Origin of the sequence: Nocardia spumae (assembly GCF_020733635.1) — a bacterium.
Taxonomy (GTDB): Bacteria; Actinomycetota; Actinomycetes; order Mycobacteriales; family Mycobacteriaceae; genus Nocardia; species Nocardia spumae.
The window spans coordinates 6,435,584-6,493,254 of record NZ_JAJFZL010000001.1 but is presented as its reverse complement, the minus strand read 5'-3'; the positions used below and the strand labels follow the sequence as shown (position 1 = coordinate 6,493,254).

Here is a 57,671-nt window from a genome sequence, read left to right as displayed (position 1 = left end):
CGCGGTGACCGAGACCGATTGGCGGCCGGGCACGACGCTGACGGTCAAGGCCCGCGAGATTGGCCGCGAGAAGCCGTTTTACGCCATCGAGGGCAATCAGGTCGAGGTCGCCCGCGACGCCGAGTTGTGGCATAGCGAAACCCGGGACGGATTCTCGTCCTCCCGGCCGCTGACGGCCGAGCAGCTGCGTCGGGAGTATGAGCGGGACCGCGCCGACGATGCGGTATGGGCGCGGATGTGGGCCGAGGAGGGGGCACAGCCGCGTCCCCATTCGGATCCGGCGCGGGACGCGGCCATCTCCGCCATGTATTCCGGTGCCCGCCGGGAGCAGACGGCCGGACACGCCGGTGAGCAGTTCGAACGGGTTCGGGCGCAGCGGGATCGGCTGCGCGAGGACGTGGATTCGCTCAAGGCCCGACTGAATCTGTCGATTAGCCACAACGGCCGACTGGACGAGCAGAACTCCGAGTTGACCCGGCAACTGACCCAGCTGACTGCCGAGCGTGACCAGCTGCGTGGCGAGCGGGACGAGGCCGTGCAGAAACTCGCCGAACGCACCCCTGCACACGAGCGGTACGGCAGCCCGGAACGCCAGGCCGCGCAGGTCAAGGTCGAGACGCGGGAGTCGGCACGGTCCCCGCTGGCCGACCATCAACCCGGCCGCGTGCTCGCTGATGCCGTGGCGCGCAACGGAGCCGAGCGAGACGGATTCGAGCGATGAGCACCCCCGAACGCGCCGCCGGCATCCGCGAAGCCGCGGATGTGGACATGCCGGGCGCGGCTACGCCCGGCATGCACCGACGGCCCGACACCACAACAACCACCACTGATCGAGAGGGAGCCGAACCAATGACCGAGATTACCCGCGCCGATACCAGCGACCAGGCCCACGAGACCGAGACCTGGACCGAGCAGCAGATGCGCTCGGACTTCATGCACGCCGAGTACTACAACCTGCGGTGCCGCGGCAACGACGACTACGACTCGGCCGACGAGCTGGCCTACCGCGAGTACTCGTCACCGTGGTTCGATGGCGAGGAGCAGTGGGCCGACGAGTGGGAGTACCTGTCGGATGCGACGGATCGGTGGTCCTCCGACTACGCAGCCGCCCAACGCCGTCTGACCTTCTATCAGGACGTCGGTTGGCTGACCCCGATCGAGCTGCGCAGCGAGCAGCAGGCCCGCGACATCGCCAACCACGGCATCGAGTGCGACGAGCACGGCCTGTTGACCTCCCCCTACGTCACCCGGGTCCAGGATCGCGCCGACTCGGAGACGGCCATCCCGTCGCCGCTGGCGAACCACCGGCCGGGCAACGCCCTGGCCGCACACCAGGCGAACTCCGAGCGCGACGGAATCGAGCGATGAGCGCCCCCGCCGTCGAGGCGACGATGCCCGCCCAGCCCACACACGACCTCGGAGAGGCGACCATCCGGGCAGCGGCCCCGCGGCCGATGGTCCGGACGGCATGCCCGGCGACACCCGCAGCCGCAGCGGCTGTCCAGCCCTCGCCGGAGGGGGCGGGTCGCAGCCAGATCGAGGAGCGGCTGATCGCGGCGAATCAGCGGGCCGCGGAGTTGGAGGAGCAGCTGGCCGCCGCGATTGCCGAGCGTGATGCCGCTGAGCATCAGGCGGCGCAGTTGGAAGACCGTAACCGGGAGTTGGCCAGCGATCTGGACGATGCCCTGGATCAGCTGGCCGGACACGCCCTGCACTCCGAGCAGGAGCGCCTGATCCGTACTCCGGCGTGGAGCCCGTGGGCCGCGTCGGCCGACCGAGAAGGGATGCAGCGATGAACTCGTCCACCACTGTCCACCGTGTCGAGCGTCCGTCCAACGGGCGTCTGGATGCCGCGGAGCTGACCGCGCTGGTGATGACGATCGTGATCGGTGCTGGTGCGTTCGCCTGGTCGTTCGCCGCGCTGACGGAGTTGTCGATGATGGCCGGGATTACACCGCGTCTAGCGTGGGCCGGGCCGATTTTCGTGGACGGCGCGATTGTCCAGTCCGCTGTGGCGCTGGTTTCGCTTCAGCGCCGCACTCGCCAGAGCATCGAGATCCCGAAAGCTACTCGCTGGTTCTTCTGGGCCGAACTGTTCTGCGCCGAGGGCATAAGCGTGGTCGGAAATGGCTTGCACGCTGCGGAATCCGGGCATCGGTTGCTGCCCGCGACGATCGCGGCTTGCGTCGCTGGCGCCGCGCCGCTGTTCGGTTTGGCCGCCACGCACGGCCTCACCGCGCTGATCGAGGTTCCCCGCGCTCCCGAACCGGAGCCGGAGCCGGAGTTGACACCGATCTACGCCGATTCGACACGGCTGGACAGCGATTCGACAGGACTGGACACCGACCGGACAGCGCTGGACAGCGGGCAGACAACCCTCGCCGAGACGGTGGACGCCGACCCGCTCGCCGAACGTGATGCGGAGATCCTGCGCCGCCGCGCTGCGGGGGAATCGACCCGAATGATCGGCGCCGCGGTGGGGCTGTCGCATTCGCGGGTCGCGCAGATCATCGCCGCCGCCGACGCCCCCGACGATGACGGGGAGGTGCTGAGCTTGGTTCGCTGACCGATCGCCCGGTGATGCGGGAGGGTGTGCGGCGGTCCCTCCCGCGTCCAGGGCGCAAGCGTCGCCGAGGGCGATGGCCTGACGGCCACCCTTGACCCGTGAGCCTCTACCGCCACACGGGCACAGCCCATATCGGGCAGGCAGGCAGCCTGCCCCCCAATTCCCTTCACCACCTCGAACAACTTTGGAGGACATCATGACCAACGCACTGACCGACCTGGACCAGATCAATGCCGAGCTGATGGGCGCCGGCGCCCGCAACCCGTTTGGCAAGGACGTGCAGCCCGGCGAGGGAGTGACCGGCGAGATCGTCTCGGTCGTCCGCCGCCACCGCCACAACAGCGAGGGACAGCCCCTGTACTGGATCAACCGCAAACCCACCGTCTCCAGCGGCGGCGACCCCGTGATCGATTCGCAGTTGATCATCGAGACCGGCGCCCGCGACGACGACCAGGACGACGGGTTGCGCGTGATCACCCTGGACCGCGACGTGATGCGTGCGATCAGCGCCGGTGTGCGCCGCGCCCGCGCCGGCGGGCTGGCCATCGGCGGCCGACTGGAGGGCCTGCTGTACGTCGGTCCGGTCGAGGGCGGCGGCTACGGCCGCATCTACGACCTCGGCGCCTACATCCCGCCTGCCGCATAACCGAATCCAGCCACACCGAAGCCCTCGGCCCGTGATCGGGCCGGGGGCTTCTTCGTGTTCACAGCCGCCGGTACGCGCACCGCGACCGTGCGCTCAGATCTCATCGGCCCACGGCGGCGACCTCGTAGACGCGCCGCCCCGACCCACTGTCGCCAAACCACCCGGTCTGGTCTCGTATTGTTGACGTGTGCTGGAAGTGGGTTCTCGGGTCAAGAAGTCGGCGGACAGCGATCACGTCTTCGAGATCGTCGAGATCGAAGACGACGAGCGGGCGCTCATCGCGCCGACCGGGGAAACCGCAGACGTACCGGGTTCGTACCCGTACTGGTGGCCGTTGCGGCTACTCACCCCCGTCGGGGGAACCGCATCGGGGCAGTGAAGCCCCTGGCATCGAAGTGCGCGCAGCCGGTTTCGGCGCGCGACCTGCGGTTGGCCGAAGGTACGGGCCAGCAGATTGCGCATCCTGGCTTGAGTCCAGCGTTCGGCGACGTCGGGGTGTGGTTGCGGAGTGGTCATGTCCGGTACGACGCCGCGTAGGCGGAACTGGTTGCCTGAGGCGGCAAACGCACCCCGTTCTGGGCAACAGTGCTGGTCAACCGCCTGTGACGGGTAGGCCCGCCATCCCGTCGCTCGATGATTGCCGTAAGTACGCTATGAAGTGTGGGACGCGTGCCGGCGCCGATGCTGGCGACCGCGGGGCGGCCGCCCGAGAACTCGGATCTGTGGGCGGTCGAGATGAAATGGGACGGCATGCGCGCCATAACCATCCTCGACAATGGTGAGACCAGGCTCTATTCGCGCAACGGCCGGGAGGCCACCGCGTCGTTTCCCGAGCTGACCGCCGCGCTGGCCGATACCGCTGCGGGTCGGCGGTTCGTGATCGACGGGGAGGTGGTCGCCCCGGAGTTGCCGACCGGGATTCCGTCGTTTCGCCGGTTGCAGCACCGCATACACATCGCGCGACCGCCGGCGGGATTGGTTGCCTCGATTCCGGTGCAGTTGTTCGTCTTCGACGTCCTCGCCATCGACGACACCGACACCGTGGCCTTGCCGTACGTCCAGCGTCGGGACTTGCTCGCCGAACTCGATCTGGCCAGCACCCTGGTGCGGATCCCGCCGTACTGGACTGACATCGCGCCGGCGCAGATGCTCGACACCGCGGCCTCTCACGGCCTCGAAGGCATCGTGTCCAAACGCCTGGACTCGATCTACCGGCCCGGCCAGCGGTCGCGATCGTGGATCAAGACTCCGCTGCGCCGGTCGGCGGACGTCGTTGTCGCGGGCTGGATCCCGGGCAGCCGTCCCCGCAGCGGCGTGTTCGGGTCGCTGATCCTCGGCGCCTACACCCCGGCGGGGGACCTCGTCTACGTCGGCAACGTCGGCACCGGGTTCTCGGTGGCACAGCGGCGGGTCTTGCAGGCGCGCCTGGACGAGATCGCCCGCCAGGTAAGCCCGTTCGCGGCGCCGCCGCGGTTCGGGTCGGTGCCGGCGTACTGGGTGGAACCTGGCCTGGTGGCGACGGTGTACTACCGGGAATTCACCACCATACTGCGCCACCCAAGCTGGGCAGGGCTTCGCGCCGACCAAGATCCCCACGACGTCGGCCTCCCGGACTGACCTCGGCCCAGCCCGGGACCCTTGCACTCGTGGCCGGGCAGCCCGTGACTCGGCAACCATTCATTCCCGACTGTTCCCCGGCCCTTCCTCCGAAGGCTTCTCGTGCACGGACGGCGGGTTGCTCAAGGGTGGCCGACAGGCCATCGCCGCAGGCGACGCGACGCAGGAGCGCCCTTGAACAACCCGGCGGCCGGGCACACACTTTCCGGCCGAGGAAGGGCCAGGATCGCGCCGTGGCTCAGCCGATCAGCTGTCGATCTTGGTGGCTATCGCAGGCGCGAAAAGCCCGCAACTTCCGCGCGAATCAGGCATACAAGAGAGTGCGGGGTTTTCGCGCTCTCCACCACCACACCAACCATCCCCTGAGCAGCGCGGAAGGGCATGATTTCTGCTCACTCCCCACCCCCGCCCAGTTCGACATCTTATCGCCCACTTCGTGACCAATAAGATGTCGAACTGGGCGGGGGTGGGGAGCAATCAGAAATCAAAAAGATCATGTAGGGGAGGGTTGGTGTGGTGGTCGAGAGAAAAAGAAGTGGTTGCGTTGGGTGGGCATCGGAAAGTTTGCGAGCGGGTTGCTTTGGGAGACGGTGACGGTGGTGCTGTCGTCTGCATCGGCTGCGGTCTACTACACGCCGCTGTGCATTCGTGGTCTGGTGGCAGAGGGCGGGTTTCGTTGTGCGCGTGGGGCGCTGGTTGGCCCGGAACGCGGAAATGCCGGGCGCGGCGCGGTTGATGCGGGGTTCCGCGAGCTGGCGCTCGCGCGGTCGGCGCGCGTGTGCTGTGTCCCTCCGGTATGGCCTGATCTGGGGCTATCACAGCCGGAACCTGTCCCGCGCGCTTGGCATCGAATCTCACGAGCCGCTGGCAGGGCGCGGGCCAGAACCGCGGCTGTGATCGGAGACGCCCCAGGCCATACCGGAGGGACACAGCACCAACAAGGTTTCGCGCTTCCGACCGAACAGCATCGCGCCTGAGGGCGCGGAAGAGAAATCGCCTCGGCGGCGGGCCAGGCCGCCCAGAGGGACCTGGCGCGAAGGCTGCGGCCATATGGTCTACCGCGGCATTGACAGCTCGGGGACGGCAATCCTCCAGCGGGATGCGGGCTTAGGCATGCTTCATCGGACGAATGGTCGCCAATTTGCGGCAAAATTCCCGCGACTCAGAGTCGCTGAACATGCTGGTAGGCGCCCGAATCGGGCCGTACCAGTTGCGCTGCCGGATCGGCGACCTATTCGTCAGGCAGTGCGACAGTTATTCATTCTCGCCGCTTGGGAGCCTGACAGACTCAACCTTCTTTATTGGAAGGTGCCGATCTAGGTCGACAGGAGCGGGGCTTAGGTCAAGCTCCTTCAAGGCGCTGATCGCTAGAAGCCGATCGCGCAAATCTGGATCCTGTATATTCGCAATTTGCTTTGATGCCCTCTCGTGCGCGAGATCACCCTTTAGTTCCTCGCGAACTCGGTCAGTCTGCTCAGTGGCATGCTTGCGGGCCTTGTTTGATTGAACAGTAAAAGCTCCTCCGCAAGCTGTGATGACCACGCCAGACAGGGCGGTGATAACACTCGGGTAATTTGACTGCTGATCGCCGGCATGCTGCACGGCTAGCCAGGCACCGACTAGGAGGATTAGTGAACCGGCTGTCGTAACGGCCATGCTCAACGCGAAAGTGATCGTCGATTGCCATAGGGCATGATTCAAGAAGCGAAATGCATAACGTACCTTTTGCGCCGCCGCGTCTTCCCGCTCGTCCGGTGGCTTCGCGGGCTCAGCATGGATGTGCACCTGGGCGTAATCGCCAGCTACTGATACGGACGGAGCTGCGGGCTGTTTAGCCGTAGGCGACGACTTGGGCTGACGGGAACTAACGTAAGGGAGCAGATACGCCCGCTTACGCGCTTCATGCCAAGGTTTGAAGTCCTCCACCGCAATCGCCTTGAGTAGCGATTCGAAACGTGGCTTCTCAGGAATGAAATCGCCTTGAAAGATGCCGTCCACCCAGGCAAGCGGCATACCGCACTGCCTTGCGATCTCTCCGTAGTAAATATGAAAGCGAAGTTGTCGCGCCTTCAAAACTTGAGCAAGCTGACTGATAGAGTTAACGTGTTTAAGGGCCATTAGCTCCTGGACATGGAGTTCTATCTCGCTGCGCTCGTCTTCGTTCTGCGGGTTACCCATCCGTCCCCCATAGGGTGCAACTCACCGGCTATCTGCCAAAACCCCCGGTCCACCCGGGCGTGGCCGCGGTGCGATCATACCCCCGGAACCGCGGGTGCATATCTTGCTTGGTTGGGGTTCGACTCGTCTTTTCGGCAGCGATTCGTTCGGCTCGCGTCCGCAACTCGGAAGCATGCGGTGACAGATCGCGCGGCCGGTGGCGGGTAGGGCGGTTGCTTGCACTTGACCGCCAATAGGCCGCGATGGTGTTCCCCAGAGTGTCTTGATTCAAGATCTTGGCAGGATCTCGCTGGTCACATGGTGTATTCCATGGTCAGTGAGATCGACTGCGACTGCGCGGTAATGCCGATGTGCGGCCTGATCCGATAGGGTCGCACGTATGTTCGAGGATTGGCCGGATCGATTCACTCCTCCGCTGCGCCGCGAAGTCCACCCGCCCCGGCACGTCCTCGTCGACCTCGCTAAAGCCATACCCATTAACCGCCGTGGGACCTTCGGTCGCGACAAGATCCCAATGCGCGTGAAGGCCGGTGGACTGACGCTCACCGGTCAAATCCCAGGCCGACTCCACGCGTGGGCCCGCACCTCCGACGGAATGTGGCTGGGGCTGGTCGAATTCGTACTCGTGACCGGAAACCAATTGGGTCGGCTACCTGTGACGCAATGGTGCCAGCAGGAAGCCCTGACGCCAGCTGCCGACGGGTAATACGCCACTCACGGTGGACTAGTTGTCCCAGAGTGCGGCCTGCACGGCTCGACAGCAAGCTGGGTCCGCCGCATTCAGCAGTAGGTTGCTCGGGCTTTCAGTGATTCGGTACCGGGTCCCATCTGGGCGGATGGACATGCCTCCAGCTTCGGTCAGGAGCAGAGTGCCGGCCGCGTGATCCCAGGGTTGCGAGCGTTGGTACAGCACAAAGTCGATATCGCCCTCAACCAATCGTGTGTAGTTGACTCCGGCGCTCTGGGTGCCTTGAGTCAGGCTCGCGAACCTTTCGCCGGTTGTACGCAGCTCCGCTCGCTCGCGCGCATCCAGGCGCTTCGTGGGGGCAGCGCCTCGCAGTTGTTTGATGTCAGCGGGTGAGGCCGGTCGCCGGATCCGTATGCCGTTTCGGTATGCCCCCGATCCGCGCTTAGCGACATAGACCTGCTTTGTCTCGGGGACGACGATCCACCCAGCGACGGGCTCGGCATTCTCGAGCAGAGCTGCCATTACCGCGTATTCGCGGCGGCCAGCTACGAAGTTTGAGGTGCCGTCGATGGGATCCACCAGCCAGCAGGCTTTCTCGCCCAGAGCCGAAAGGAGGGAGACGTTCTCAGCAACGGCTTCCTCGCCGACCACCGGGATATCGATGATCTTCCGCAGCCCGCGTGAAATCAGTTGTTCAGCTTCGTTATCCGCCACAGTAACTAGATCGCCGGGCGCCTTCTCTGCTACGTCTCTCATGGCTAACCGACGGAACCGAGGCAAGATCGCTACTTTGGCCGCGCCGACCATGAGCTGCGTCACCTCATCGATCACACTATGAGGGTAGTTCAGACTTGCGGCCGGCGAAGGGGGCGCCGTCGACAGTGCTCTCCTCTGTGATGGCTATCGCCAGCTAGCAAAGGTGATCTACGTCGACTCGGACCGTACGCATGTAGCGGGCGGCGGACAGCTCGTCGGCCGACAGAGCTTCTCCAATTATGGCGCCGTCGGCCACGGCGTTTCTAACGTTTGGATTCGGGTGTTCCGACGGTGTGCAGAAGCCCGCCAATGCCTCGGCGAGACAGGTCCAGAGAAAGTACTTTTCGACGGGATCAGTTGCAGCGTCGAGCTTTTCGGCGACCTTCTGAGGTGAATGTCGGTTCGCGTTGGTGTCCAACCATGCTTGCAGAGCTGTCGGTACGGTTGGGAGCTCGTGGTCCTCGTATACCGGGATCACGCCGGGATTCACGACAAGCAAAAGAGTCAGCTCGTAGGGCGCTTCGCCCCACCCGTTCCCAGCCTCGATCCGCAGTTCGCGGATGTCATCGAGAATGCGGCCCATGGCTGAGTTCTCATTACCAGCACTCTTGTACGCGACATTCTCCAATTTGCTGATCCAGGGGCCCACCTCGTCTGGAAACGCGAAGCGGCCGAACTTCCGTGCCACTGCCTCGCTGAAGTCTCGTACTTCCTCGTCGGGGCCGACACCGCGCTTCCCGCTACGGCCCGCAATCGCTGATTTCGCAACTGTGGCAACAATTTCCAGGTCCGCGAACATGTCATCACCGATGGCCGGAAGGTGCGCGAAACGCGGCATTTTGCCTTTGCGGGCCAGGCGGGCGTTGTTGCCGTCGATCCTGACGACCTTGGCGACCTGAACGTAGGTTCTCGTGGTCTGGACGATGTCACACGTCTGACTGATCAGAGCGACTCCGTCGGGCGTTGCGATCGACTCCCAACCCCTGGCGGTCAACACCGATAACTCCGGAAGGTCGCCGAGCACATCACCTTGGCGGAAGTAATCAAGACGAGGGACGGTGTCGTCCACTCCCGCTCCTACCTCGGTCAAAGCTCGCGCGCCCCTCTCGGTTCGGGCAGGTGCCCTCACCGCATTCTACGGCTCCGCAACGTCGCCGTGACGAGCCCCCAGGTAGAAGTCGGGAGAGTGCCGGGGACCCGAAACGTCTCTGGATCCACCATTACGACGCGACCGGAGTTGGTCGGCGAAACTAATCCCATCGATGCCCGGGCTCAGGACGGCGTTTCGAACATCCTCGGGACTGCTGTCGCCGTGTTCCCTGATGAAAGCGGCGATCTCGTGGAGGGTTTCGACGTTGGTGGCGTTCATCCGCGCCCCGTTTGCCCACATGTGGACGGAACGTCGCGACACCCCGAATAGTCTTCCCAACTGATCCCACGTGAGGCCCGAGCTCGTATGCAGCCAGCGGACGATCTCGCCAGTGCTTGGCGAGTCGGAAGTGTTAGTGCCAGAAGCACGTTCATTCACCGCTGCACGAGCTTGTGTGTTGACGGCGGGCAGACCAGATTCAGTCTGGTCTGCAATCTGGGCACTCTGCACAGGCGTGGCCTGGGTGCTTGGTGCGCACATGAGCAAGGGGGCAAACACCATGACCGTGGTCGTGAGTTTTGCAGCCACGTTTTGGACTGGGCTGCGCCACAGCGCGCTGTTGCGTGTCCAGCAGTCCTCTGCGAGGTCCTCTACCCAGGAAGGCTTCTCAGCTGTGACCATTGAGATCACCTCCATACTCTGCAAGGAAGTCGTCCTTAACAGTCCAGCGAAAATAGCGGTAGGTCCTTTGTGTCAGATGGCGAACCTGCTGCTCAAGGTCCTCCGTAGTCAACGGGCCAGAGTTGGTTTGTACGGCGGCGTCCAGATCAAGTATCCAACTTTGAGTACTCGCCGGCGGAACTGACGCTTCGAACGCTGCGCCCGGTGGGAGAAGTCCCCATCGCGCTTGAAAACTCTCGCCTTCCCCAAGCTCGTACGAGGCTTGAGCAATCGAGTGCTGTCGAGTCACGTCGCCGATCTCTGTCGTGATCTCTCCGACCATCTCTGACCGCACGAGTTTGGCGATCCGGTCGATCTTCTCAGGATCTGCTATCCGGTTGATGTACCGGACTCCGATGCGCTCGGGATATATCGGGTTGACGATCGTGCTGAAGTCCTGCCATGCCGAAGTTAGGCGCTCAAGGAACTTGGTTCGGCTCACGTAGTTAGACGTCGCCAGGGCAAAGAAGGTGGTGCTGAAGCTGACCATCGTGTCTTTGTTAGGTGAGTGCAGTTGCCAAAGAGTCGTCTCTTCCTGAACTGGCGCAACGCCTGCAGGCCCGATCTTGAGGGAGGTTTCATTTTGCTTGTTGAAGATCGGGTAGTCGCTTCGCAAGGCGGTCACGATGGCTCGAACCGTCTCGTCGTGGGCATCCCAAAGTTGGGCAGCTTGCGAGAAGCGCACTTGAACGAGGACTTGAGCCAACGGCGGGTTGTCCAGGGAAACCTCTTGCACTGGTTCCGAACCGAATGGGCTCTCTACCACATCAACCGCCATACTTCACACCGTACTTCACATATGTTTCTGGCGTGTCACGACGTGTCGATCCAGCCTCAAATTTGAGGTGAGAGCTTGAGGTTGGCGGGTCGTGACACGCCAGCCTCAGGCTTGAGGTGGAGGAATCGCGGCGTGTCAATCTGGCCCCAAGGTTGAGCTGCCCTGTTAAGGCGCCGACGTTGAGAGCCTAGGCGCGCGAGGCTGCGCTGAGTTTGGTCTGAGCGCTCCCGCAGCGCAGCATTACATCGACAAGATCGTCTATCCCAGAGCGGCGCGTACCTTGTCCCATTGCGTCCTGCCGCGATGGGCGTATCGCTGCGTGGTGGCCAAGCTGGCATGTCCAAGGAGTCGAGAGACTTCCTCGATCGGTATGCCCTTTTCGAGCAGCCGACTCGCATAGGTGTGCCGCAGATCATGTAGGCGAGTGGGGCCGATCCAGCGTCGTTGCTTTCCCCTGCCGACGTAGGCGATCCGTACTGATGCATCGAAACCCTTGCGCAGGTTGTCTGGGTCAAATGGTCGGCCGTTCGTGTGGGCGAGTACTAGCCCGGTATGAACTCCGGCGTTTCGTGGGTACTGCACCGGGTTCGGGGCCTTCTGGCCGAAGCCGGCCGCCGCCAGCTGCCCCGATAGCACCTTGGCAAGGCTGGCGCCGACCGGGATCGTTCGCCGCTGATGATCCTTCGGCGCCTTCATCTCCTGGGCGACCGGGTCGTAGGCCCACTCGACGGAGATTTCCTGCCGTTCGAGGTTCACATCCTCCCAATGCAGGGCCATGGCCTCGCCGAGTCGCATGCCTGTGCCGAGCAGAACGTCGAAGACCAGTTTGTCGAACTTGGACAAGGTCTGCCGGATCGCGGCGGCCTCCTTGTCGTCGAGGAAGCGTTCTGGCATCGGTCCCGGCTTGGGCAGCGAAACACCTTTGCATGGGTTTGCCGGAATGAGCCGGGCGTTCGCTGCGGCCTTCAACGATGCGCTGAGGAGGTAATAGCACTTCGCGACGGTTGATGCAGCCATGCCACTGTTTGTGAGTTCAGTCACCCATCGCTGGACTGAGTCTGTCGAGATTTCTCTCAGAGCGGTCTTCTGCCAACGCGGACGGACGTGGTCTCGGAGGCGGCCTTCATCCGAGCGGAGAGTGCTTTTCGCCACAATCCGACTGGTCTGCCACCGAGTCTCCCACTCGCCCCACGTTATGGAGTTGGATCCGCGGGGCGACGGTGCGTCGCGTTCCTCGGCTTCCTTCTTGGCCGCCTGCCGCTTCGCTTCTTCCTTCCGGGCGAACGTGCCCGCAAGAGTGCACTTGGCACCCAGGGAGTCTCTGTAGACGCCCCGGTAGCGGCCGCTGGGCAGCTTTTCGGCCCAAGCCATCTGGATGTCTCCCCTCCATCGGATTCGGGGCAACCGGCTGCCTTGTTGTAGGCTGTCCGGGCCGAGCCCCTTTAGCTCAGTTGGTAGAGCTGGTGACTTTTAATCACTAGGTCGTAGGTTCGAGTCCTACAGGGGGCACAAGTCATCGGGCACCTACGGGTGCCCATTTTTGTGTTCTCTGCCCCACGGTTGCCCCACGAGATTAGCATCTGTGCAGGTCAACCGGGTGGGACCTGCGGATTAAAAGTCCGTAGCTCTACCAACTGAGCTATAGGGGCGCGGTGCGCAAGTCTAAATGTTCCGCGCGCGGAAGTGGTAACCGATATCCCGGCGGCGGTGTGCCGGAGGGCATTCGCGCTGGTCGGAGGCCTGGCCGCAGTGCCGGTGGGCGGAGGTCGGGGCCGCGGTGGACCGGGCGTGGCGAGTGATCGCGGTCGGTGTCGCCGCCGGGCCGGGCCGGCTTTCGCCGCTGACCGCCCCGCGGCGCCCGGCCGCCCGCCGGCGGGGTGCGCCCGGATGGGAACTTTCCGGAAATGGGGCTGCGCGCCCGGCAATCTCCTTGCTCAGCAATTTGTTTCAGGGCGAATGTGTGGAAACATTGTCCAAACGTAGTGCGTGGCAACATATTTGGTACGGAGGTGATCGTATCGATGGATTCGCCCGATGGCCGCAGCGGCGGCCGGGTGGAGTAGCGGTATCCGTGGGTGACGGTCGGTGACGGGTGAACATTGCTGGGGCGGGCCGGAATTGAGGCGCCCGACCGGCGCCTGTTCGCTAACCGGGTATTTGCGGCGTCCGGCCCCGGTCGCCGGTGAAGTGACTTATCGGTAGGTGGGGCGCTGCATCGGGATTCGAGGTACGGTGACCGCTTGGTGAATTCCGGCGGAACCGGGAGATCTTCCGGCGGTTGGGAATCGGCCGAAGGTTGTTATGCCCGAACATGCCGCGACCGGCCGGGTCGGTCACGGCGTCCTGGAGAAGACGTCGCGGGAGGCGGATCCGAGACGAACGAAACGCCCGGGTGCGCACCCCCTGCGGCGCACCCGGGCGTCGAAACTATACCAGCTGGTGTGTTTCAGGTATCCCTGCGAATTTTCGTACCCAAAGTCTGAAAACCGGGCGGTAGCCCGGATTTAAGTAATTGAAAATCTCATAACTTCGCGGCGAGGACCGGCTCTATCGGTTCCGCCGGTGGTAAGCAGCTTCGGAGGCGTTTCGAGCATGGCACGGCAGCAAGAGCGGGCCCGCCGGACCCGGGCGGCGATCATCAGGTCCGCCGCCGTCGAATTCGGCAAGAGCGGCTATGCCGCGGCATCGCTGAATCGCATATTGGAGGGTTCCCGCGCGACCAAGGGCGCGATGTACTTCCATTTCGACTCCAAGGAGGATCTGGCCCGGGCGGTGCTGGACGCTGCCGTCGAACGCTATCGATCCACCACCGAAAGGTGGCTGGCGAGAATGGATCTCGAGCCGCTGGACATCATGCACGGCATGATCGACGAGGTCGCGCTGCGGCTGGAGCACGACATCATCACCCAGGCGGAATTCCGGCTGGTCATCGAGCCGGAGTTCTATCAGGACGCGCGTGCGGGCGGCAGCCGGATCGTCGGACGGGCCGCGCACGGCCTCGCGGTCCGGGCCATCGATCGCAAGCAGCTGCGCGTCGACGCCGACCCGGACCGGTTCACCCGCACCCTGGCGGCGTCCTTGGCGGGACAGCGATACATCATCGATCTCCTCGGCGGCGGCATCGATCTGCGCACCCGGTTCACCGAGGCGCTGGAGGTGATCATCGAGGCGATGGCCACCCAGGATTGGCTCGACGAATTCCGGCAGCACGGCTGGCGCGCGTCGGCACGGTTGGATGACCTGAATCTGGGCCTCTGACCAGCCGATTTGGGAATAGCGCGAAGCCTGTCATAAGCTATGCGAGCTCCCAACGGAAGCCGTTGAGAAACGGACCGGAGAGATCCGGCGGGCCCCCTTCGTCTAGCGGCCTAGGACGCCGCCCTTTCAAGGCGGTAGCGCGGGTTCGAATCCCGTAGGGGGTACGGTGGCAACACCGTTGGAGCATGCAAGGCCCTGTGGCGCAGTTGGTTAGCGCGCCGCCCTGTCACGGCGGAGGTCGCGGGTTCGAGTCCCGTCAGGGTCGCTTTGTTGTCTGGCATTCGGTTCGGGTGCCTCCGGCCAGGTAGCTCAGTTGGTACGAGCGTCCGCCTGAAAAGCGGAAGGTCGCCGGTTCGATCCCGGCCTTGGCCACTCTGAAATCCCCTCGATCGGCCGGTCGGGGGGATTTTTCATCGGTATCCCCGTCGGGCCGCGCGGCCTTTTGTCTGCGGCCGACCACCGAAGACCGGGACGACGGCCTGTCTTCGGCGTGGCGAGCCGTATTCTCGTCCCGGTTTTGTCTCCTCGGGACGAAATCTGACAGGAAGGCCCGTGGGGTTGGCGGCCGGGATCTACCGTTCGAGAGGTGACGAAGGAGCGTCGGGGCGGCGAACTCGGTGCGGACGAATATGTCGCCCGGATCGCCGCGCGGATGAACGACGAGGTGTCGGCGGTCAGCTCCACCATCCGGGCGGCACTCGAACAGTTGATCCCGGAACTGCGGGGAGATGCCCGCACGGTGGAATTGCTGGGGGCCAGCGTCGAGGGCAATGTCGACACGATTCTGCACGCGCTGCGGCACGGGATCGCGGTGGAGCGGATCACCGCGCCGACGGCCGCGCTCGAATACGCGCGGCGGCTCGCCCAGCACGGGGTTCCGGTCAATGCGCTCGTGCGGGCCTATCGGCTCGGGCAGCGGCGGCTGACCGAACTGGTCTTCGCCGAACTGCATGCCATCGATATGGAGCCGACCACCAGAATCGCGGTGATCGAGGAGATCACCGATGTGCTGTTCGCCTACATCGACTGGATTTCGCAGCAGGTGGTCGCGGTCTACGAGGAGGAGCGCGAACGGTGGCTGGAGAACCGGAACAGTGTGCGCGCCATGCGAGTTCGGGAGGTGCTCGCCGAGGACACCGCGGTCGACGTCGACGATGCCACGGCGGCGATCCGGTATCCGCTGCGCTGGCAGCACGTGGCGATGGTGCTCTGGTATCCGGACACCGATTCCGACAGTGACGACCTGGCTCGGTTGCAGCGGTTCGTCCGCGAACTGGCCGGCGCCGTCGAGGCCGCGGCCGGTCCGCTGTTCGCCGCGGCCGACCGGACCAGCGGGTGGGTCTGGCTGCCGTACAAATCCGAGCCCGTCGATCCGGCCGAGCGGATTCGCCGGTTCGCCGCCGCCCGGCCGGATGCACCACATATCGCCATCGGTGCGGTAGGCGCGGGTGTCGACGGATTTCGGCGGTCCCACCGCCAGGCGCAGCAGGCTCGTGCCGTGGCGACCCGGCGCGGACCCGGAGACAAGGTCGTGGCGTCCACCGATCCGGGATTGACGGCGGCCGCACTGCTCGGCGGGAACCCGGTGGCGGTCCGGGACTGGGTGGCCGATGTCCTCGGTCCGCTGGCCACCGACACCGCGAGCGATGCCCGCCTGCGCGACACCCTGCGGGTATTCCTACGCACCGGGTCCAGCTACAAGGCGTCCGCGCAGGAACTGGATCTGCACTACAACTCGGTGAAATACCGGGTGGGCCGAGCCGTGGCACGCCGCGGCCGGTCGATCGCCGACGACCGGCTCGACGTGGAGCTCGCGCTTCTGGTGTGCCACTGGTACGGCAAGACGGTGCTGACGCGCTGACTGCCGTGCCGCGCCACCCCGCCTTCGGCATCGCGGGTTTGGTTCCGCCAGGACGAACCTCGGGCGGTTCAGCCCCGGCCATCGCGTCCGAAGGTGTCCTCTCGGGGCATCGGCACGTGATCTTTGTCTCGGCGAGACAAGACTTCGGCACCAATTCGTCCATTCGCGACGGTGTGGTCCAGCTCACTAATTCCTACCGTTGTCGTGTCCGTTCGACACCGACGATTCAGGACCGACCATGCATCTTCGCGAGTTACCCGACTTCCGCAGCCGACACGATCCCGGCGCGCCCTGTGTGGCCGACGACGCCGTCGAACTCGATAACGCCGAGTTCGCCGCGGCCGTGCGGCGGGCCGCCGCCGCACTGGCCGCACACGGTGTCACGTCCGGCGACGTGGTCGCGGTGATGCTGCCGAACACCGTGTCGTTCGTGGTGTCCCTGTTCGCCGCCTGGCGGCTGGGCGCCGCGGTCACGCCGATCAATCCGGCGCTGGTACCGGCCGAGATCGGCTTTCAGAGCGCCGATGCCGGGGCGAAGGTGCTCATCACCGATCAGCCGGTGGATATCGGAGTCACGGTGCTCACACCGGCCGAGCTCACCGCGTGCTCACCCGCCGCCACCGCGGCGCGGGTCCGCGACGACGCGCTGGCCCTGCTGGTCTACACCAGCGGGACGACCGGGCGACCCAAGGGTGTGATGCTCGACCACGCGAATCTGAACGCCATGTGCGACATGGTGATCGGGGCGGTGGATCTCACCGCCGCCGACCACAGCCTGTTGATTCTGCCGCTCTTCCATGTCAACGGCATCGTGGCCGGCACCCTGTCGCCACTGCTCGCGGGCGGACGCACGACGATCGCGGGCCGGTTCCGTGCCGACACGTTCTTCGACCGGATCGAGCGCAGTGGGGCGACCTACTTCTCCGCGGTGCCGACGATCTACGCGATGCTGGCGGATCTGCCGGCCGAGGTCGTCCCCGAGTCCTCGGCGGTGCGGTTCGCGGTCTGCGGAGCCGCCCCGGCCAGTGTCGAACTGCTGGAGAAGTTCGAAAGCCGCTACGGCATACCGATCGTGGAGGGCTACGGACTGTCCGAGGGAACCTGCGCGAGCACCCTCAATCCACTGCGCGGACGCCGCAAGCCGGGGACGGTCGGCCTGCCGCTGCCGGGGCAGACGATCCGGATCGCCGACGCCGACGGCAATCCGGTCGCCGACGGCGCCGCGGGTGAGGTGCTGATCCAAGGCCCGAATATCATGCGCGGCTATCTGAATCGGCCCGAGGAGACCGCGCGGACCGTCGTCGACGGCTGGCTGCGCACCGGCGATATCGGGCGTTTCGACGAGGACGGCTATCTGGTCCTGGTTGATCGCGCCAAGGACATGATCATCCGCGGCGGCGAGAACATCTACCCCAAGGAGATCGAGAGCGTCGTCTACCAGCTGCCCGAGGTTGCCGAGGCCGCGGTCGTCGGCCGGGCGAGCGAGGTCTACGGCGAGGAACCGGTGCTGTTTCTCGCGCTGACTTCCGGCGCCACCCTCACCGCGGCGCAGATCCTCGACCACACCCGCCGGAATCTGTCGAAATACAAACTGCCCGTGGCGATCACCTTCCTCGACGACCTGCCCAAGAACGCCGTCGGCAAACTCGACAAACCGTCGCTGCGCCGCGCCCTGACCGCCTGATCCACCCGCCCACGACAGAGGAGATATTCCGATGGGATTCACCAAGCCGGATCTTCCGGCCGTCGACCCGGACACGTTCCTGCGGAAACCGCTCATGGAACGGATGCGCCTACTCGGCGCAGACTGGGCCGAAAACGGTTTCGGCTCACCGAAAATGGTGCACTGCGTGTACATCCTCAAGTTGGTCGTCCTCTATGCGATCGGGGGAATCACGGTGGCCACGCTGACCTCCGGCCTGCCGGCGTTCTGGCATGTCGCGGCATGGTGGAATCAGCCGATCGTGTATCAGAAGGCCGTCGTCTGGACGGTCCTGCTGGAAGTCATCGGGATCGCGGGTTCGTGGGGGCCGCTGGCGGGCAAGGTGAAACCGATGACCGGTGGCATCCTCTTCTGGGCCCGTCCCGGCACCATCCGGCTGCGCCCGTGGACATGGGTTCCCGGCACCGAGGGGAATCGGCGCACCTGGTTCGACATCACCCTCTACCTCGCCCTCCTGGCGAGCCTGGTGGTCGCGCTGGTTCTGCCCGGCGTGCACAGTGCCGCACTCGCCGGGGTACTGCCGGACAACACCTCCGGACTGATCGATCCCACCGCGCTGGTGGCGCCGATCGCGCTGCTGATTCTCAACGGCCTGCGCGATAAGGTCATCTTCCTCGCGGCCCGGGGTGAGCAATACCTGCCCGCACTCGTCGCCTTCACGGTGTTCCCGTTCGTGAACATGATCATCGCGTTGAAGCTGCTGATCGTGGTCGTCTGGATGGGCGCCGGATTCTCCAAACTCGGTAAGCACTTCTCCAACGTGGTGCCGCCGATGGTGTCCAACAGTCCGTCGATGCCGTTCAAGTCGGTCAAACGCGCGCACTACAAGGATTTCCCGCGGGATATGCGGCCGTCCGGCGTCGCCCATTTCATGGCTCATGTCAACGGCACCTGTGTCGAGATGCTCGTTCCCCTGGTGCTGCTGTTCTCCACCGACAAGTGGGTGACCCTCGTCGCCGTGGCGATCATGGTGATCTTCCACCTGTTCATCGTGTCCACCTTCCCGCTGGCGGTGCCGCTGGAATGGAATGTGTTGTTCGCCTACGCCACGGTCTTCCTGTTCGTCGGCTTCCCGGCCTGGAACGGATACGCCGTGTGGGATATGTCGCCGGTGTGGCTGGTCGTGCCGGTGGTCGCGGCCCTGCTGTTCTTCCCGGTGCTCGGCAATCTGCGGCCGGACAAGGTGTCGTTCCTGCCGTCGATGCGGCAGTACGCGGGCAATTGGGCCTCGGCGATATGGGCCTTCGCCCCGGGCGCCGAGGAGACGCTGAACCGGGTGACGCGCTCGGCCGGCAACCAGATCGACCAGTTCGTCGAATTCGGCTACGAACCGCGGTGGGCGGAGATCACCCTGCAGAAGACGGTCGCCTGGCGCGCCATGCACAGCCAGGCCCGGGGGCTGTTCTCGCTGCTGATCTCGCGACTGCCCGATATCGATTCGCGTACGGTTCGAGAGGCGGAATTCCTGTGCAACTCCATCGTGGGGTTCAATTTCGGAGACGGCCACTTCCACGATGAGGAGATGATCCGCGCGGTGCAGGACGAGGCTCGCTTCGAACCCGGCGAATGTGTCGTCGCCTGGGTCGAGTCGGAGGCGTTCGGAAGCGGCGTCCAGCACTACAAGCTGATCGACGCGGCGCTGGGCGTGATCGAGCGGGGCACCTGGAAGGTCGCCGATGCCGTGGCCGAGCAGCCGTGGCTGCCGAACGGTCCGATTCCCCTGCGGCCCAGCTGGACTCGCTCGGCCGCGGTGCCTGCCGAGCCGACGCGGGACGATTTCGGAGTAGTGGCGTGACGACCGCTTTGGTGGTGGGTGGCGGGCCCAACGGGCTCGCCGCCGCCGTCGCCCTCGCCTCCGCAGGGGTCGAGGTCACCGTGCTCGAGGCGGCCGGCCAGGTCGGCGGGGGTGCGCGCAGCGGCGAGGCCCTCGTGCCCGGCCTCCTGCACGACCACTGCTCGGCCATCCACCCCATGGCCGTCGGTTCGCCGTTCCTGGCACGGCTGGGTCTGGATCGCTACGGGCTCACCTGGTGCCTGCCCGAGATCGACTGTGTACATCCGCTCGACGACGGCAGCGCCGGCGTGCTGTACCGCTCGGTCGAGCAGACCGCGGCCGGACTCGGTCGGGACGGGTCGCGCTGGCGACTGGCCTTCGACCGCCCGGTCCGGCGCTACGACGCGCTGAGCGAGGACATCATGCGTCCGCTGCTGCGCTTGCCGCGCCATCCCCTGACGCTGGCGCGCTTCGGCGCGCCCACCCTGCTGCCCGGATCCGCCTTCGCTCGGCTGTTGCGCACCGAGCGGGCGCGGGCGCTGTTCGGAGGTGTTGCGGCCCACGCCTTCCGGCCGCTGGACCGCCCGCTCACCTCGGCCGTCGGCCTCGGGATTCTCACCGCCGGGCACCGGTACGGCTGGGCGGTGGCGAAGGGCGGTTCGCAGGCGATCACCGACGCGCTGGTGGCACTGCTCACGGAGCTGGGCGGCACGATCGAAACCGGGGTGCGAGTCGAGTCGGCGGCGCAGTTGCCCGCGGCCGATATCACCATGTTCGATCTGGCCCCCGAGGTGGTGGCGCGCATTCTCGGTGATCGGCTACCGCGCCGGGTTCGGCACGCGTTCAGCAGGTTCCGTCGCGGACCGGGAGCGTTCAAGGTCGACTTCGCGGTGTCCGGTGGTGTGCCGTGGACGAATCCGCACGCGCGGCGTGCCGGTACGGTCCATCTGGCCGGTGCCTACGGGGAGCTCGCCGCAACCGAACGTGAGATCCATGCGGGACGAATGCCCGAGCGCCCGTTCGTCCTGGTCGGACAGCAGTATCTCGCCGATCCGCAGCGCTCGGCAGGCGACGTCCATCCGGTGTGGAGTTATGCCCATGTCCCCAACGGATATTCGGGCGATGCGACCGCGGCGATCATCGCGCAGATCGAACGGTTCGCGCCTGGCTTCCGGGAACGCATTGTGGGACAGGTGGTTCGCTCGACCACCGAGATGGCGGCGTACAACCCCAACTATGTCGGCGGCGATATCATGACCGGCGCCAAGGATATCCGTCAGCTGGTATTCGGACCGCGAACGACGTTGTCGCCGTACAGCCTCGGGGTGCGAGGCCACTACATCTGCTCGGCCGCGACACCACCCGGGCCGGGCGCGCACGGCATGTGCGGGGCCAATGCCGCGCGGCTCGCACTGGCACACCTCGCCGACTGATCACACACCGATCCTCGTCTCACGTCAGTACATTCACCGCCCTGGCGATCACCAGGGCCGCGGTGACCAGCGACAGTGCCGATTCGGCCATCATCAGGGTCTTCGCCCAGCGCGACATCGGCATCACATCGGTGGGGCTGAAGGCGGTGGCGTTGGTGAACGACAGGTAGAGGTAGTCGAGGAATTCCGGTTCCCAGTCGGCGGGGGAGAGGTCGGGGCTCTGCATCTGGACGAACAGGAAGTCCGGCAGCGGTTTTCGGGCATGGGCTCGAGCCGCGGGGCCGCCGCGATCGAATTCCCAGTACCAGAGCGCGAATACGGTGACATTGGTGAGCCAGATGGCCGCACCCGAACCCAGCAGCACCGGTGGGTCGTTGCTGAGGGTGCCGTCGATCAGCCCGGCCACCAACCGGAACACCGACCAGGCGGTGGCGATGCCCAGCAGCGCGGCCATGCCCAGACCGCACCAGCGCAGCCAGACCTCCTCCCGGTCCAGGCGTACCGGACTGCTCACCACCAGCACGCCCAGCAGCAGCACCTCCAGCATCGGCAGCAGCCACACCGGCCGCAGCTGGAAGTGATCGGGGAGCAGCAGTTGCAGGATGATGATGCCGACCATCGCGGCCGTTGCCGCCCACCGTGATTCCCCGGCGGTGCGGCGCGCCCACGCCGGAACCTCGTCGGTGTCGTTCTCGGAACCGCTCACCCGTGCAGTATCGCCCGGTGCGAGCCCGCCGGCGCTGTGGCACGCGTGCCGATCACGACGTGCGTTCGCCCGATCCGCGCTCCGGCCGGGCGGCCCGCACCCCGCCGTAGATACCGCGCCGGACGACGAAGCGCTGCAGCGAGCCGATGGTCCAGGTGGGAAAGCGGAAGCCGCGCCCGTTCGGGGCGAACACCAGCAGGCCGTCCCGCTGGACGCCGAGCACCGAACCCCACCGCCGTCGCGGAGGCCGGTACGCGCGCAGCGGGGCGCCGGTCGAAACCGAACGGATATTGCGGACCAGCAGCTTGTGCCCCTGATTGCGGGCCGAGGTGCGCAACCGGTCGGTGGCCGCGACATCTCCCACCGCGAAGATGTCGTCGTGGCCCTCGACCCGCAGGGTCGGGTGCACGCGCACGAAACCGCGCTCGTCGAGGATGTCCGCCGGCAGCCACGCGGTATTGGGCCGTACCTGCCCGATCGCCCAGATGACGACATCGGCGCTCGCGGGCGGCTGTCCGGTCGACCAGTCGATGGGGCCGGAGGTGAGTTCCCGGGCGGCGTCGCCGGGAGGCGGTATCGCGCGATGTCCGGGGTGCGGTGTGACTCCGAGTCCGGTGAGCCGGGCGTGGACCCGCGTCCACACGCGACGGTGGTGTTCGGGCAGTCCGCGCTCGCCGGGGAAGTAGAGATGGATGGCCTTGCCGGGCCAGCGTTCGGCCACCTGTGCCGCGCAGCTCATCGCGGCCGCACCGCCGCCGATGACCGCCACCGACTCCGCGTCCGCGATACGCCGGTGTGCCGCAGCGAGATCCGCGTCCACCTCGGCATCGTTCTGCAGGGTGGGCTGCCGCCAGAAGCCGTTGGTCACCCCGGTGGCGATCACCAGGAGTTCGTACGGTTCCTCGCCGGCCGATCCATCGGGATGACGGACCCGCACGATGCGGGCGGCGGTGTCGATCGCGGTGGCGCTGCCGTGCACGATGCGCATCCGGTCGAGGCCACGAAATCTGTCGTAGGCGATGCGGTAGTCGCGCATCCACTCCTGCGGCCGGGCCAGCCGCATGCCGAGTTCCTGACCGCTGACCAGGCCCGGTTTCGCGGTGATGCCCACGATGTCGGCATATCGTCCGAGCCGAATCCCGGTGAGGATGCCGGTATCGCCCAGTCCGACGATCACCACCCGGGGCTTGGTCATGCTGGGCGCTTCCGGGGCGGTAGCGGAACGAACGCGGAGATCCGTCGCACCACGTCCTGGTATTCGGGCCGTCGTTGCAGACTGCGCTGTTCCATCATCGGGATGCTGACGCCGAGGAACATCGCCAGCATGCCGACGGCACCGATGAGCACCCACCAGCTCCCCGGCGCGGCGGCGAGCCCGAACAGTCCGAACGACAGCCACACGCCGAACTCGCCGAAATAGTTCGGATGCCGCGACCACGACCACACACCCCGGTCCATGACCTGGCCCGGTGATGTGGTGGCGGCGAAGCGGTGCATCTGCCGATCGGCGACGGTCTCGAGCGTGACCGCACCCGCACCGATCAGGAACGCGACGATATCGAGCACCCCGAACGCGTCACCGGCCCGGGTGGCGACCACGTAGACCGGGATCAGGCCGAGGAAGACCTGCACGGTGGGAAAGAGGTGGATACCGAACAGATCGGCGGCCATCTCGAATCGGCCCGCTCGCTCGCGCAGCTGCGGATAACGCCAATCCTCATGGTGCAGACCGGGAAACGTGGAGATCCAGTTGCCGGTGAGCCGCACCGCCCAGACCAGCATGACCGCCATCATCAGCCACCAGCGGGCGGTGTCGGCGACCTCCCCGGCATCGATCCACCAGTAGCAGGCGAGCAGCGGCGGCGCGACGCTCCAATACGCGTCGTAGAAACTGGAATTCCGATATACCCGGCTCGCCACGAAGATGACGACGGTCGCGATCAGGTCGGCGATCAGGCCGTCCAGCCACGCCTGGCCGCTGCCGGGCCCCCACATCAGCCACGCGAATCCGGCGATGCCGGCGATCACATAGGCGACCGCTACTCGAACCAGTGAGGCCGCTCTACTCATTTCCGTACCTTATGCACCATTCGGCCGATCGGAGTGCCGAATTCGCTATCCGGAAATGAACCGATCGAGCCGCCGTGCGGTTTCCTTGGTCTGGATGAGGGTGCCGATTTCGGTGCGTTCCATGCCGTAACCGCCGTCGGTGTGGGCGGCGTCGATACAGCGCTTGGCGGCGGCGAAGGCGGCCGGGGGCAGGTCGGCCAGTCGCTCGGCCAGTGCCGATGCGGCGTCCGCGACGTCGTCGACCGCCCACTGCACCAGGCCGAGTCGTTCGGCCGTGGTTCCGTCGACCAGTTCCGCGCCCAGAATCAGCCGATAGGCGGTTCCCGGTCCGACGAGACGGGTCAGGCGCTGGGTGCCGCCCGCGCCGGGAAGCAGTCCGATGCCCACCTCGGGCAGTCCGATCTTCGCGGTGCCGAGCGCGATGCGGAAATCGCAGGCCAGCGCGAGTTCGAAACCACCGCCGGTGGCCGCGCCGCCGATTGCCGCGATCGTGGGTTTCGGCAGCGCTTCCAGAGCCGCGAAGGCGTCCTGCAGCCGTCGGCAGAATTTCTCCAGGCGCTGCCCGCGATCGGGTCGTGCGCGCCAGGAATCCAGCATCGCGATATCGGCGCCCGCGCAGAAGACCGTCGCGGCACTACCGACGATGATCGCGCGCACCCCGGTATCGGAGCCGAGTTCTGCTACGGCCGTGGCGAATTCGTCGGCCTGGGCCTCGTCGAAGGCGTTGACCGGCGGGCGGTCGAGGGTGATCGTGCCGATGGCGCCGGAACGAGAGATAGTGACTGTCACCGTATTTCACTCCATAAGATGTCGGTACGTCTCCGCGCCACGGGGGGTGAGCAGGGTGGGCAGGACGAAACGCACCTGCGCCCGGATGTACTCCTCGACGGTGTAGCGCGACGCGAAATGCCAGTGTTTGAGCGCCCAGGTGTGGGCCAGCATCATCAGGTTGAACACCACCAGATCCGGATCGAGGGCGTTCATCGATCCGGCCGCGATACCGGCCTCGACGGCTGTACGCAGCGGCGCCGAGGTCTCGACCTCCAGATCCTTGATCCGCTCGCGCCCGGCCGGATCGAGGGTTCGGCTCTCCCGATAGGTGAGGACGACGGCGTCGAGATTCTCGTCGACGATTTCGACATAGCGCCGGAAGCCCGCCACCAGTCGTTCCACCGGATCGTCGCCGACGGCGTCCATCGCGGGATCGAGCTCGTCCCGGAAGGCATCGAGAATGTCGACGATGGCGGCCAGCAGCAGATCTTCCTTCCCGCCGAAGTACTTGTAGATCAGCCCCACGCTGACATCGGCCTGGTCGGCGAGCGCTTGCATCGACATCTGATGGAAGCCCGTGGTCTGCATGACCGCGACGGCCGCGTTGAGGAGCTGCCGCCGTCGCGAACTGGTCCGCACCGCACGCACCGCTTCCTCGAGTTCCATCGGTGCGGTTCTCTTCGCCATCGGGCATACCCTTCCGTATCGCAGTCGAATGAACGACGGTTCACTCAACTGTAGAGTGGTTCACCGGCGATCGGATGCCGAGGTGATCCGGTCCATCAGATACCGAGGTCCTTGGCGACGATCGTCTTCATGATCTCGGTGGTCCCGCCGTAGATGCTCTGGATGCGGGCATCCACGAAGGCCCGGGACACCGCGTATTCGCGCATGTAGCCGTAGCCGCCGTGCAGTTGCAAGCAGCGATCGGCGACGCGCATCTGCAGTTCGGTGGTCCACCATTTCAGCCGTGCCGCCCGGGCCGCGGTGAGGCCGCCCGCGACGTGCTCGGCGAGGCAGTCGTCGAGGAAGGTCCGGGCGATATCCAGCTCGGTGGCCAGTTCGGCGAGCACGAACCGGGTGTTCTGGAAGGACGAGATCGGCGAGCCGAACGCGGTGCGCTCACGGACGTAGTCGAGGGTCTGCGCGAGCACCCCCTCGGCCGCGGCGACCGCGCCCACGGCCAACGACAATCGTTCCTGCGGCAGATTGCGCACCAGCTGGTAGAAGCCCTCACCCTCGTCGCCGAGGCGGTTCGCCACCGGCACCCGCATCTCGGTGAAGGTCAGCTCGCTGGTGTCCTGGGCGTGCAGGCCGATCTTCTCCAGATTGCGGCCGCGGCCGAACCCGGGGGTATCGGCGGCGACGACCAGCAGGGTCAGGCCCTTGTGCTTGTCCTCGCCGGTGCGCACCGCGACGACGAACAGATCACCGTTGCGCCCGTTGGAGATGAAGGTCTTACCGCCGTCGACGATGTAGTGGTCGCCGTCGCGTACGGCGCTGGTCCGGATACCGGTGAGATCGCTGCCGGCCCCCGGCTCGGTCATGGCGATGCCGAGTACGGTCTCGCCGGTGACCACGCCGGGCAGCCAGCGCGCACGCTGCTCGTCGTCGGCGAGATCCGTCAGATAGGGCAGCACGACATCGTTCTGCAGCGAGAACGCGATGGCCGCGGCGGCGGCTCCGGCCCGGGCGATCTCCTCGATCACGATGGCGTGGTAGCGGAAATCCTCCACGCCCGGCCCGCCGAACCGTTCGGGTACCGGGAACCCGAGCAGCCCGAGTTTGCCCGCCTCGGTGAACAGCGAGCGGTCCAGGCATCCGGCGCGTTCCCAGTCCTCGTGGACCGGGGCGACGGTCTGCGCGACGAATTCATGGACCACCGCACGGAACTGCCGGTGTTCGGAGTCGTACTCCAGTCGTGCGTTCATGCTGGAACCTCTTGTCAGCGGAAGGCGTTCTGACCGGTGAATGCCTGGCCGAGAACGAGTTGGTGCATTTCCGGTGTGCCCTCGTAGGTGAGGACGGACTCCAGATTCACCATGTGCCGGATTATGGGGAATTCGAGCGAGATGCCGTTGCCGCCCAGGATGGTTCGGGCCGTGCGGCAGATCTCGATGGCCTCGCGCGTGTTGTTGAGCTTGCCGAAGCTGACCTGTTCGGGACGCAGTCCGATCGAGTCCTTGAGCCGCCCGAGATGCAGCGAAAGCAGTTGGCCCTTGTGCAGTTCCACCGCCATATCCGCGAGTTTGGCCTGGGTGAGCTGGAATCCGGCGATGGGCCGCCCGAACTGGTTGCGCTGCATCGAATAATCGCGGGCCGCCTGCCACGCCGAACGCGCCGCGCCCATCGAACCCCAGATGATGCCGTAGCGCGCCTCGGACAGGCTCGACAGCGGAGCCTTCACTCCCTTGCCGCCGGGCAGCACGGCGTCCGCGGGCAGTCGCACGTCGTCGAGCACCAGCTCACTGGTGATCGAGGCCCGCAGTGACAACTTGTGCTTGATGGTGTGCGCGCTGAAGCCCGGGGTGCCGGTGGGCACGACGAAGCCCCGGATGCCCTCGTCGGTAGCGGCCCAGACCACGGCGACGTCGGCGATCGATCCGTTGGTGATCCACATCTTGCGGCCGTTGAGAACCCAGTCGCCGCCGTCGCGCGTGGCCCGGGTCTGCATGCCGGCCGGATCGGAGCCGACACCCGGTTCGGTCAGTCCGAAACAGCCGATGATCTCGCCCGCGGCCATACCGGGCAGCCAGCGCTGCTTCTGTTCCTCGGACCCGTTGTTCCAGATGGAGAACATGGCCAGCGAGCCCTGGACGGAGACCAGGGAGCGGATACCGGAATCGCACGCCTCGAGTTCGAGGCAGGCCAGACCGTAATGCACGGCCGAGGAGCCGCCGCACCCGTAGCCCTGCAGATGCATGCCGAGCAGGCCGAGTTTGCCGAACTCCCGCGCCAATTCGCGCGCACCGGGGAGATCGCCCGCCTCGAACCAGTCGGCGATGTGCGGGGTGATGTGTTCGGCGCAGAAGCCGCGGACACTGTCACGGACGGCCCGTTCGTCCTCCGAGTACAGCGAATCGAGGTTCAGCGGATCGAGTGCGTCGAATGCGGGGCGAGTGCTGGCGCTCATACGATTTCCTTGTCCGGATAGGTGAACAGGCCGGCCGCGGCATCGTCGCGGGCCTGCTCTGTCAGTTTGTAGTGCAGCTTCTTACCGGTGGCCGAGACGGGCAGCGAATCGACGAATCGGTAGGCCCGCGGGCGTTTGAACGCCGACAGCATCGGATGTGCGCGGCAGTGCCGGTCCAGTTCCGCCGCGCCGAGGCCCGGATCGCCGGCCACCACGTAGGCGACCACCACCTGACCCCAGCGATCGTCGGGAATGCCCACCACCAGCGAATCGTCCACGCCGGGATGTTCGTTGAGCGCCTCCTCGACCTGCACCGGGTGGACATTCTCACCACCGGAGATCAGCATGTCGTCCTTGCGGCCGACGATGGTGACGAATTCCCGGTCGTCCCAGGTGGCCAGATCGCCGATGTACAACCAGCCGCGATGGAACTTCCTGGCCTCGTGATCGGGCGAATCCACATAGGCGTTGGCGCCCTTCGGGGAGCGGACGATGACCTCGCCGACCTCGGTACCGTCCTTGGCCACGGTCTCGTCGGGTTCGGCCAGCCGGTCGTCGAGGACTCGCACCACCGCGACGTCGTCGTCGATGCACGCGCGGCCGGCGGTACCGGCCATGGCGGGCAGATCGGTGGGGCGCAGGAAGGTGTTCCAGAATCCCTCGGTGCTGCCGTAGCCGTTGAAGATGTTGGGATTCAATATCTTCTGATAGCGCAGTGTCGCCTCGCGCTCGAGCGGTGCGCCCATGGTGACGATGCCGCGCAGGCTGGACAGATCACGCCGCCGGGACTCCTGGGCGTGGGCGAGCATCGCCAGATTGGTCGGCGCGCCGATCAGGAAGGTCAGCCCGTAACGTGCGACGTGGTCGAGGGTGGCGTCGGCGTCGAAGGCGCGCATCGGAACCAGCGACGAGCCCAGGTAGAAGGTGGGATTCGGTCCCGCGCAATACAATCCGCCGCGATGGAACCACGGCGTCATATTCAGTGTCTTGTCCTCGGGCGACATCGGGAAATGCATGATGACGTCGTGGGCGCTGAAGATCTCCACCAGGCTGTTGAGTGGAACACCCTTGGGCATCCCGGTGGTGCCGGAGGTGTAGAGGCGGGTGGTCTCGTCCCAGGTGGTGCGATGCGCGTCCAGCGGCCGCGCGGTGCCGGCGAACAGGTCGTCGAACCGGATGGCGCCCGGTAGCGGTTCGCCCGCGCCGACCGCGATCAGCAGCGGCGGCCGGAATACGCAGCGGTCCAGCGCATCCCGCACCATCTCGGTGAGATCGGTGTCGTAGACGAAGATCCGGGGCCGGTTCGCGTCCAGGATGTAGGACGTCTCGCCCGCGGCGAGCCGGAAGTTCATCGGTGAGCCGACCGTACCGGCGGCCTGGGTGGCCAGGTACAGCGTGGCGAACTCCACCCCGTTGAACAGCTGATAGGCCACCACATCACCCGGCTCGGCGCCCGCGTCGGCCAGTCCGGTGGCCAACCGGTCGACCCGTGCGCCGAATTCCGCGTAGGTGAGGGACTCACCGGTCGCGGGGTCCTCGATCGCCGGGCGATGGGCGTAGCGGTGGACATTGCGCCGGAAACCGTTGAGATAGGTGAAGTCGTGCTCGAAATACTGCCGGTAGGCATGCGCGTCGTACATCTGGATTCGTCCTCCGGGATCTGCTCGGCACCTTGATCCGGGGTCAGCCGGCCATGGTGAGTCCGCCGCTGACGCTGAGCACCTGGCCGGTGATGAACGACGCGTCGGGGGAGGCGAAGAAGGTGACCGGGGCGGCCACTTCTTCGGGCCGGGCCAGCCGGCGGAACGGAATAGCCTTGATCAGAGCCTCTTTCAGCCCCTCGGCCTGTGCCTGGAACAGAGGTGTGTCGGTCGGGCCCGGGCAGACGCAGTTGACCGTGATCGAGTACCGGGCCATCTCGCGCGCCAGGGATTTGGTGAGTGCGATGACGCCGCCCTTGGCGCCCGCGTAGATGGTTTCCCCGGCGCTGCCGACCCGGCCGGCGTCACTGGCCAGGTTGATCACCCGGCCGCCGCTCCCCGAATCCACCATGCCCGGCAGGAAAGCGCCGCACATGTGCACCGGGCCGAGGTAGTTGATCGCGACGACCTTCTGCGCGAATTCCGGTGTGGCATTGAGGAACTTGTCGGTGCGATCCCAGCCGGCGGCGTTGACCAGCACGTTCGGCACCCCGGCTGCGGCGTGTACCTGATCGCGTAGCGCGCCGACCTGGGCGCGGTCGGCGATGTCCACCCTCATCGCGAGGATGCGGTCGGCCTGCTTCTCGGCCGTGCGCTCGGCGGCGTCGAGATCGAGATCGGCGGCCACGACCGTGGCGCCACCCGCGGCCAGGGCCAGGGTGATCGCCCGGCCGATACCCGACCCGGCTCCGGTGACGACGGCAATGGTCCTGTCGCTCATCATTGTTCGATCCTCAGTTGCTGGTGAGTGCACGGGCGGAGGGGAAGTTCGGTGCCCGCTTCTCGCGCAGCGCGGTGTAGCCCTCGGTGATATCGGGGCCCATGAAGCAGAGCATTTCGTAGGCGGCGGACTGATCGAAGATCGGACCGGCCTGCTTGAGCCAGTTGTTGAGTGCCTTCTTGGTCCAGCGGATCGCCAGCTGGGATCCGCCGGCGAGTGTGCCCGCGACCGCGAGGGCGTCGGCGAGCACCTGTTCGCGCGGCACCGCACTGGTGACCATGCCGATCCGCTCGGCCTCGGCGCCGTCGACCATCTCGCCGGTCAGCAGGTAGTACTTGGCCTTGGCCATGCCCGAGAGCAGCGGCCACAGGATCGCGGCGTGATCGCCGGCGGCGACGCCGAGCTTCACGTGGCCGTCGCCGAGTTTGGCGTCCCGGGCGCAGATGGAGATGTCGGACAGCAGTGCGACGACGAGCCCGGCACCGACGGCCACCCCGTTGACCGCGGCGATGACCGGCTTCTCGCAATTGATCATGTTGTAGACCAGATCGCTCATCTCGCTGAGCATGTTCGCGACCCGCTCGTGGTTACCGGCCATCCGCTCGACCATGGCCAGGTCGCCGCCCGCGGAGAAGGCCTTACCCGCGCCGGTGATGACCGCGACGCGGGTCTCCGGATCGGCCGAGACGTCCGACCAGACCCGCGCCAGCTCGGCGTGCATCTGCTCGTCGGCGGCGTTGTACTTCTCCGGCCGATCGATCGTGATCAGCAGAACGCCGTCCTCGAGGCGTTTGAACGTCAGCTGCTCGTAGGTGGAGAAATCCATCGCACTTCCTTCTGCTCGGACGGGCGGCGACCGCGAACCGTCCCGGTGAGTGAATTGGTATTTGTAGTGAATGAACGTACATTCACAGGCATGATGTGTCAAGGGCCACACCGCCGGACGGAATCGCCGGATCGCTGACAGGCCGGGCGGCGGATGCGACGATGATCGTCATGGGCGATTCCGATGACCGCTGGTACTACTGCCTCAAGCACCACCGCCCCGAACAGGGCAAGCGCTGCTGGTTCGCCGATCGGATGGGCCCGTATCCGGACCGGGCCACCGCCGAACGGGCACTGGACATCGTGCGTGAACGCAACGCCGCCGACGACGCGCGTGACGGGAGGGATTGAGGCGCTCGCGCGGGCGGCAACCGATTCGAATTCGGGACGACCGGGCAGCTCGTTCCCGCTCAGGAAGGTGGGCTACGGTTCTCCTGAGCAGCGTTGTGCCCGTATCCGGAGCGGGCGCGCAATCAGGTCGATTCGAGCGGAGGGCGACTTGTGAAGGTGACCGTGGTGGTGCCGACGTACAACGAGCGGGAGAACCTGCCGGTGGCGGTGGAGCGTCTCACCGCATTACCGGTCGCCGACCTGCATGTTCTGGTTGTCGACGACAACTCTCCGGACGGTACCGGTGAGGTCGCTGACAAGCTGGCCGTCGAGCTGCCGTCCGCGGTGAGCGTGCTGCACCGCACCGAGAAGGACGGCCTGGGCCGGGCTTATATCGCGGGCATCACCAGGGCTCTCGACGAAGGCGCCGACGTGGTCATCCAGATGGACGCCGATCTGTCGCATCCGGCCGAGGTGATTCCGGCCATGCTGGACAAACTCGAGAACTCCGGCGCCGGCGTGGTCCTGGGCTCGCGCTACGTCCCGGGGGGATCTACCGCCGCCGAGTGGAAGTGGTACCGCAAGGCGCTGTCCGCCTGGGCGAACTTCTACGTGAACGCGATCCTGCGGCTCGGCGTCAAGGACGCCACGGCCGGATTCAAGGCGTGGAAGGCCGAGACCCTGCGTGCCATCGATGTGGCCTCCATCCACAGCAACGGCTACTCCTTCCAGGTCGAGATGAACTACCGCACGATCAAGCAGGGGATTTCCATCGCCGAGGTGCCGATTCGTTTCGAGGAGCGGACCAAGGGCGCCTCGAAGATGAGCCTGAAGGTGCAGCTGGAATCGGCGCTCATGCCGTGGAAGCTGCTGTTCGGCCGCAGCGTCTAGTTCGGCCAGTCGCGCAGCGCATCCACGAACAGCTGCCGTACCCGCTCGATCTCGGCGTCCATGGCGCTCGGATTCCAGCCGCTCACGTCGATCGGCGCCAGGAGCGCCACATCGACGGTGCCCTTGCGCACGATCGGCGAATTCCGCCAGGCGATTTCGCCCGAATTGCGGATGACCAGGGGGATGATCGGCACGCCGGCCGCGATGGCGATATGGAAGGCCCCCTTCTTGAAGCGGCCGATACGCGGAGTCATCGACCGGGTGCCCTCCGGTGCCACCACGATCGACAGCCCGCCGCGTAGCGTCTCCACCACCGGTTCCAGTGCCGCCTTCGCGCTGGCCGTGTCGGATCGGTCGATGAATGTCGCCTCGGCGAAGCGCAGCAGCGGGCCGAAGACCGGATTGGCGGTGACCTCCTTCTTCACCACCGCGGTGAATCCGGAGCGCAGCACCTCGGCCAGGACCACCATGTCGAATTGACTCTGGTGATTGAACAGGAAGACCGCCGGCCGCGGCTGCCGGGCGTACTCGGCGCCGGTCACCCGCACGCGCACCCCGGTGGCGCGCAGCGTGGCATCGGCCGCGGTGGCGATCATGGCGTCGGCCATCGACCGGCGCTCGCGGGTGGCCGCGCGGGAGGCGACCCCGAAGGCGGCGCCGCTGAGCAGACCCGTGAAACCGACCGCGGTGCGGGCGAAATCGCTGATCCGCGCCGATTCGCGCGGCCGGAAGGTCAGGATCGGCCAGTCCCGTTCACCGGCGGTCATGGCCATGCGCGGGCCGGGATTCACCGCGACCGGATGGCCGACCGATTCCAGCAGCGGAATATCCGGCGCGGCATCGGCATAGGCGTAGCTGTCGGCCGGGTCGATACCGTGCTCGGCGGCGAAGCGCTGTACCGCCGCCGCTTTCTCGTTGCGCCACAACGGCTTCCCCTCGGTGAAACCGGTGAGGACACCGTCCGCGGTGGCCATCGCGGTGTACAGCACATGTTCGACGCCCAGTTCCCGGGCGGCCGGCAGCACCTGGAACCGGGTGAGGCTGGTGGCCAGGACCACGGTATGCCCCGCCGCCTCGTGCTCCCGGATCAGCTGCCACGCTTCGGGATACAGGTGTCCGTAGATGGTGCCGCGAAACAATCGCTCGCCGAGTTCGGTGAGCTCCTCGGCGGTACGCCCGGCGCACACGTGACTGGCCCGCTGCAGGAAACGCTCGTACTCGCCCTCGACGCGGGAGCCGCGAATGCTGTTCACCAGGGTGTGGACCAGGGCGCGATCGGAGTCGTGGCGCCACGGGACGCGCAGCGGAACGGCGGCAGGGGTGAACCCGGAGACCACCGTCCCGCCGAAGTCGAAGACGGCCGCCACTCGTGGACCTCGCGGGCCGGACCGGATGGCGGAGATCGCCTCGGAGAGATTCACGCTGTCCCCTGCGGTGTGCGGTTGGACGGATCGAGGGTTGCCGCCCGCGAGATCCGGGCGCTGATCGTCGCCAATTCGTCGGCCAGTTCGCGGCGGCGCCGCGCCACATCGGGCGTATCCGGATCGAGCAGGCCGTAGTTCTCGGCGAGTTTCAGTGCGCTGGCGAACAATTCGGACGAGACCGATTCCGGGCTGTGCAACCGCTGCTGGAGCAGCATCTGCCGGCCGACGGCCAGGCATTCGTCGATGAACTGTTTGCGATCCGGACGGGTCGCCGGGTCGGCGGCGGCCAGCCGCTCGGCCACCACCAACTGGGCGTCGAAGAACGATCGCACCACGCGGTGGGCCATGATGAATCCCGAATCGGCCAGTGCGCACACCAGCCGCTCGGCACTGTCGCGCTGTTCCCAATTCCGGTCCAACAGCAGCATTTCCGCACTCATCGCCGCGGCGAACTCGATGCGATCGGGGAAGAAGAACTCGAATTTCAGCAGATCTCGCAGGCGGTAGGCGGCGTCCCAGATCGCCTCGATGCCGGGGGCGGCGCCGGCCTGCCGATCGGCCACCTCCAGGATCGCCAATTCGAGGATGGCCCGGTCGACGAACCAGTGCACCGCGCTGTTGCGATAGAAGGCGGCTTCCAGATGGGCGCCGGACTCGATGGAGTACACCGGTTCCAGTCCGCCGCGATACACGGTGACCACCTTGGCGGCCGACAACTGTTCCAGCACGACCGCCAGGCCGTGATCGTCGCGCAGGGTCTCCAGTTCGCCGGTCGGCAGCGCCCGGCGGCGAATGTAGCCGAGGACCGGTTCCAGGACGTGGCGGACCTCGCCGAGGGTGAGCGCGCGCTCGTGTACACCCAGCAGGGTCAGTGTCACCAAGGCGTTGACGGTGATCGGCGTGACCGCGTTGATGCCGACCGCCACCTCGAAGGCCAAGCGCTGCACCGCCTTGTGCTGCCGATCCGACAGCTCCGCCGAGTCGGTGTCCGAGCGCTCCGGGCCCGGGCGCATCGGATCGCCGTGGACGGCGAGCCGATCGCGCGCCGACAGCGGGGCGCCGAAGCGCACGTACACCCGCCCGGCCGAATGCTGTTGACTGCGGATGTAGCGGGCCAGCCAGGTCAGGCCCTCGGGTTTCTTGGTGCCGCCGGCCTGTTCGGTCGCGATGGACCCCAGTTCGTTGAGCCGCTCGTAGGTGATGGATACGGGTACCAGCAGCACATCGTCGATCCGCCGGCTGCGAATGGCGGAGGCGAGATAGTTCAGCAGCCCGAATCGGGGTGGCCGCAGCTTCCCGGTGCGGGTGCGCCCGCCTTCGAAATACCACTCCAGATTGAATCGCTTCGCCAGCAGGTAGGCGAAGTACTCCTCGACCACGGCCTTGTAGACCTCGTCGTCGCCGAAGCTGCGGCGGATGAAGACGGTGCCGGTGCGGCGCGCGATGGGGCCCATCGGCCAGAAGCTCAGATTGGCGCCGCCGATGACGTGATTGGGTGGGAAATCGTTGCGCGCCAGAGCGTCTCCCAGCACGAACGCATCGACATAGGAACGGTGCGAGGGCAGGAACACCAGCGGGTGGTTGCGATTGAGCCGGCGCAGCGCGGCCAGTCCGGACCGATCGGCGTCGACCTTCCAGGTGGAGGCGTGTACCGGCCGCATGGCCTGGGTGAACAGATCCGACACCAGCCGGCTCTGCGCGGCGACGAGTTCACGCAGCGCCTTCTCCGCCCGCCGGTACACATCCCGCGGTTCGGAGCCGGACTCGGTCGCGATGGCGTCGAGCCGGCGCAGGAATTCGGGGGAGTCCAGAATCTCCTCGACCACCAGCCGCGGCACCTTGTAGCGGTCGCCGATCACCGCCCGTTCGGCCAGTTCCAGCGCCACGATGCCGGCGCGCACGATGGCGCGGGCGAACGGTTCCGCACTTCCCGCCACCCCGGGGTTGTTCGCGCGTAGATCGCTGAGACGGGCGGGCCGGCCGGTGAGGATCAGATGACGGTCGGGGGCCTTGTCCACCAGGCGGCGCTGCAGGAGTCGGTGGGGCCGCCGGGGATTGCTCAGCAGCACCAGATCGGCGAAGGTGGTGCGCCGCACGCCGTCTCGCTCCGCCGGCAGCCACAGCACCCGGATCGGGATCACCAGTGGATCGTCGCGGCGGCCGACCAGTCGAGCGGCCACGGCGGCGGCATCCAGATCGATCTGCGTGACGGGGGCGTCGACTCCGAGTTCGGCGGCGACCCCGCCCTCGGCGAGCCAGCCGCCGATCAGTTCACGTTCCACCGGTGACACCGCGTCGACCAGGGCCACCGCCGAGCGCGGCAGACCGTTCGCGGAGCTCGGAGCCGGAGTCCCGGCGGCGTGATCGATCATGGTGACCCTCCCTCGACGGCGCTCCACCATTCAAGCTCGCGCGACCGCCTTCCCGCAGGAAGTTGGACGCGACGCTCGGAAAGCGTCATCGATGTGTGCTCCGGCACAGCACCTGTGAGGTCAGGTAATGCTAACCTCACCCCCTGTAGTTAGGTAAGCGTAACCTTGGAGGAACGGTGTCGACCACGGACGAGCGGGTGCGAAGCGGTTTTGAAGACGGTCCGGGGTCGATGGGTCGGGCGGTAGTCGCACCCGCCGATGCCATGGCGGCGCTGGCCGCCGCCGACCGTTTCGGTGAGTACGTCTGCTACGAAGGCCCCGACGGCTGGGTATTCGCCGCCGATCCGATCGGGGGTATCGAATTGGACTCCGGCGAACTGCGTGTCGAATGGGAGGGCCGTGCCACCGTCGAGTCGTGGCGGGGCCGCCCGGCCGCGGTGATCGACGCGGCACTGGCGAAGCTGCCGCGGGAGGGCCGCAATGCCTACGGCTGGATCGGATTCGAATTCTGCGCCTGGGCACTGAGCGCTCATGACCACGTCGCGGATCGAACCACCCTGGCGCATCTGATGATTCCCCGGATCGAGGTGCGCATCGATGCGTCCGGTGTGCGGGTTTCCGGCGCGACACCGCGCGAGACCGCCGAGATCCACGAACTGATCGCGCGCGCGGGCGCTACCCCGTCGGCGCAGCCGCGGCCGGTCGACATCACCATCGACCCCACCGACTACCGCGGCCGGGTCGCCGAGGCCGTCGACGAGATCCGGTCCGGTCGGTATCAGAAGGTGATTCTGTCCCGCAAGGTGGATCTGCCGTTCCCCGTGGACATTCCGCGGACCTATCGGCTCGGTCGTGCCAACAACACCCCCGCCCGTTCCTTCCTGCTGCGGCTGGGCGGCCTGGAAGCGGCCGGATTCAGTCCGGAACTGGTGGTCTCGGTCGACGATCGACGCGTCGTGACCACCGAACCGCTGGCCGGCACCCGCGCCTTCGGCCGCGGGGCGGAAGCCGATGCCGCGGCACGCGAGGAACTGGTCGGGGATCCGAAGGAGATCGTCGAACACGCGATCTCGGTGCAGACCTCGTTCGGCGAGATCGCGGCGGTGGCCGAGCCCGGCAGTACCGCCGTCGCCGATTTCATGGCGGTGCGCGAGCGGGGCAGTGTGCAGCACCTGGCCTCCACCGTGCGTGGCACCCTGGCCGCGGACAAGAGCGCCTGGGACGCGCTGGAAATGCTGTTCCCGTCGGTGACCGCCTCGGGTATTCCGAAGCAGAGCGGTGTGGACGCGGTCTTCCGGCTCGACCACGACGCCCGTGGCCTGTATTCCGGTGCGGTGGTGACCGTTTCCGCCGGGGGCGCGCTGGAGGCGACGCTGGTGCTGCGGGCGATCTACCAGACCACCGAGGGCGCCTGGCTGCGGGCCGGCGCCGGCATCGTGTCGCAGTCGCGGCCGGAGCGGGAATTCACCGAGACCTGCGAAAAACTCGGCAGCGTGGCGCCGTACGTCGTCGAGGCCTGAACGACGACCGAGCCCGGCGGGTGCGACCCGCCGGGCTCGGTCGTTTCCGGGGCCTGTCCCGCTACGGGGCGCCGGCGCCGGGCTCATAGGTGGCGCGCAGCACCTTCTTGTCGATCTTGCCGACGGCGGTGAACGGCAGCGCGTCGGCCCGCTGCACGATATCGGGCAGTTTGTAGGTGGCCAGTCCACGTGCGGTGAGGAATTCCTTGATGTCGAGCAGACTCGGCAGCTCGCCGTCGATCACCAGTACGGCACAGACCTTTTCGCCGAGGCTCGCATCCGGCAGGCCCACCGCGGCCGCGTGCCGGATCGCCGGATGGGCGAGCAGATGCTCCTCGAGTTCGTCGCAGGAGATGTTCTCCCCGCCGCGGTTGATCACATCCTTGATGCGGCCGGAGACGATCAGATGCCCGCTGGGCAACCGCCGCACCAGATCTCCGCTGCGATAGAACCCGTCCGGGGTGAAACCGCGGGAATTGTGTTCCGGCGCACGGTAGTAGCCGCGGATGGTGTAGGGGCCGCGGGTCAGCAGCTCACCCTCCGCGCCCGGCGCCACGTCGTTACCCTCGCCGTCGACGACGCGTACCTCGTCGGCGGGCGAGAGCGGACGGCCCTGGGTGGTGCAGATCAGCTCCGCGGAATCGTCGAGGCCGGTGTAGTTGAGCAGTCCCTCGGCCATGCCGAAGACCTGCTGCAGTGTCGCGCCCAGAGCCCCGGTGACCTCGCGGGCGTTGACCTCGGCCAATTTCGCCCCGCCGACCTGCAACAGCCGCAGGCTCGACAGATCGGCCTCTTCCCATTCCGTGGCCGCACACCACAATTGGGCCAGCGGCGGCACGACCGCGGTCACCGTCACCGCGGAGCGTTCGATGGTGGCGAAGGCGTTCTCCGGACTGGGATCGCTCAGCATCACGATCGAGGCGCCCGCGGCGACGGCGCCCAGGATGCCGGGGCACGACAGCGGAAAGTTGTGCGCGGCGGGCAGAGTGGCCATGTACACGTCGCCGGATGTCAGTTCGCACAGTTCGGCGCTCGCGCGGGCGTTGTAGTGGTAATCGTCGTGGGTGCGGGCGATGAGCTTGGGTAGTCCGGTGGTGCCGCCGGAGACCAGCATCACCGCGATACCGGAGGCATCGACCGCGGGCAGCGAGTCACCGTCGCGCGGAACCGAGTTCAGATCGAGGTAGGTGCCCGGGTCGCCGAGAACGAAGACCGTCCGCAACGACGGCACCCGTGCCGCCACCGCGGCCGCCAGATCGCGATAGTCGAAGTCGCCGACCCGGTCGGCCACGATGTAGCCGGTGGCCCCGGACAGCCGGGTGAGATGTTCGATCTCGGCCTGCCGGTGCGCCGGCAGAGCCAGCACCGGGACGATTCCCGCGCGCAGCGATCCGAACAGCACCTCGACGAATTCGCTCACGTTGGGGAGTTGGACGACCACCCGGTCACCGGCTTCGATACCGGCCGCGAGCAGCCCGTGCGCCATGCGATCGGCGCGCCGGTCGAGTTCGGTGTAATCGATCGGCCCGCTGCCGGTGTGCAGTGCGGGCCGTGTGGGCCAGGTGCGCGCCGCGGTACGCAGCAGCTCACCCAGCGCTTCGCCGCGCCAGTAGCCGGCGGCTCGGTACCGGTCGGCGAATTCCGCGGGGAAGGGTACGAAACCGTCGAGAAGGTCCTGCTGGGCAGGGGATGTCGTAGTCACGGATATCGCCTCACGGGTCGAGCTGCACGGCGTCCGGGCCGTCTGGGATAGGTTAGGCAACCCTATATCAGTGGGAGGGCGCGGTCTGCTTTCCGCCCCGCCGCCGTGACCACCCGGCTGCACCACAACAGCGCGCCGCGGTGGTGACGCGAATAGACTCGGGCGGGTGAGCGGTTGGAACATCTCCGATATTCCGGACCAGAGCGGCCGCACGGTCATTGTGACCGGCGCCAACAGCGGACTCGGCGCGGTCACCACCCGCGCCCTGGCGCAGGCCGGCGCGCAGGTCGTCATGGCCTGCCGCGACGAGGTGAAGGCCCGTGCGGTCGCCGACACCATCGGTGACCGGGTGCAGGTGCGCAGGCTCGACCTCGCCGACCTGTCCTCGATCCGCGAGTTCGCGCGTGGAATCGACGGCGCCGATGTGCTGATCAACAACGCCGGTGTGATGGCACTGCCGCTGCGGCGTACCGCCGACGGATTCGAAATGCAGTTCGGCACCAACCATCTCGGCCATTTCGCGCTGACCGGACTGCTTCTGGACAAGATCTCCGAACGGGTCGTCACCGTCTCCAGCGGCGCCCATCTCATCGGCCGGATCGATCTGTCCGATCCGAACTACGAACATCGCCGCTACGAGCGGTGGCGGGCCTACGGTCAGTCGAAACTGGCGAATCTGATGTTCGCCTACGAACTGCAGCGCAGGCTCACCGCGGCGGGATCGTCGAAGCTCTCGGTGGCGGCCCACCCCGGTTACGCCTCGACCGAACTGCAGTCGCATACCGAGTCGTTTCTCGACTCGATCATGTCGCTGGGTAATCGGATCCTCGCGCAGTCGGCCGAAATGGGCGCGCTGCCAAGCCTTTACGCGGCCACGATGCAGATCGACCCGGGTGCGTTCTATGGTCCAGGCTCCCTGGGCGGGCTACGCGGGTATCCGACCCGGTCCGGATCCTCGGCGGCCTCGCGCGACGAGGTCACCGCCCGCCGGCTGTGGGATCTGTCGGAGAAGCTCACCGAGGTCGATTTTTCGTTCGCCCGTCGCTGAACCGGGCCCGACCGGCCGCGGGTCGCGAATCCGGACACGTGACCGGCGTCACATTCGGTCATGTCACACTCGATGTGGCGACGTCGTCTCTCTTATGTAGCAACGCCACACAAGGAGGACACCGGTCATGGAACCCCGTTTCGCTTCGTTCGCCAACGAGATCTCGATGAAGTTCATCAAGCGGATCGGCAACGCCGGTCAGGTGGTCGACAACAGCACGTTGCCGAAGCCCACCCAGGAGTTGGTGAAACTGCGTGCCAGCCAGATCAACGGCTGCGGCTTCTGCACCGATATGCACTCCAAGGACGCGGCCGCCGCGGGTGAGACCTCGGTGCGGCTGAACCTGGTCGCTGCTTGGCGGGAGGCCGTCGTCTTCACCGAGGCCGAGCGTGCCGCGCTCGCGCTGACCGAGGAGGGCACCCGCATCGCCGATATCCACCGCGGTATCAGCGACGAGACCTGGCAGCAGGTGCGCAAGCACTACGACGACGATCAGATCGCCGCGCTGATCTCGCTGATCGCTCTGATCAACGCCTACAACCGGCTCAACGTCATCGCTGGAACCCCGGCGGGCGAGTACCAGCCCGGTATGTTCTGAGAGTCGCAGGTGCGCGAATCCGGGCCCGGCGCGGGATCTTTCGATCCGGCCGGGCCCCGTCGCGTCCAGTGGGCGCTGTGGGGATCGTCACGTTCGCGAACCCGGCCGCTGATCGCCGCGTGGACGCCCTGGTACAGTCGGCCTCGTGCAGCGCGCGTATTTCTGGTTTACCAAGCCGGCCCCGGGTGGGTCGGTCGGTGACCCGCGCTGACCTACGCCCACCCCGAGCCGGATGACAGACCGGCTCCACGGGATTCGCTCGATGGGTCGGCCTGAGAAAAGGAACCCATCATCATGACCACCGCAGCCGATGTCGACGCGCCTCACAAGGATCTCGACGATCAGCGCACGCTGAGTATCAGTCCCCTGCTCTCGCCCGCGGAAGTTCGCCGTGAGCACCCCATCGACGACGGTCTCGCCGACACCGTCCGGTCCGGACGCGCCGCCACCGTCGAGGTGCTCGACGGCACCGACGACCGCCTGATGGTGGTCGTGGGCCCGTGTTCGGTGCACGACCCCGACGCGGCCCTCGACTACGCGCGCCGCCTCGCCGCCAAGAGTGCCGCACTGTCGGATCAGCTGCACGTCGTGATGCGGGTGTACTTCGAGAAGCCCCGGACCACGCTGGGCTGGAAGGGCCTGATCAACGATCCCCATCTGGACGGGTCGTTCGATGTCAACACCGGTCTCGGGCTGGGGCGGCGGCTGCTGGTCGATATCACCGGGCTCGGTCTGCCGGTGGCCTGCGAATTCCTCGACCCGATCACGCCGCAGTACATCGCCGATCTGGTCTCCTACGGTGCGATCGGGGCGCGCACGGCGGCCAGCCAGGTGCATCGGCAACTGTCGAGCGCGCTGTCCATGCCGGTCGGCATCAAGAACGGCACCGACGGTGACGTCCAGGTCGCCGTCGACGGAGTACGGGCGGCCGGCGCCAGCCACGTCTTCCCCGGCACCGACCTCGACGGCCGTTCGGCACTGATCCGCACCAGCGGCAATCCGGACTGCCATGTGATCCTGCGGGGCGGCAGCTCCGGCACCAACTACGACGCCGCCTCGGTGGCCGAGACCTGCCTGCGGCTGGAGAAGGCCGGATTACCGCAGCGTGTGGTCGTCGACGCCAGCCACGGCAACAGCAACAAGGACCACGCCAAGCAGGTCGACGTCGTCACCGATATCGCCGGGCGCATCGCCGCGGGTGACCGCGCGGTGGTCGGGCTGATGATGGAGAGCTTCCTCGTCGCGGGCCGCCAGGACCTCACCCTGGGGCATGCGGCCGACCTGACCTACGGTCAGTCGATCACCGACGCCTGCCTGGACTGGGAGACCACCGCGGCGCAGCTGGATCGGCTCGCCGACGCGGTCGCCCGCCGCCGCGAGGGCGCTGCCTGATTTCGCCGCCGCGATATCGACGGCGGTCCACCGCCGGCTAGCCGGCGGTGTGCGCCGCGTGCAGCCGGCGGACCGCCTCGTCCAGGGTGCGGTTCTGTTTGCAGAAGGCGAACCGGATCAGGCGGTCCCATGCCTGGCGATCGTCGGCGAAGACGCTGAGCGGAACCGCGGCCACGCCCAGACCTCGCGGGAGCTCCCGGCAGAAGGTCAGCGCGTCGGCGGTGGTGAGACCGCTGATATCGGCGCAGACGAAATAGGTGGCATCGCTGCGCCGCACCGCGAATCCGGCATCGGCGAGCGCCTCGGACAGGCGAATACGCTTATCCGCCAGGCTGTCTCGTAGCTCGCGCACCCACTCCTGCTCATGTTCGAGGGCGTAGGCGACCGCGGGCTGGAAGGGGCCGCCACCGACGAAACTCAGGAACTGCTTGGCCGCGAGCACACCGTCGATCAGCGGCGCCGGCCCGCAGGCCCAGCCGATCTTCCAGCCGGTGACGCTGAACGTCTTCGCGGCGCTCGACACCACGACGGTGCGCTCGTACATGCCCGGCAGCGTCGAGATGCTGATATGGGTGTTGCCGTCGTAGACGAGATGTTCGTAGACCTCGTCGGAGACCACCACCAGATCGTGTTCGCGCGCGAGCTCGGCGATCGCCTCCAGATCGGATCGGGAGAACACCGCACCGGTGGGATTGTGTGGTGTATTCAACAGGAGCATCCGGGTTTTCGGGGTGATCGCGGCGCGCAAGCTGTCCAGATCGAGGGCGAACCCGCTGCCGTCGGGCACCAGGCGCGCGGTGCGGCGAGTGGCGCCGGCCAGGGCGACGACCGCGGCGTAGGAGTCGTAGTACGGCTCGATCAGCACGACCTCCGACCCGGGCTCCACCAGGCCGAGCACCGCCGCCGCCAGTGCCTCGGTGGCGCCGACGGTGACCAGCACCTCGCGGTCGATGTCGTACTCCGTGCCGTAGCGCCGGCGCCGGTCGTCGGCGACCGCCCGTCGCAGCACCGGCATCCCGCGACCGGGCGGGTACTGGTTCAGGCCCTCGGCGATGGCGGTCCGTGCCACCTCGAGCATCGCGGCCGGGCCGTCGGTGTCGGGAAACCCCTGACCGAGGTTGACCGCGTCGTGGCGCACGGCCAGCTCGGTCATTTCCGCGAAGATCGTGGCGCCGAACGGCCGCAGGCGCGACACGGTGGGGATGGCTGACATGGTCTCAACGTAGCGACCGGCTCCGAGGGCTCCGCTTGCCGGTCGTTCGCTACAGTTGCAGCGCAATAGCGAAAGGCTATGTTTCACATTTCTTTCGGCATTCTGACCTGCATGGTTGTGCGGTTTCCCGACGAGAGCTAGCCTCCCCGTGTTCTATCTCACAACCACTTCGGTGGTGGCTCGAAAGGGGCGAAGTATGGCCTCGTATCTCGACCTTCTGCTGCATCCGGCGGCGGGCACGGTTATCGGATACATCAACGACACCCTGCACAACATCTTCGGCAACGACTGGTTCTGGGGTTCCTCGACACCGAACTGGGGTACCGGATCCACGACCGGCAACTGGGGTCTCGGCTCCAGTACCCCGGATATGTGGACCGGCTCGACCTCCTAGAGCGGTGGTCCGGGCGTAATGGCCTTGTCGTGGTGTGGGTTCCCGCGTGCCGCGGGAACGAAGAAGGTCGAGCCGCCGGAACGCGCCGCGTTCCGGCGGTTACGTGGTGCCCCGGGGCAGGCGGATACCGCCGAGCTTCCCGGGATTCGCGATATCGTAAGTGCCCCAGATCAATCCGTCGCGAACGGCGAAACCGATCACGCGGGCCGGAGAGCCCGGGGCACCGTCGCGTGGCGCGCGCTCGTGCATCAGCAGCCCGAGTTGCCCGTTGACGCTGACGAATTCGAACTGTGTCGATTCGGTGGGAGACAGTTCGGACGGATCCATCCGGTACATCCGGATGAGCCCCAGCGCGAACCGCGCGATCCTGTCCGGGCCGAGAATCGCCCGCGCCGCGGTCTTCGCCGTGCCGCCGGTGTCGCCGATGAAGACCGAATCCGGATGCAGCGCCGCGACCACGGCGTCCACATCCCCGGCGGCCAGCGCCACCAGCAGCCTCTGCACCGCGGCGACATGATCGGCGTCGGAGACCGGGTCCGGACTGTGGGCCAACGCCTTTCGCGCACGCACGGCCAGCTGTCGGGCCGCCTCCGGAGACACGTCGAGTAGTTCGGCGATCTCGTCGAAGGGGACCGAGAACGCGTCGTGCAGGACGAAGGCCACCCGCTGCGGCGGGGTCAGCGCGTCCAGTACGACGAGGGCGGCGAAGCGGCAATCCTGTTTGCGGACCACCGATTCCAGCGGATCGGGCTGTCTCGACGGCGCCACGGCGGTGACGATCGGCTCCGGAAGCCACTGCCCCACATAATTTTCCCGGCGTGCCGCGGCACTGCGCAGCCGATCCAGGCAGATACGGCTGACCACGGTGGTCAGCCAGGCGCGCAGATCCTCGATGTCGGACTGGTGAGCGCCCGCCAGGCGTAACCAGCTCTCCTGTACCGCGTCCTCGGCGTCGGCCACACTGCCGGTCAGCCGGTACCCCACCGAGAGCAGATGCGCCCGATGGGATTCGAACAGATCGGCGAGTAACGCGGCAACCATTGGGTTGATTCTACGGTCGCCGGAAATCGGCTGGGCCACCGCCGGGTTGCGTGCCAGCATTAGGCGGTGGAGGACTGTGTACTGACCGATCACACGGTGTGGTTGTCGCGGCCGATCGAGGCCGACGTCGACACGATCATCACCTGCTGCCGGGAGCCGTCGATCGCGGAATGGACGGTGGTGCCGGTGCCGTACCTGCGCTCGGACGCCCTGGGCTTCCTGGCCGGCAACGTCGACCGCGGGTGGGCGGAGCGCAGTCCGGTCTGGGCGGTGCGCACGGCTGCCGATGGGCCGGTCGTCGGCATGCTCGGATTGGATGCGGGACCGCATGCCGGGGCCGCGGAAATCGGCTTCTGGCTCGCCGCCGCCGCGCGCGGACGCGGGCTGATGACCCGCGCGGTGCGGCTGGCCTGCGATTTCGGTTTCGCCACCGACGGGCTGGGACTGACCCGCGTCGAGTGGCGCGCCTTCGCCGGCAACACCGCCTCGGCCGCCGTGGCGCGACGGGCGGGCTTCCACTACGAGGGCTGCCTTCGCCTGGCGGGTACGCAGCGCGGCATTCGCCGGGATTCCTGGATCGCGTCCCGCCTGCGTACCGACCCGCCGGGACCAGCTACCGACTGGCCCGCGCTGACCAGCGGATAGCTGCGGGCCGCCGACGCCACGAATCCACCCTCGGCGAACGTCTGCCCAGCTCGCGTAGGGTTGATGGAGGTTTGTCGGGGGGCCCGGCAACAATGTGGGACGACGGGGGCAGGCCCGAGAATCTGGAGGAGGTGCCGTGACCGACGGACCGCTCATCGTGCAGAGCGACAAAACCCTGCTGCTCGAGGTGGATCACCAGCAGGCCGACGCGGCCCGGCAGGCGATCGCGCCGTTCGCCGAACTCGAGCGCGCACCTGAACACGTGCACACCTACCGGGTGACTCCGCTGGCGCTGTGGAATGCGCGGGCGGCCGGGCACGACGCGGAACAGGTCGTCGACGCGCTGGTCAGCTTCTCGCGCTACGCGGTGCCGCAGCCGCTGCTGGTCGACGTGGTCGAGACCATGGCCCGGTACGGGCGGCTGCAGCTGGTCAAACACCCCGCACACGGTCTGGTGCTGGTCAGCCTGGACCGTGCCGTGCTGGAAGAGGTGTTGCGGCACAAGAAGATCCAGCCGATGCTCGGCAATCGCATCGACGACGACACGGTCGCCGTCCATCCGTCCGAGCGCGGGCGGATCAAGCAGACGCTGCTGAAGATCGGCTGGCCCGCCGAGGACCTCGCGGGCTATGTCGACGGCGAGGCCCATCGCATCGATCTCGACTTCGACACCCACGAATGGCATCTGCGCGACTATCAGGAACTGGCGGCCGACTCGTTCTGGGCGGGTGGCTCCGGCGTCGTGGTCCTGCCGTGTGGCGCGGGCAAGACCATGGTCGGCGCGGCGGCGATGGCCAAGGCGCAGGCCACGACCCTGATCCTGGTCACCAATACCGTCGCCGGACGGCAGTGGAAGCGAGAGCTGCTGGCGCGCACCTCGCTGACCGAGGACGAGATCGGTGAGTACTCCGGTGAGCGCAAGGAGATCCGCCCGGTCACCATCGCGACCTATCAGGTGATCACCCGCAAGACCAAGGGTGAGTACAAACATCTGGAGCTGTTCGACAGCCGCGACTGGGGCCTGGTCATCTACGACGAGGTGCACCTGCTGCCCGCCCCGGTCTTCCGGATGACCGCGGATCTGCAGTCCCGGCGCCGGCTCGGACTGACCGCGACGCTGGTGCGTGAGGACGGGCGCGAGGGCGATGTGTTCTCGCTGATCGGCCCGAAGCGCTACGACGCGCCGTGGAAGGATATCGAGGCGCAGGGCTGGATCGCCCCGGCCGACTGCGTCGAGGTGCGGGTCACGCTCACCGACGCCGAGCGCATGGCCTACGCCACCGCCGAACCGGAGGAGCGCTACAAACTCTGCTCCACCGCCCGGACGAAACTTCCCGTGGTCGAGTCGATTCTGGCGCGGCATCGCGAGGCGCCGACCCTGGTCATCGGCGCCTATCTCGATCAGCTCGACGAGCTGGGCGAACACCTCGACGCCCCGGTCATTCAGGGCTCGACGCGGACCAAGGAGCGCGAGGCGTTGTTCGACGCGTTCCGCAACGGCGAGATTCCGGTCCTGGTGGTGAGCAAGGTCGCGAACTTCTCCATCGATCTACCGGAAGCCTCTGTGGCGGTGCAGGTTTCGGGGACCTTCGGCTCGCGTCAGGAGGAGGCTCAGCGCCTGGGCCGGCTGCTGCGGCCGAAATCCGATGGTGGCCAGGCGCACTTCTATTCGGTGGTGGCACGCGACACGCTGGATGCCGAATATGCCGCGCACCGGCAACGTTTCCTGGCAGAACAGGGATATGCCTATCGCATTACCGATGCGGACGATCTGTTGGGCCCGACGATCGGGTAGCGGTGGCCGCTGGGCCATCGCTACCGGACGGATGTGAGGATTTGACACGTGCGACGCTTCGAATTCGCGGTCGATCGCGAACATGCCCGGGCGGTGAACGAAGTCGTCCGCGATATCCGGCGGCTGCGCATCCTCGCCTTCACCGCCGCGGTCGTGCTCGGTCTGGGCACGGCCGCGCTGATCTGGCTCAACCATCCGTATTCGTTCCTGCTGGCGGTCGCCTTCGCACTGGCGACGATCACCTCGCTGTTCGTGGCAGTGTGGACCCCGTACCGCTCGCGTATCGAGAAGCTGTACGCCGAGGGTGAGCTGGTACCGGCGGTCGTCTCGAGCCGCCACGCCAAGGGGGTCACCCTGCTGGCGCTGGTGAATCTGGCCAAACCCGGCGCCGTACCTCGTTACGCGTTGATCACCCGGGTGGTGCGCGCGCTGCCCGGGCACCGGACCGACGCGGGGGAGCAGGTTCCGTCGGTGACCGTGCGCGCCGATCGCGCGCCGCGATCGGTCGGGGATCTGCGCCAGCCGGTCAGCATGATGCCGATCGCCTGGGGCACCAAGGATCTCGGGGTGCTCGAACGTGCCGTGGCGGCCATCAGCGATGTCGAATGGAAGCTGCTGACCGACAATCTGGGCTTGGCGGAGAAGGTCGGCCGGGTCGATTCCCATCGGCTCCTCCTGGATCCGCAGCAATTACCGGACGAATTGCGCGGCTGACTCGGGTGTCGTCCAGGCGATCGCGCGCGGCCGACTAGCATCGGCGGTTGGTCGGCACGTCGTGCCGGAAAGGGGCGGAGGGTCGGATGAAGTCGCATGTCTGGGCACGGTGTCTCACAGCGGGCGCGTTGTGTGGCGTGGCACTGGTGCTACCCGCGCAGACGCAACCGATGGCGGCGCAGGCGCAGGCGCAACCGGCCGATCCGTTCACCGGATCGCCCGGACTCGGTGACCCGTACTACCCCGACGACGGCAACGGCGGCTACGACGTGCGCCACTACGACGTCGCCATCGACTACGACCCGCCCAGCAGGCACCTCACCGGAACCGCGAGGATCGATGCGGTGTCCACCCAGGCGCTGCGGGCGTTCAACCTCGATTACGCCGGGCCCGCGGTCGAGAAGGTGTCGGTGAACAACCTCCCGGCCGGATTCACGCGTAACGGTGAGCACGAACTGACCGTCACCCCGGCGCTGCCGGTCCTGCCCGGCTTGCCGTTCACGGTCACCGTCGACTACGCCGGCGCCGAGGGCGACAGCCCCGATTCCGGGTGGACGATCTCGCCGAGCGGCGGCGCCTTCGCCGCGGGCGAACCACATTCGGCGACCTCGTGGTACCCACTCAACGACACTCCTTTGGACAAAGCCACTTTCGATCTGAAGGTGACGATTCCGCAAGAGTGGCAGGCGATGTCGAACGGACTGCGGGTCGGTGATCGAGTCGACGGTGACAAGCGCACCGTCACCTGGAGCTCGAAGCATCCGAGCATCGGCTATCTGACCACGGTCGCGATCGACCACTTCGACTTCCTCGACCAGCGGCGCGCGAACGGGACACCGCTGCTCAGTGCCTTCGCGCCCGGCGCAGCCAGGGGCAAGGCACTCGAGGAGCGCCTGCCCGAGGTTCTCGACTTCATCGAATCCATCTACGGGCCCTATCCTTTCGAGAGCGGCGGCGGTATCTACGTCGACACCGGTCTGCACTTCTCACTGGAAACGCAGACCCGGCCGATCTACGCCCCGTGGGTCGATCTGAACACGGTCGTGCACGAGAACGCCCATCAGTGGTGGGGTGATTCGATGTCGGTGCGGAACTGGTCCGACGTCTGCCTGAACGAGTGTTTCGCCAGCTACACCGCCGACTATCTGTGGCCGGAACGCAAGGAGGGCAAGGATGTCGACGCCCTCTACCGCAAGACGGTCGCCCAATTCCTGGACAAGCCCGATTTCTGGGATATCTCGCTGCAGAACCCCGGTGCCGGAAACGAATTCACCGTCGTGTACTCCCGCGGGCCGCTGTTCCTGCACGCACTGCGTCGTCAGATCGGTGATGATGTGTTCTTCCCGGCGGTAGCGCAATTCGTGCAATCACATGCCTACGGCAACGCCTCCATGCCGGAATTCCGCACCTTCATGCAATCCGAGACCGCGACGGATCTGACCGGCTTCTTCGCCGCCTGGCTCGACTCCACGACTCCGCCGCCGGATCGGTATCTGTACCCGGGCACGCTGCGCGGCTGACCGGAACTGAGGGACCGCAAGGTATTTCGGCGCGAATCAGGGGTTCGCGGAGTGTCGCAGGGACTCGTGGTGGGCCTGCGCCCGCGCGAGTTCCTCCTCGGCCCGGCGCACCGCCTCCTCGGCGGCGGCCGCGCCGGCGCGGGTGAATCGGGACGCCTCCTCGGCCTGTTCGAGTTCGGCTCGCAGCGCGGTGATCCGCTCCTCGGCCGCGGCCGCCTCGATCTGCTGCCGGCCGAGTTCGAGCCGCGCCGAATCCCTTGCGGCCCGGGCGGATTCGACGGCCGACGCGGCCGCGGCCAGATCGTCGCCGGTGGTATCGGCCGTCCGCGCGGCGGCTTCCTCGGCATCCGGCACCGCGGCCAAGACGGCTCCGGCGGGACCGAATCCGGCATAGTCCGCGGCGGCGGTCACCACACCGGCGCGCACCCGGTCGGCGACCTCGGGTTCGGCGAGTGCGGCATTGAGGGTGCCGGTCACCGCGCGCAGGACCGGCTCGGTGAGGTCCCTCCCGGAATCGGCGGCGAGGTGAGCCGCTCTGCGCGTCAACGCGTTCACCGCCTTGCGGCGCTGCTCGGCGAGTGTCCGCATCCGCTGCGCGGACAGCGTGCGCTGCGCCTCGCTCAATGCTCGGCCCAGATCCAGTAGTGCCCCCAATTCCTGGGGGGCGTTGCGCGCCAACAGATTTACCGCCCACGCGGCGACGGTCGGGCGACGCAGCCGTGATATCGCCGTGGCCAGCGGTTTGTCACCATCGGCGCGGGCGGCGCGGGCGCGCTCGTCGCGGGCCGCCACGAATTCGGCGGGGTCGAGGGCGTAGAGCTCAGCGGTGACCTCCTCGAGCTGCATGCCTCCGAGCGTAACGATTCGGGCGACGATATCGACTACAGATCGCGTGCGTGTGATGTGTACACGCGCGAATTTCCGGAAAGGTGTCGATCGTGAATTACTTCGGGCTCCAGCTGCTGAACAACCTGCTGCCCAGTATTGTCAACTACTCGCTGATGGGCATGTACGGCCTGCGCTCGCTGCATATGTGAGGCGGGAACCGCCCGGCAGGGCGGGCGGGTATCCTCCCCACCACGTTCGCCGTAGGTGAACGGCTCGGCGAGAAAGGTTTTCGTAGGTGAAGTTCGCAGGACCGAGACCGGTTTCGGGTCTCGTGCTGGCACTGACGGCGTTCGCCGCCCTGACAGTGACCGGCTGTTCGATGTTTTCCGATGCGGCCAAATCCGATACCGCCCGTGCGAAGGTCGGTGACTGCATCAATGTGCTCGAGGGATCGCCCGCAGATTCCAAAACCGAGCCGGTGGATTGTTCCTCGGCCAAAGCCGTCTACACGGTGAAGTCGACCTCGGACAAGAAGCAGGACTGCGGGACCGAGTACTCCTCGTACGAGGAGACCTTCAACGGCGGTACCACCGCTTTCCTGTGCCTGGCTCCCAATCTCAAACAAGGCAGTTGCTACCACGACGACAAGACGACCGGGTTCTCCTACGCCGAATGTGATTCGGCGGATGCCACGGTGAAGGTCGTCAAGCGGGTCGACGGTCAGAGCGACGAATTCCTCTGCGATTCGAATTCGACCTTCCTCACCATCTCCGACCCGAAGACGACGTTCTGCCTGACCAACCCCAAGAGCTGAGCGCTACGGCTCGACCAGGGCCACCGAGGCGATCCGGTGCAGCGTGAAGTGCCGGATCGCCCCGGTATCCGGATCGGTCGCGTCCAGCTGACCACCGGCCACCCGCACCGGTTCGACGATGCGCGCGGTGGCCACGCCCTGGGCGTCGACGTATCCGATACGCACCGGCCGGCGCACCCGCACCGCGAGTTGTAGCAGCGCCAGGGTGGCCGCGGTACTGGTGCGGGAGCCGTCGCTGCGCACCTGCTGCCCCGATCGGCTGCGTGCGGCCTTCTCCCCGGCGCGCAATTCGCCGACCAGCAGCCGAAGCTGGTCGGCGCTGGGTGGTGTCGGCCGCCAGGAGTGGCGTTCGTTCGTCCGGGTGGACAGGCGGGCGCCGCGGGGGCGCAGATCCACGATGGCGCCCGAGGAATCCTCACCCGCCGGGCTGAATCCGGCCGCGCGCAGATGTTCGAGGACCTCGCTCAGCGGCGCCTGCGAGATCGCCACGGTCGGTGCGACCGCGCGCAGGGCCAGCTCGCCCGCCACCGGTGCGGCCAAGACCTCGGCCAGCAGGGCCGGATCCTCACTGCGGACGAACGACTGGGCCACCCCGGCCCGCAGCCGGCCGTGCCGGCGTGCCACATCGTCGATCAGATAGGTCAGCGATTGCGGCACCGGTGTGCGCGAGTGCGCGGTGAACAGCTGATGGAGTTCGGCCGCCGTCATCCCGGCGTCCAGCGCCCGGCGCACCGAACTGTCGCCGATGCGGTAGACGGTGGCGGCGCCCGCGGATTCGATATCGGCGACCAACCCGATCCGTTCGCTCAGTTCCGGAACGAGCGGGCCCGGGGCGACGACCGTCAGATCGGCCTGCACCAGCACGTGATCGACCGGTTCCGGCAGGGCCGCGTCCATCTCGGACTCGGCGTCGGCGGCGGTGCCGTGCAGGAGGGCGCGGCCCGCCGAGGTCAGCGCCCCGCGGCCGACGATGCCGAGCGCCGCGGCCTCGGACAGGGTGCGTTCGACCGATTCGATGCGGAAATGTCTGCGCCGCCTCGGCATTCGCCAGCTCAGCAGGCGGGCCACATCGGCGGCGGTGATCGCGGTGCCCGGTGCGAGTTCCGCGGTCACGGCCAGAATCGCGCGACGATCCGGAACGGCGTGCGCGGTGCGCAGGTCGGCCGACAGCGCCGCCAGCGGTTTGTCGTTGACATCACGCAGGCCGATCATCCACGGGAACCGGTCCAGGTCCAGCCAGGCCTGGGCGAGGACCGCCCAGCGTCGAGCCGCGGGTCCGGCCAGCCAGCCGTCGGAGGCGATCGTCGGCGCCCAATAGTCCTCTCCGGTGTCGCCGTCCGGCGGCGGATCGGGAATCCCCTTGTCCACCAGCCGGGCCGCCGCGAGCACCTCGACCAGCAAGCTGACCCGGCCCTCGTCGATCGCTGCCTGTTTGGCGACCCGGCGCAGCTCGCGGACACCCAGGCCGCCCGCACGCAGTACCGGAGCGGGCAACTGGGAGAGCACCTCGAGGATGTCGCCGCTGTGGCGCAGCAGTTCGCCGACCTCACCGGCGGCCGCGGCATTCACATCGGCGACGGTGTGGTTGTTCAGTTGCGGGTCCGGGGGCGTGAGCGCGTGCGGATCGGTCACGGCCTCGCCGCGCAACACCTGGCCGATGGCCGGGGGCAGTTCGACGGTCTCGGCGTCGATCCAGTTCAGCAGCCGGCGGGCCAGCAGACGCTGGATGGGACGTTCGGGGTCGGTGCCGGGCGCGGCGTCTCGAGTGCGCCCTCGGGGACCGGTGGTGGCCAGTTTGTCGAGCAGGGCCCGTTCCGGGCCGCCGGTGTCACGCAGTGCGGCCTCGATCTCGGGTTCGGTCAGCGCATCCGGGAGTTCGGTCGTGGCGCCCATCTGCCAGGGCAGCGCCTCCGGCGCGGCGGCGGCCACGAACAGCTGGTCCGCACCCCACACCAGCGCGCGTTCGATCAGCCGGGCCAGCGCCGCGTCGACCGCCGCGGCCGATACCCGGTCGGTGAGCAGTTCGCGCAGGCGCGTACGGGGCAGGGGGCGTTCCTGCCGGGGACCGCCGAATGCCTCGTGTGCGGCGAGGGTTTCGATCACGGCGAATTCGAGCGTGTTCAGGTCGTCGGCGGCGCGCAGCACCGACGCCCGCTGTTCGGCCCGGGCGGCCAGCACGGTCATCGAACCGGGCAGCGGTACGGCCAGATCGGGGCGCACGCTCAGCAGCCGGATCAGATCGTCGTCGCTGCGTGTGCTCAGCCAGGCCGCGAGGGTGCCGAGCTCGGCGGATCCGGCGTCGGCCGCGGAGTGCGTCCCGGCGCCGTCGTCGGAGGCCCGGGCATCGGTCGTGGTCATCCAATCCAGACTACGGCGACCGAACATGCCAGAATGAGGCCGTGGTGAACAAAACGAAGAAACCCTACGTCGACAACGGCTGGCCCCAGGTGGACCACGGTGACCACGCGGTCACCGAATTGTCGTCGACCCGTTCCGGTGGCCTGTCGCCGTACGGCGAGGACACCGAGTTTCCGGTGCCGGCCGGCGATCTGCCCTATGTGCATCCGCACACGGTCGTCAACCGCTGACACGAAGCGAGAGAGGCCCGCATCCACTGGGATGCGGGCCTCTCTCGTTGTGGAGGTCGTGGGGCGAATCAGTTGGGCAGCAAGCCCTTGTTCGCCTGGTAGAAGTTGACGATCGACGGATCCAGCTTGGTGCCACTGGCTTTGAACGCGTTGTACGCATCGAGCGCCGGCTGCGGCAGCTGCATGCCCTGGGACTGAGCGACCGTGACGGCCTTGTCGACTGCGGTGAAGACCTGCTGGTTGCCGTCGGTCGGCGCCTGCGTGGATGCCTCGCTCTCGGGAGCGATGGGCTGCCAGCGCGGGGTCTGGGCGGGGGAGGCCGGAGCTTCGCGGGGGGTCGCGTCGCCGTGCAGGCCGAGGCTGGAGGAGCAGGAAGGCCACGCGCCCCAACCCTGGGTCGCGAGCACCTTCTCGGCGACGGCGATCTGCTGTTCGCGGGAGGCCTGGTTGGCGCTGCCGGCGTACTGGGTGCCACCGTGGGCAGCCCACGTCGACTGCGAGAACTGCAGGCCACCCTGGTAGCCGTTGCCGGTGTTGATGCCCCAGTTACCACCGGATTCACACTGTGCGAGGCGGTCCCACTCCGAATCGGGAGCCGCGGCGGCGTGTCCAGCGAGAGCCACACCGGCGCCACCCATGATGGCGCTGGTGACAGCGACCTTGGCAACGGTGCGACCGGTGTTGGTCTGCTTGCGATGGCGTCCACTCATATCGGGTCGTCTTCCTCTCGTCCGCGCCTGCGAGGTGAGCTGTCGGGTTCGGACTGAGAGGCCGTCCGGTCCCGGTGTCCGGGACTTCACCCCAAGGGATCGGCCGTTGCCGGTCGTTCCCGCTTCCCTGCGGAGGATCCGAAACCCTCCGTGGGCTTCGAAAACCTCTGTGGGAACGTGGGTTCCCCGCCCTCGCCCCTGATTTCCGTGGGGGTCCGTACCCGCGGGGCGAGGTTCGGTGCGGCGGGCCGGTGGTGCCGGGATGCCCCGGCTGCGTTAGACGGTACGACGATCCGGCTGAAAAATCACTATTTGGTAACCGGCGTGTAGGACCGGTCGCGCTGTGCCGCAATACCTTACGGATCGGCGTCTGTGCAGGTGAGTACGGCGTGTCTGCTCCGAGCGCGCGTCGTGACCATGGCGTTACCGCACCGTTATGTGATGAAGGTCACATGTGTAAGGCGGCGTGTGATGGCAAACCTCACCGCACGCGACGGCCCGACCAGAGTGCGAACACGATCGCGAGCAGCAGGCCCAGTGGGGTTCCGGTCATCGCCACCAGATAGAGCCACAGTGGCGGGTCGCCATCGGTCACCAGCGGGGTCAGGAATATGGCGACGATGGCCAGCACACCGATCGCGAACAGGCCGACGGCTACACGCAACAGCACATCGCCGGAGCGCCGGGGCGGCCGGCGTGAAGAGGAGTCTGGCATTGATGCACCGTAAAACGGATGTGCTGGCGATACTCCCACCGGGGTAGACTCGTCACCAATCGCGTCCTGCATAGCTGTGGGGCGCGTTCTTTTCGCACAGAGATAGGTTCCGGCGAAATGCCGGAACCTACGGCCGTGTCCGGGGCGGTTCACCGACCTGCGGAGACGGACGAACCGGACAACGATACGAACGGGTGAGCGCAGTGCCGACCGGCAAGGTGAAGTGGTACGACGTCGACAAGGGTTTCGGCTTCCTTTCCCAGGATGAGGGTGAGGACGTCTATGTCCGGTCGTCCGCCTTGCCCAAGGGTGTCGAGGCTCTCAAGCCCGGCCAGCGCGTGGAGTTCGGCATGGCCGCCGGCCGCCGCGGCCCGCAGGCGTTGAGCCTGAAGCTGCTCGACCCGCTGCCGTCGGTGCGCGGCTCGCAGAGCCGTAACTCGCAGGGGCGCAAGGAAGCCCCCGCGCATCCGCGCAAGGCGCCCGACGATCTGCACGGCATGATCGAGGACATGATCACCCTGCTGGAGGCGACGGTGCAGCCGGACCTGCGCAAGGGCAAATACCCCGATCGCAAGACCGCCCAGCGCATCGCCGAAGTGGTGCGCGGGGTGGCTCGCGAACTCGATCACTGAGCCGTTCCGCCTCAGGACGCCTTGATCGACCACGCCTGGTAGGGGGAGAACGCCTCGTTGCCGGCCTCGTCGCGGACGAGTAGCAGCAACTGCAGTTCGATCCCGATCAGGCGCAGGTTCGGCTCCGGGTGGCTGTCTACCGTCACCGCGAGGGTGCCCTCGGGGTAGTTCCGGTACGACGCCAGGTGCTGCACGGTCTTGCTGGGGTTGTCGATCTGCTCGTACTCGAGCACCATCACCCACGGTGCGTCGGCGACGTGCCGCGGTAGCGACAGCTGCACCGGATAACCCAGCGGCGGATTCAGCTGTGCGACGGTCTCGCCGCGCCGGCAATCGGGCGATACCCGGCCGTGCTGATCGGGTTCGCCGATCGTGCAGTACAGGTAGGGCGGGACCGTGACGGTCTTGCCGTGGGCATAGGCGGTGACCGCCGGATCGGTCTCGGGCGCGTTGTGGACCGCCACCGCCACGATGCCGGCGACGGCCGCGACCACCACCAGAACTGCCGCCAGGGCCAGCGCGAGGATCGTGCGGGTGCTGGGCTTGGTCACTGTGGCTGATTTCCTGTCGCTAGGGGGACTTCCTGTTTGGCGTGCTGCGGGCGGTTTCCGCCCAATCCGGGGAGCAGCGAATGCCCACGGTAGCTGACGAAGGTTTGCGCGAGACCCACCGCCAGCAGCGCCGTGACCACCGCGAAACCCTCCCAGTACACGGTCGGCAGCAGGACCCCGGCGGCGCCGCCGATCACCCAGGACAGCTGCAGCACCGTCTCGGACCGGCCGAAGCCGGAGGCGATGGACTCCGGTGGCAGATCGTCCTGGATCGACGCGTCGAGTGAGACCTTGGCCAGGGCGCTGGCGCACGAGGCCACCAGGGCCGCGACGGCAGCGCCGAGCAGATTGTCCAGCAGGGTCGCGACGACCGCCGCGGCCGTGCAGGCCGCGGTGCACTCCACCACGATCAGCGACGGCCGGCCCAGCTTCAGCCGGGCGCCGGTCGCGTTGCCGACGAAGTTGCCGATCGCGGCCGCCGCGCCGACGATGCCCAGCATCGCGGCCTGCTGCACCGGCCGGTGCTCGGTCGATTTCGCGACGAAGGCCACATAGAAGGTCAGGAAGCCGGTGAGAACGCGGATCGCGCTGTTACCCCATAGTCCGGTGACCACGGCCCGGCCCAGCGGCTGCCGTCGCCGGCTCGGCTTCACGGGCGATTTCTCGTCCCGATCCAGGACTTCGGTACTGCCGCTGCGGCCGTGGTAGCCCAGCGTCGCGGGGACCTCCCCCTCGGTGACCTCGACCCAGGACGGAATGCGCAGGCTCAGATACGTGCCCGCCGCCGCGATCAGAGCCGCGAATATCAGCGCGCCGACCGAACCGGCGACCGCGGCGACGAGGCCGGCCAGCGCACCCGCGCCCAGGGTCCCGCCGACGAGCCCGAAAACCGTGAGCCGGGAATTGGTGCGCACCAGGTCGATGCCCGGTGGCAGCACTCTGGGGGTCACCGCGCTCTTGAGCACCGCGAACGATTTACTCGAGATCATCATGCACAGCGCGAGCGGATACAAAGCCCAGCTGTCGAAGTTGAAGATCAGCAGGATCGCGAAGACGATGCGAATCGCGAACGACCCCGCCAGCGCCAGTCTGCGACCTCGCTGCAACCGGTCCAGCAGCGGGCCGATCAGCGGTGCGATGACCGCGAACGGCGCGATCGTGATCAGCAGGTACAGCGCCACCTTGGTCTTGGATTCCGCGGTGGCACTGGCGAAGAACAG

At 66.9% G+C, this 57,671-nt stretch carries 52 protein-coding genes, 4 tRNA genes and 1 riboswitch (2 of these 57 running past the window's edge); of the genes, 30 read left to right on the top strand and 26 right to left on the bottom strand.

The window, feature by feature from the left end:
• The 7 genes from LKD76_RS28890 to ligD all read left to right on the top strand — a co-directional run.
• A protein-coding gene (locus LKD76_RS28890; RefSeq protein ID WP_227984539.1) for a hypothetical protein crosses the window boundary here: on the top strand, positions 1-721 show its 3' portion. Its footprint begins 881 nt before the window's first position; only the last 721 of its 1,602 coding nucleotides appear in the window; its start codon lies beyond the left edge, outside the window; its stop codon occupies positions 719-721.
• Between the two features lie 128 nt (positions 722-849).
• The gene (locus LKD76_RS28885; protein WP_227984538.1) at positions 850-1,368 is read left to right on the top strand and encodes a hypothetical protein; all 519 of its coding nucleotides are present in this window, start codon (positions 850-852) and stop codon (positions 1,366-1,368) included.
• On the top strand, positions 1,365-1,796 hold the full coding sequence (locus tag LKD76_RS28880; protein WP_227984537.1) for a hypothetical protein: 432 nt from the start codon (positions 1,365-1,367) through the stop codon (positions 1,794-1,796). Before LKD76_RS28885 ends, LKD76_RS28880 begins: the two co-directional genes overlap by 4 nt.
• Entirely contained in the window at positions 1,793-2,566 is a 774-nt protein-coding gene (locus LKD76_RS28875) for a DUF2637 domain-containing protein (protein WP_227984536.1), read from the top strand. Before LKD76_RS28880 ends, LKD76_RS28875 begins: the two co-directional genes overlap by 4 nt.
• A gap of 196 nt (positions 2,567-2,762) precedes the next feature.
• A complete protein-coding gene (locus LKD76_RS28870) occupies positions 2,763-3,212 on the top strand; it encodes a hypothetical protein (protein WP_227984535.1) in 450 nt (149 codons plus the stop codon).
• 187 nt (positions 3,213-3,399) lie between these two features.
• Positions 3,400-3,591 carry a hypothetical protein gene (locus LKD76_RS28865; protein ID WP_227984534.1) on the top strand — a complete coding sequence of 64 codons (192 nt, stop codon included), beginning with the start codon at positions 3,400-3,402 and terminating at the stop codon, positions 3,589-3,591.
• Between the two features lie 281 nt (positions 3,592-3,872).
• Complete coding sequence (gene ligD / locus LKD76_RS28860) at positions 3,873-4,829, top strand: non-homologous end-joining DNA ligase (protein WP_227984533.1); 957 nt, start codon at positions 3,873-3,875, stop codon at positions 4,827-4,829.
• Between the two features lie 1,254 nt (positions 4,830-6,083).
• Here the strand turns inward: ligD and LKD76_RS28855 are convergent.
• The 5 genes from LKD76_RS28855 to LKD76_RS28835 all read right to left on the bottom strand — a co-directional run bounded on the left by LKD76_RS28855 (position 6,084) and on the right by LKD76_RS28835 (position 12,080).
• Positions 6,084-7,007, bottom strand: a complete 924-nt coding sequence (locus LKD76_RS28855) for a TRADD-N-associated membrane domain-containing protein (protein ID WP_227984532.1) — start codon at positions 7,005-7,007, stop codon at positions 6,084-6,086.
• A gap of 724 nt (positions 7,008-7,731) precedes the next feature.
• The gene (locus LKD76_RS28850; RefSeq protein ID WP_227984531.1) at positions 7,732-8,526 is read right to left on the bottom strand and encodes an inositol monophosphatase family protein; all 795 of its coding nucleotides are present in this window, start codon (positions 8,524-8,526) and stop codon (positions 7,732-7,734) included.
• Positions 8,527-8,605: 79 nt separating this feature from the next.
• Complete coding sequence (locus LKD76_RS28845; RefSeq protein WP_227984530.1) at positions 8,606-9,520, bottom strand: hypothetical protein; 915 nt, start codon at positions 9,518-9,520, stop codon at positions 8,606-8,608.
• Between the two features lie 688 nt (positions 9,521-10,208).
• Positions 10,209-11,039: a TIGR04255 family protein gene (locus LKD76_RS28840; protein ID WP_227984529.1), complete on the bottom strand. Its 831-nt coding sequence runs from the start codon at positions 11,037-11,039 to the stop codon at positions 10,209-10,211.
• Between the two features lie 258 nt (positions 11,040-11,297).
• Positions 11,298-12,080 (bottom strand): tyrosine-type recombinase/integrase, encoded by a 783-nt coding sequence (locus LKD76_RS28835; protein WP_227984528.1) that lies wholly within the window; start codon positions 12,078-12,080, stop codon positions 11,298-11,300.
• 395 nt (positions 12,081-12,475) lie between these two features.
• Here LKD76_RS28835 and LKD76_RS28830 point away from each other — a divergent pair.
• The 9 genes from LKD76_RS28830 to LKD76_RS28790 all read left to right on the top strand — a co-directional run bounded on the left by LKD76_RS28830 (position 12,476) and on the right by LKD76_RS28790 (position 21,088).
• A tRNA-Lys gene (locus tag LKD76_RS28830) sits at positions 12,476-12,548 on the top strand.
• Positions 12,549-13,631: 1,083 nt separating this feature from the next.
• Positions 13,632-14,297 (top strand): TetR family transcriptional regulator, encoded by a 666-nt coding sequence (locus tag LKD76_RS28825; protein WP_227984527.1) that lies wholly within the window; start codon positions 13,632-13,634, stop codon positions 14,295-14,297.
• A gap of 91 nt (positions 14,298-14,388) precedes the next feature.
• Positions 14,389-14,461 (top strand) — tRNA-Glu (locus LKD76_RS28820).
• A 27-nt stretch (positions 14,462-14,488) separates the two neighbouring features.
• Positions 14,489-14,562: transfer RNA gene (locus LKD76_RS28815), tRNA-Asp, on the top strand.
• 33 nt (positions 14,563-14,595) lie between these two features.
• Positions 14,596-14,669, top strand: a tRNA-Phe gene (locus tag LKD76_RS28810).
• Positions 14,670-14,883: 214 nt separating this feature from the next.
• A complete protein-coding gene (locus LKD76_RS28805) occupies positions 14,884-16,158 on the top strand; it encodes a PucR family transcriptional regulator (protein ID WP_308188599.1) in 1,275 nt (424 codons plus the stop codon).
• Between the two features lie 238 nt (positions 16,159-16,396).
• Positions 16,397-17,842 carry a class I adenylate-forming enzyme family protein gene (locus LKD76_RS28800; RefSeq protein ID WP_227984526.1) on the top strand — a complete coding sequence of 482 codons (1,446 nt, stop codon included), beginning with the start codon at positions 16,397-16,399 and terminating at the stop codon, positions 17,840-17,842.
• Between the two features lie 31 nt (positions 17,843-17,873).
• Entirely contained in the window at positions 17,874-19,676 is a 1,803-nt protein-coding gene (locus LKD76_RS28795) for a DUF3556 domain-containing protein (protein ID WP_227984525.1), read from the top strand.
• A complete protein-coding gene (locus LKD76_RS28790) occupies positions 19,673-21,088 on the top strand; it encodes a phytoene desaturase family protein (protein ID WP_227984524.1) in 1,416 nt (471 codons plus the stop codon). Before LKD76_RS28795 ends, LKD76_RS28790 begins: the two co-directional genes overlap by 4 nt.
• Positions 21,089-21,107: 19 nt before the next feature.
• Here LKD76_RS28790 and LKD76_RS28785 read toward each other — a convergent pair whose 3' ends face one another.
• From LKD76_RS28785 to LKD76_RS28740, 10 genes are all read right to left on the bottom strand, one after another.
• Positions 21,108-21,794 carry a hypothetical protein gene (locus tag LKD76_RS28785; protein WP_227984523.1) on the bottom strand — a complete coding sequence of 229 codons (687 nt, stop codon included), beginning with the start codon at positions 21,792-21,794 and terminating at the stop codon, positions 21,108-21,110.
• Between the two features lie 52 nt (positions 21,795-21,846).
• Positions 21,847-22,989 carry an FAD-dependent oxidoreductase gene (locus LKD76_RS28780; protein WP_227984522.1) on the bottom strand — a complete coding sequence of 381 codons (1,143 nt, stop codon included), beginning with the start codon at positions 22,987-22,989 and terminating at the stop codon, positions 21,847-21,849.
• Entirely contained in the window at positions 22,986-23,864 is an 879-nt protein-coding gene (locus LKD76_RS28775; RefSeq protein ID WP_227984521.1) for a DUF1295 domain-containing protein, read from the bottom strand. The genes LKD76_RS28780 and LKD76_RS28775 overlap by 4 nt, the downstream gene beginning before the upstream one ends.
• 45 nt (positions 23,865-23,909) lie before the next feature.
• On the bottom strand, positions 23,910-24,653 hold the full coding sequence (locus LKD76_RS28770) for an enoyl-CoA hydratase/isomerase family protein (RefSeq protein ID WP_227984520.1): 744 nt from the start codon (positions 24,651-24,653) through the stop codon (positions 23,910-23,912).
• A 6-nt stretch (positions 24,654-24,659) separates the two neighbouring features.
• Positions 24,660-25,322, bottom strand: a complete 663-nt coding sequence (locus tag LKD76_RS28765; RefSeq protein ID WP_227984519.1) for a TetR/AcrR family transcriptional regulator — start codon at positions 25,320-25,322, stop codon at positions 24,660-24,662.
• Between the two features lie 95 nt (positions 25,323-25,417).
• Positions 25,418-26,566: an acyl-CoA dehydrogenase family protein gene (locus tag LKD76_RS28760; RefSeq protein WP_227984518.1), complete on the bottom strand. Its 1,149-nt coding sequence runs from the start codon at positions 26,564-26,566 to the stop codon at positions 25,418-25,420.
• A 14-nt stretch (positions 26,567-26,580) separates the two neighbouring features.
• Positions 26,581-27,768 (bottom strand): acyl-CoA dehydrogenase family protein, encoded by a 1,188-nt coding sequence (locus LKD76_RS28755; protein ID WP_227984517.1) that lies wholly within the window; start codon positions 27,766-27,768, stop codon positions 26,581-26,583.
• Positions 27,765-29,408, bottom strand: coding sequence for a class I adenylate-forming enzyme family protein (locus LKD76_RS28750; protein WP_227984516.1), 1,644 nt, complete (start codon positions 29,406-29,408; stop codon positions 27,765-27,767). Before LKD76_RS28750 ends, LKD76_RS28755 begins: the two co-directional genes overlap by 4 nt.
• A gap of 43 nt (positions 29,409-29,451) precedes the next feature.
• The gene (locus tag LKD76_RS28745; RefSeq protein WP_227985448.1) at positions 29,452-30,189 is read right to left on the bottom strand and encodes an SDR family NAD(P)-dependent oxidoreductase; all 738 of its coding nucleotides are present in this window, start codon (positions 30,187-30,189) and stop codon (positions 29,452-29,454) included.
• Between the two features lie 13 nt (positions 30,190-30,202).
• On the bottom strand, positions 30,203-31,015 hold the full coding sequence (locus LKD76_RS28740) for an enoyl-CoA hydratase/isomerase family protein (protein ID WP_227984515.1): 813 nt from the start codon (positions 31,013-31,015) through the stop codon (positions 30,203-30,205).
• 170 nt (positions 31,016-31,185) lie between these two features.
• On the opposite strand from LKD76_RS28740, the gene LKD76_RS28735 reads away from it, so the two are divergent.
• Positions 31,186-31,365: a hypothetical protein gene (locus LKD76_RS28735; RefSeq protein ID WP_227984514.1), complete on the top strand. Its 180-nt coding sequence runs from the start codon at positions 31,186-31,188 to the stop codon at positions 31,363-31,365.
• Positions 31,366-31,533: 168 nt separating this feature from the next.
• On the top strand, positions 31,534-32,235 hold the full coding sequence (locus LKD76_RS28730) for a polyprenol monophosphomannose synthase (protein ID WP_227985447.1): 702 nt from the start codon (positions 31,534-31,536) through the stop codon (positions 32,233-32,235).
• Here LKD76_RS28730 and LKD76_RS32240 read toward each other — a convergent pair.
• Both LKD76_RS32240 and LKD76_RS28720 read right to left on the bottom strand, forming a co-directional pair.
• Positions 32,232-33,656 carry an HAD-IB family hydrolase gene (locus LKD76_RS32240; protein ID WP_227984513.1) on the bottom strand — a complete coding sequence of 475 codons (1,425 nt, stop codon included), beginning with the start codon at positions 33,654-33,656 and terminating at the stop codon, positions 32,232-32,234. The two genes, LKD76_RS28730 and LKD76_RS32240, sit on opposite strands and share 4 nt — an antisense overlap.
• Positions 33,653-36,031 carry a glycerol-3-phosphate 1-O-acyltransferase gene (locus tag LKD76_RS28720; protein WP_227984512.1) on the bottom strand — a complete coding sequence of 793 codons (2,379 nt, stop codon included), beginning with the start codon at positions 36,029-36,031 and terminating at the stop codon, positions 33,653-33,655. The genes LKD76_RS32240 and LKD76_RS28720 overlap by 4 nt, the downstream gene beginning before the upstream one ends.
• Before the next feature lie 230 nt (positions 36,032-36,261).
• Between LKD76_RS28720 and LKD76_RS28715 the strand changes: the two genes are divergently transcribed.
• Positions 36,262-37,551, top strand: a complete 1,290-nt coding sequence (locus LKD76_RS28715; RefSeq protein ID WP_227984511.1) for a salicylate synthase — start codon at positions 36,262-36,264, stop codon at positions 37,549-37,551.
• Positions 37,552-37,612: 61 nt separating this feature from the next.
• On the opposite strand, the gene LKD76_RS28710 is transcribed toward LKD76_RS28715, so the two are convergent.
• Complete coding sequence (locus tag LKD76_RS28710) at positions 37,613-39,253, bottom strand: (2,3-dihydroxybenzoyl)adenylate synthase (RefSeq protein ID WP_227984510.1); 1,641 nt, start codon at positions 39,251-39,253, stop codon at positions 37,613-37,615.
• A gap of 166 nt (positions 39,254-39,419) precedes the next feature.
• On the opposite strand from LKD76_RS28710, the gene LKD76_RS28705 reads away from it, so the two are divergent.
• The 3 genes from LKD76_RS28705 (at position 39,420) to LKD76_RS28695 (ending at position 42,291) form a co-directional block, all read left to right on the top strand.
• Complete coding sequence (locus tag LKD76_RS28705; RefSeq protein WP_227984509.1) at positions 39,420-40,301, top strand: oxidoreductase; 882 nt, start codon at positions 39,420-39,422, stop codon at positions 40,299-40,301.
• 127 nt (positions 40,302-40,428) lie between these two features.
• Positions 40,429-40,899, top strand: coding sequence for a carboxymuconolactone decarboxylase family protein (locus tag LKD76_RS28700; RefSeq protein WP_227984508.1), 471 nt, complete (start codon positions 40,429-40,431; stop codon positions 40,897-40,899).
• 294 nt (positions 40,900-41,193) lie between these two features.
• Positions 41,194-42,291 (top strand): 3-deoxy-7-phosphoheptulonate synthase, encoded by a 1,098-nt coding sequence (locus LKD76_RS28695; protein WP_227984507.1) that lies wholly within the window; start codon positions 41,194-41,196, stop codon positions 42,289-42,291.
• A gap of 37 nt (positions 42,292-42,328) precedes the next feature.
• On the opposite strand, the gene LKD76_RS28690 is transcribed toward LKD76_RS28695, so the two are convergent.
• Positions 42,329-43,504 (bottom strand): pyridoxal phosphate-dependent aminotransferase, encoded by a 1,176-nt coding sequence (locus LKD76_RS28690; RefSeq protein ID WP_227984506.1) that lies wholly within the window; start codon positions 43,502-43,504, stop codon positions 42,329-42,331.
• Positions 43,505-43,700: 196 nt separating this feature from the next.
• On the opposite strand from LKD76_RS28690, the gene LKD76_RS28685 reads away from it, so the two are divergent.
• A complete protein-coding gene (locus LKD76_RS28685) occupies positions 43,701-43,898 on the top strand; it encodes a hypothetical protein (protein ID WP_227984505.1) in 198 nt (65 codons plus the stop codon).
• Between the two features lie 99 nt (positions 43,899-43,997).
• Here the strand turns inward: LKD76_RS28685 and LKD76_RS28680 are convergent, their stop codons facing one another.
• The gene (locus tag LKD76_RS28680) at positions 43,998-44,939 is read right to left on the bottom strand and encodes a sigma-70 family RNA polymerase sigma factor (protein WP_227984504.1); all 942 of its coding nucleotides are present in this window, start codon (positions 44,937-44,939) and stop codon (positions 43,998-44,000) included.
• A gap of 66 nt (positions 44,940-45,005) precedes the next feature.
• Here LKD76_RS28680 and LKD76_RS28675 point away from each other — a divergent pair, with 66 nt between their 5' ends.
• From LKD76_RS28675 to LKD76_RS28660, 4 genes are all read left to right on the top strand, one after another.
• Positions 45,006-45,584, top strand: coding sequence for a GNAT family N-acetyltransferase (locus tag LKD76_RS28675; RefSeq protein WP_227984503.1), 579 nt, complete (start codon positions 45,006-45,008; stop codon positions 45,582-45,584).
• A gap of 136 nt (positions 45,585-45,720) precedes the next feature.
• Positions 45,721-47,379: a DNA repair helicase XPB gene (locus LKD76_RS28670; RefSeq protein ID WP_227984502.1), complete on the top strand. Its 1,659-nt coding sequence runs from the start codon at positions 45,721-45,723 to the stop codon at positions 47,377-47,379.
• 48 nt (positions 47,380-47,427) lie between these two features.
• The gene (locus LKD76_RS28665; protein WP_227984501.1) at positions 47,428-48,093 is read left to right on the top strand and encodes a DUF3239 domain-containing protein; all 666 of its coding nucleotides are present in this window, start codon (positions 47,428-47,430) and stop codon (positions 48,091-48,093) included.
• A gap of 86 nt (positions 48,094-48,179) precedes the next feature.
• Positions 48,180-49,613: a M1 family metallopeptidase gene (locus tag LKD76_RS28660; RefSeq protein ID WP_308188598.1), complete on the top strand. Its 1,434-nt coding sequence runs from the start codon at positions 48,180-48,182 to the stop codon at positions 49,611-49,613.
• Positions 49,614-49,649: 36 nt separating this feature from the next.
• Here LKD76_RS28660 and LKD76_RS28655 read toward each other — a convergent pair whose 3' ends face one another.
• On the bottom strand, positions 49,650-50,459 hold the full coding sequence (locus tag LKD76_RS28655; RefSeq protein ID WP_227984500.1) for a hypothetical protein: 810 nt from the start codon (positions 50,457-50,459) through the stop codon (positions 49,650-49,652).
• 277 nt (positions 50,460-50,736) lie between these two features.
• Here LKD76_RS28655 and LKD76_RS28650 point away from each other — a divergent pair, with 277 nt between their 5' ends.
• Positions 50,737-51,255: an LppU/SCO3897 family protein gene (locus tag LKD76_RS28650; RefSeq protein ID WP_227984499.1), complete on the top strand. Its 519-nt coding sequence runs from the start codon at positions 50,737-50,739 to the stop codon at positions 51,253-51,255.
• A 3-nt stretch (positions 51,256-51,258) separates the two neighbouring features.
• Here the strand turns inward: LKD76_RS28650 and LKD76_RS28645 are convergent, their stop codons facing one another.
• Positions 51,259-53,613, bottom strand: coding sequence for a helicase-associated domain-containing protein (locus tag LKD76_RS28645; RefSeq protein ID WP_227984498.1), 2,355 nt, complete (start codon positions 53,611-53,613; stop codon positions 51,259-51,261).
• A gap of 41 nt (positions 53,614-53,654) precedes the next feature.
• Here LKD76_RS28645 and LKD76_RS28640 point away from each other — a divergent pair, with 41 nt between their 5' ends.
• Positions 53,655-53,843, top strand: a complete 189-nt coding sequence (locus tag LKD76_RS28640) for a hypothetical protein (RefSeq protein ID WP_227984497.1) — start codon at positions 53,655-53,657, stop codon at positions 53,841-53,843.
• 68 nt (positions 53,844-53,911) lie between these two features.
• Here the strand turns inward: LKD76_RS28640 and LKD76_RS28635 are convergent, their stop codons facing one another.
• Positions 53,912-54,553 (bottom strand): resuscitation-promoting factor Rpf1 domain-containing protein, encoded by a 642-nt coding sequence (locus LKD76_RS28635; RefSeq protein ID WP_227984496.1) that lies wholly within the window; start codon positions 54,551-54,553, stop codon positions 53,912-53,914.
• A 9-nt stretch (positions 54,554-54,562) separates the two neighbouring features.
• Positions 54,563-54,720, bottom strand: a riboswitch (cyclic di-AMP (ydaO/yuaA leader).
• A gap of 314 nt (positions 54,721-55,034) precedes the next feature.
• On the bottom strand, positions 55,035-55,268 hold the full coding sequence (locus LKD76_RS28630) for a hypothetical protein (protein WP_227984495.1): 234 nt from the start codon (positions 55,266-55,268) through the stop codon (positions 55,035-55,037).
• Positions 55,269-55,471: 203 nt separating this feature from the next.
• Here LKD76_RS28630 and LKD76_RS28625 point away from each other — a divergent pair, with 203 nt between their 5' ends.
• Complete coding sequence (locus tag LKD76_RS28625) at positions 55,472-55,900, top strand: cold-shock protein (RefSeq protein ID WP_227985445.1); 429 nt, start codon at positions 55,472-55,474, stop codon at positions 55,898-55,900.
• Positions 55,901-55,911: 11 nt separating this feature from the next.
• Here the strand turns inward: LKD76_RS28625 and LKD76_RS28620 are convergent, their stop codons facing one another.
• Positions 55,912-56,451 carry a DUF2771 domain-containing protein gene (locus tag LKD76_RS28620; protein ID WP_227984494.1) on the bottom strand — a complete coding sequence of 180 codons (540 nt, stop codon included), beginning with the start codon at positions 56,449-56,451 and terminating at the stop codon, positions 55,912-55,914.
• Positions 56,448-57,671, bottom strand: the 3' portion of a protein-coding gene (locus LKD76_RS28615; protein ID WP_227984493.1) for an MFS transporter. Its footprint extends 555 nt past the window's final position; only the last 1,224 of its 1,779 coding nucleotides appear in the window; its start codon lies beyond the right edge, outside the window; its stop codon occupies positions 56,448-56,450. The genes LKD76_RS28620 and LKD76_RS28615 overlap by 4 nt, the downstream gene beginning before the upstream one ends.

Excerpts from the sequence above, each read along its gene's own strand:
- LKD76_RS28885 (WP_227984538.1), top strand. The coding sequence starts at position 850 with ATGACCGAGATTACCCGCGCCGATACCAGCGACCAGGCCCACGAGACC.
- LKD76_RS28880 (WP_227984537.1), top strand. The coding sequence starts at position 1,365 with ATGAGCGCCCCCGCCGTCGAGGCGACGATGCCCGCCCAGCCCACACAC.
- LKD76_RS28875 (WP_227984536.1), top strand. The coding sequence starts at position 1,793 with ATGAACTCGTCCACCACTGTCCACCGTGTCGAGCGTCCGTCCAACGGG.
- LKD76_RS28870 (WP_227984535.1), top strand. The coding sequence starts at position 2,763 with ATGACCAACGCACTGACCGACCTGGACCAGATCAATGCCGAGCTGATG.
- LKD76_RS28855 (WP_227984532.1), bottom strand. The coding sequence starts at position 7,007 with ATGGGTAACCCGCAGAACGAAGACGAGCGCAGCGAGATAGAACTCCAT.
- LKD76_RS28840 (WP_227984529.1), bottom strand. The coding sequence starts at position 11,039 with ATGGCGGTTGATGTGGTAGAGAGCCCATTCGGTTCGGAACCAGTGCAA.
- LKD76_RS28825 (WP_227984527.1), top strand. The coding sequence starts at position 13,632 with ATGGCACGGCAGCAAGAGCGGGCCCGCCGGACCCGGGCGGCGATCATC.
- LKD76_RS28800 (WP_227984526.1), top strand. The coding sequence starts at position 16,397 with ATGCATCTTCGCGAGTTACCCGACTTCCGCAGCCGACACGATCCCGGC.
- LKD76_RS28795 (WP_227984525.1), top strand. The coding sequence starts at position 17,874 with ATGGGATTCACCAAGCCGGATCTTCCGGCCGTCGACCCGGACACGTTC.
- LKD76_RS28780 (WP_227984522.1), bottom strand. The coding sequence starts at position 22,989 with ATGACCAAGCCCCGGGTGGTGATCGTCGGACTGGGCGATACCGGCATC.
- LKD76_RS28775 (WP_227984521.1), bottom strand. The coding sequence starts at position 23,864 with ATGAGTAGAGCGGCCTCACTGGTTCGAGTAGCGGTCGCCTATGTGATC.
- LKD76_RS28765 (WP_227984519.1), bottom strand. The coding sequence starts at position 25,322 with ATGGCGAAGAGAACCGCACCGATGGAACTCGAGGAAGCGGTGCGTGCG.
- LKD76_RS28760 (WP_227984518.1), bottom strand. The coding sequence starts at position 26,566 with ATGAACGCACGACTGGAGTACGACTCCGAACACCGGCAGTTCCGTGCG.
- LKD76_RS28755 (WP_227984517.1), bottom strand. The coding sequence starts at position 27,768 with ATGAGCGCCAGCACTCGCCCCGCATTCGACGCACTCGATCCGCTGAAC.
- LKD76_RS28750 (WP_227984516.1), bottom strand. The coding sequence starts at position 29,408 with ATGTACGACGCGCATGCCTACCGGCAGTATTTCGAGCACGACTTCACC.
- LKD76_RS28745 (WP_227985448.1), bottom strand. The coding sequence starts at position 30,189 with ATGAGCGACAGGACCATTGCCGTCGTCACCGGAGCCGGGTCGGGTATC.
- LKD76_RS28740 (WP_227984515.1), bottom strand. The coding sequence starts at position 31,015 with ATGGATTTCTCCACCTACGAGCAGCTGACGTTCAAACGCCTCGAGGAC.
- LKD76_RS28735 (WP_227984514.1), top strand. The coding sequence starts at position 31,186 with ATGGGCGATTCCGATGACCGCTGGTACTACTGCCTCAAGCACCACCGC.
- LKD76_RS28720 (WP_227984512.1), bottom strand. The coding sequence starts at position 36,031 with ATGATCGATCACGCCGCCGGGACTCCGGCTCCGAGCTCCGCGAACGGT.
- LKD76_RS28715 (WP_227984511.1), top strand. The coding sequence starts at position 36,262 with ATGGGTCGGGCGGTAGTCGCACCCGCCGATGCCATGGCGGCGCTGGCC.
- LKD76_RS28700 (WP_227984508.1), top strand. The coding sequence starts at position 40,429 with ATGGAACCCCGTTTCGCTTCGTTCGCCAACGAGATCTCGATGAAGTTC.
- LKD76_RS28695 (WP_227984507.1), top strand. The coding sequence starts at position 41,194 with ATGACCACCGCAGCCGATGTCGACGCGCCTCACAAGGATCTCGACGAT.
- LKD76_RS28690 (WP_227984506.1), bottom strand. The coding sequence starts at position 43,504 with ATGTCAGCCATCCCCACCGTGTCGCGCCTGCGGCCGTTCGGCGCCACG.
- LKD76_RS28685 (WP_227984505.1), top strand. The coding sequence starts at position 43,701 with ATGGCCTCGTATCTCGACCTTCTGCTGCATCCGGCGGCGGGCACGGTT.
- LKD76_RS28680 (WP_227984504.1), bottom strand. The coding sequence starts at position 44,939 with ATGGTTGCCGCGTTACTCGCCGATCTGTTCGAATCCCATCGGGCGCAT.
- LKD76_RS28660 (WP_308188598.1), top strand. The coding sequence starts at position 48,180 with ATGAAGTCGCATGTCTGGGCACGGTGTCTCACAGCGGGCGCGTTGTGT.
- LKD76_RS28655 (WP_227984500.1), bottom strand. The coding sequence starts at position 50,459 with ATGCAGCTCGAGGAGGTCACCGCTGAGCTCTACGCCCTCGACCCCGCC.
- LKD76_RS28645 (WP_227984498.1), bottom strand. The coding sequence starts at position 53,613 with ATGACCACGACCGATGCCCGGGCCTCCGACGACGGCGCCGGGACGCAC.
- LKD76_RS28635 (WP_227984496.1), bottom strand. The coding sequence starts at position 54,553 with ATGAGTGGACGCCATCGCAAGCAGACCAACACCGGTCGCACCGTTGCC.
- LKD76_RS28630 (WP_227984495.1), bottom strand. The coding sequence starts at position 55,268 with ATGCCAGACTCCTCTTCACGCCGGCCGCCCCGGCGCTCCGGCGATGTG.